Raw genomic sequence first — 49,139 nt, forward strand, 5'->3', positions numbered from 1 at the left:
GCTCTGGTTCTATCTGTTCGTCTCGCCGTGGGTGCTCGGGTTCCTGGTCTTCCTGCTCGGACCGATGATCGCGTCGGTCTACTACTCGATGACCGACTGGGACTCCTTCACCCCGCCGACCTGGATCGGGCTGGAGAACTACGTCACGCTGCTCACCGACGACCCCAGGTTCTGGCGGACGCTGTGGCACACCTTCTACTACGCGGCGGTCTCGGTCCCGCTCGGTCTGGTGCTCGGCCTGTGGCTGGCGAATCTGCTCAACAAGCAGGTACGCGCCCGGAAACTGCTGCGCACCCTGATCTATCTGCCGACGCTGGTGCCGCTGGTCGCCACGGCGATGATCTTCCGCCAGGTGCTGGCCCCGAACGGCCCGCTCAACGACGGGCTCGGCCTGTTCGGCGTCTCGGGACCGGCCTGGCTGCTCGACGGCAACTGGGCGATCCCCGCACTGGTCGTGATGTCGGCATGGAGCGCGGGCGCCGCGACGGTGCTGCTGCTCGCCGCCATGAAGGGCATCCCCAGGGAGCTGTACGAGGCGGCCGAGGTCGACGGCGCGGGCCCGGTACGGCAGTTCTGGAGCATCACGCTGCCGCACCTGACCCCGATCATCTTCTTCAACCTGGTCATGGGGATGATCGGCGCCTTCCAGGTCTTCGCCCAGGTGTACATCCTGGTGCCGAAGGGCAAGCTGCGCGCGGCCTACGACGGGGCCGAGACGATGGTGCCGTACCTCTTCGACGAGGCCTTCGGCAACTACCACATGGGCTATGCGTCGGCGATCTCCTGGCTGCTGTTCCTCGTGGTCCTGGTCTTCACACTGATCGCATTCCGCACCGCCCGGCGCTGGGTGTTCTACGAAACCGAGGTGAAGTGATGACCGGCCTCCTGACCACCCCGGCGCCGCAGCGGACGAAGGAGAGCGGCCCGCAGCGCAAGGGCCGTGGGGGCCACGGCCCCGGCACGGTACGGGCGTTCCGCGCCACCCCGTTCACCTACGCGACGCTGATCATCGTGGCGGCGATCCTCACCATGCCGCTGGTGTTCGTCGGGTCCATCGCGCTCTCCAGCGACGCGACGGTGAACACCAACTCCTTCACCCTCTTCCCGACCGAGTTCCACTGGGAGAACTTCACCCGGGTCTTCGGCTCCGAACTGCCGATGGGCCGCTTCCTGATCAACTCCGTGATCATCTCGCTCTGTTCGGTCGCCGGGCAGATGCTCTCCAGCGGACTGGTCGGCTACGCCTTCGCCCGGCTGCGGGCCCCCGGCAAGAACGCGCTGTTCCTGATCGTCATCGCCACCATGATGATCCCGACGCAGATCACGATGATCCCGCAGTTCATCCTCTTCCGGGACCTGGGCTGGGTGAACACCTATCTGCCGCTGATCGTGCCGAACTTCTTCTCCAACGCCTTCAACGTCTTCCTGGTACGGCAGTTCGTCTCCCGGCTGCCCAGCCAGCTCGACGAGGCGGCCATGGTCGACGGCCTCGGATTCTTCGGCATCTACCGGAGGATCATGCTGCCGATGCTGTGGCCGGTGCTGATCGCGATCGGCATCTTCACCCTGACCCACACCTGGGGCGACTTCATGGGCCCGCTGATCTATCTGAACGACGAGTCCAAGATGCCGCTCTCCCTGGGCATCCAGTACATCACCAGCACCTCGGCGGCCGGCCAGTCACCGGCGTGGAACCTGGTCATGGTCGGCTCGGTCCTGCTCGCCCTGCCCATGATCATCGTCTACTACCTGGGCCAGAAGTACCTGTACGAGATGGACATCAGCGGCGGAAGCGCGGGAGTGAAGTGACCACCATCCATGTGGACGGCCGGGGCGTGTGGATCGACGGCCGTCCCCGCACACTGCTGTGCGCGTCCCTGTTCTACTTCCGCCTCCCGAGGGAGCAGTGGCGCGAGCGGCTGGAACAGGTTCGGGCGTCGGGCTACACCTGCGTCGACGTCTATCTGCCCTGGAACTTCCACGAGTTGGCGCCCGGCCGCTGGTCCTTCGAGGGCCGCCGTGACGTCGCCGCCTTCCTGGACCTCGCACACGAGGCGGGCCTGTACGTCATCGCGCGGCCCGGGCCGTACATCTGCTCCGAGTGGGACGGCGGCGCGCTGCCCGCCTGGCTGGGCCTGGACCCGGAGCTGAGCGTCCGGCAGAACGAGCCCCGCTATCTGGAGCAGGTCACCGCGTGGTTCGACCAGGTGCTGCCGCTGCTGGCGGAACGCCAGTACGGGGCGGGCGGCTCGGTGATCATGGTGCAGTTGGAGAACGAGCTGGACTTTTTCGACTGCGCGGACCGCGAGGGATACATGACCTCCTTGCGGGACACGGCACTTCGGCACGGCATCTCCGTCCCGCTGATCGCCTGCTCCGGACAGGGCGACCTCGCGGGTGCCACCGGGGACGTGGTCGGAGTCGTACCGGCCTGCAACTTCTACCCGGACGACGACTCCCCGGACATCGAGGCCGAGGTGCGCCGTTACGCGGCTCTGGTCGCGGAGCGCGGCGTGCCGCTGCTGGTCACCGAGACCAACCGGCGCCACCGGACCCTGCGGAGGCTGCTGGCGAGCGGCGCCAAGCTGATCGCACCGTATCTCCAGTCGTCCGGCTGGAACTTCGGTTACACCCCGTCGAGCGGCAACTGGGGGCGCCCTGGCAACTTCATGAGCCATGGCTACGACTTCGGCGGATACGTCACGTCGACCGGCGTGGCACGTCCGGAGTACGCCGAGGCGCAGGTACTCGCCCGGGTCGTCGAGACCTGGGGTACCGAACTCGCCTTGGCCACACCGTCGTTGCACGAGAAGCCGAGCTGCGACTTCCCGACGGCCTCGGTCCCGGCGGCGCTGGACCTTCCCGGAGGCGGCCGGCTGGTGGCCGTACCGCATCTCGGGACCGGACCGGGCACGGCGGTGGTCCAGGGCGTGCCGGTCGCGGTGGCGCCGGGATCGTGCCCCCTCATGGCGGTGGACGTACCGCTCGCCGGGGCCACCCTGGAGCTCGCCTCGGCGGACCTCGTGGCACGGACGGACCGGGTGCTGGTGTTCTCCTCCGACGTGCCCGTCACCGTCGTACTGGACGGCGCCCGGACCGAGATCCCGGTGTCCGGGCGGCGGACCCTGGCCCGGCTCACCCTCGTCGCGCTGCCGTCGGCCGAGGCGGCACGGCTGCGGTCGGTCGACCCGGACGGCACGGTCCACCTCACCGACGCACCGGAGCGACCCGGCGAGGCGGGACCGACCGCCGTGCACGAGGTGCGGCGGCGCTCCGAGACGGCCCCCGAGCGGCCGGCCGGGCCGCACGAACTGCCGCCCACCCTGGAGTCGCTCGGGGTGTACCGGGGCCGGGGCGCCTACCGGACCACCACGGATCTGACGGACGTCGACGCGCTCCTGCTCACCGGCGCGGCGGACATCGTCGACCTGTCGGTCGCGGGCCGCACGCTCCCGACGATCGCCGGGTTCGGAGCGACCCGGCGTATCGATGTCCAAGACGTCACGGGCGACGTCGCGATCGAGGCCGTGGTGGAGATCTGGGGCCACGCCAACTTCGACGACGCCCGGTTGCCCGCGCTCCGCCTCGGCGCGCTGCGGGGCCTGGGCACCCTCTGGAAGGTCCGGGACACCACGGACGTGTCGGCCCTGTGGACCGTGCACGGCCACTGGGCGGGCGACCCGGCACCCCTGCGGGGCCTCGGCGGCTGGAGCAGTACGCGCGTCGGGGTGCCGGTCACCTATCGCCGCAGCGTCCACTCGCCCACTCCGGCCGCGCTGCACATCCCCGGCGTCGTCGAACCGCTGCGCGTCAGCGTGGACGACGGGGAACCGGAGACCGTCCACGCCGAGAACCCCTGGGTGCTGCTGAGCGCCGGCACCCACCAGGTCTCGGTCACGCTTCCGCACCACCCGAGCGGCCCCGGCCCGCGCGCCGAGCTGCTCGCGCTCGACGCCGTACGGGACTGGTCGTGCGCGGTGCAGGACGACGAGCTGTTGACGGCGTTCGCCGGCGGCTCCGGCCGTACGGAGCAGGTCCGGCTCCCGCTGGCGCTGAAACCGGGGGAGGAGGCATGGCTCGACGTCGACCTGCCGGCATCGCCCGACGGATATCTGGTCCGGCTGGACGCCACACAGGTCCGGGTGACCGGATGGGCCGGCGGAGAGTGCGTGGGGCGCGTCTGGGCCGGGGAACGGCCCGACTTCTCGGGCGGTGACCCCGACGCGCTCTGGGTACCGCCGAACTGGCCGGGCCTGACCCTGCTCGCGCAGGGTATTGAGGGGCGTGGGACGCCGGAGATCCGTACGCTGTGGCTGGGGGGACCGACCGACTGAGGGGGAGGACCGGTGGCCCGGCACACGGCCCGAGACGTCCGCAGCGAGAACCGTTTCGAGGTGCTGCACGCGCTGTTCGACCTCGGGCCGTCCTCCCGCCAGGAACTCGCCCGGCACACGGGCCTCAGCCAGGCCACCGTGACGACCCTGGTCGGCGGATTCCTGGCAGAGGGCGTGCTGGACGTCGCCGCCGTGGAACGCAACGCCGTGGGACGGCCGTACGAACGGCTCACGATCAACCCGGACCGTGGCCGGGTCGTCGGTGTCGACGTGGCCGAGACATACGTCGACGCCACGGTGTACGACCTCGCGCTCGGCGTCCTCGGCCGGCACGAGGCGGCCTTGGACGAGCACCAGAACGACCAGGCCTACGTCGTCGACGGCATCGTCGCCGCCATCGAGGCCGCCCTGGACGCGGGTGGCACCGACCGCGACCGGATCGTGGGAGTCGGGGTCAGCATGCCGGGCCATGTGCACCACGACGCCGGGGTCTCCGTCTTCGCGCCGAACTGGAACTGGCACGACGTCCACATCGAGGAACTGCTGGCCGAGCGGCTGCGGCTGCCGGTGTACGTCGACAATCCGCTCAAGGCGGCGATCCTGTCCGAGATGTGGTTCGGCGCCGGGCGCGCCGTCGACAGCCTGGCCGTGGTCAACATCGGCACCGGAGCGGGAGCCGGCATCGCCATCGAGGGCACCCTGGTCCGCGGCATCACCAACAACGCCGGCGAATGGGGACACACGCTCCTGATGATGGACGGCCGCCCGTGCCACTGCGGACGGCACGGGTGCGTGGAGGCCTACGTCGGCGCTCCCGGCCTGGAGACGACGCTGGCCGAGATCGACCCGGCCCATCCGGCGCTGGGACAGCCCGGGCAGCGGGATCTCGTCGCTTCCGTCGCCGCCGGCCTGGCCGCCGGGGACCCGGTGCTGCGGGAGCTCGTCCGGCGCACGGGCCGCTATCTGGCAGCGGCCCTCGGCGACCTCGTCAACCTGCTCAACGTCCCGGTGGTGACACTCACCGGCTGGCTGCCCGGCATGCTGGCACCGTGGCTCGTCCCCGCCGTACGGGACGAACTGCCCCGTCATGTGCTGCCGGGTTCCCTTCCCGGCCTCACCGTCGAGGTGTCCGAGGTGCCCGGCAACGCCGTGGGCCTGGGTATGGCCGCCTTCACTCTGGAGCAGTTCCTCGCCCGACTCGGCCTTGTCAGTGAGGCCCGGACCCGGCCGCGGCCGGGCGCGGAGGCCGCCCAGCCGATCGGCTGACACCCTTCGTGATCTTCATCCCGTTTGAGCGCCCGTCCGGAAGGGGAGCGTGCCCCGGGGTGAGCCGGGCCGGACAGTCAGGCTTTGTTCATGTCGCCGCAGAGGGGTTGTCCTGACATTCGCTCCCTGCCTAGGGTCGCCCTCGAAGTGCAAGCGCTTTCTGAGCGGGCTGTCCGCCGGCCGTCCGAGGAGTACCGCATGTCCCCACGCCCTGCCCGCCGCCGCGTCGCCGTGATCGGCACCGGCGCCATCGTCAGCGGCAGCCATCTCTCCGCCCTGAGACACCACGCGGACCGGGTGGAGCTGGTCGCCGCCGTCGACGTGGACCCGGCCCGGCTGGACGCCTTCCGGGAGCTCGCGGGCGCGGACGTCGCCGGGTACACCTCCACCGGCGAGATGCTGGACGCCGTACGCCCCGACCTGGTCCTGATCGGCACGCCGCCGTCGCTGCACCGGGAGCAGACGGTCGCCGCGCTCAAGGCGGGCGCCTGGGTGCTGTGCGAGAAGCCGCTGTGTCTGTCGCTCGCCGAGTACGACGACATCGCGGCGGCCGAGGAGGCGTCGGGCGCGTACGCGTCCGTGGTGTTCCAGCACCGGTACGGCTCCGGCGCCGTGCACGCCCGGCAGCTGATCGAGAGCGGTGAGCTGGGCGCCCCGCTGGTCGCGCACTGCCAGACGACCTGGCACCGGGACGCCGCGTACTACGCGGTGCCGTGGCGCGGGAAGTGGGCCAGCGAGGGCGGCGGGCCGACGATGGGGCACGGCATCCACCAGTTCGACCTGCTGCTGCATCTGCTCGGGCCGTGGGCGGAGATCCGGGCCATGGCCGCGCGCCTGGTCCACGACACCGAGAGCGAGGACGTCTCCACGGCCCTCGTCCGGTTCGAGAACGGCGCCCTCGCCACCGTCGTCAACAGCGTGCTCTCCCCGCACGAGGTGAGCCGCATCCGCATCGACTGCGCCGACGCGACGGTCGAACTCACCCACCTGTACGGCCACCGCAACGACGACTGGGTCTACACCCCCGCCCCGCACGTCCCCTCCGAGCGGGCCACCGCCTGGCGCACCCCGGTGGCGGACGTCCCCAGCTCGCACACGGCACAGCTCGGCGCCCTCCTCGACGCCTACGACAACGGTGTCCGGCCCCCGGGCAGCGGCCCCGACGCCCGGGCCACCCTCGACTTCGCCGCCGCCCTCTACAAGGCCGCGTTCACGGACGGCCCGGTGCACGCGGGCGAGATCCTGCCCGGCGACCCCTTCTACCCGGCCATGCACGGAGACCACCCCCACTGGGCCCCCAAGGAGCGCGCATGAGCATCCGCGTCACCCACGCGCACGGCGACCACATCGCCGTCACGGCCGCGAACGGCACCGAGATCCTGCGGTACGTCTACCGCCCCGACCCGGAGGCCTTCGAGTCCCGCAAGCCGTACGCCCACCCCGTGCGCACCCTCGCCGGACACACCGTGACCGGCTACCGGCCCAGCGACCACCGCTGGCACAAGGGCCTGCAGATGACGGCGAGTCATCTGTCCGGACAGAACTTCTGGGGCGGCAACTGCTATGTCCACGGCCAGGGTTACCTGCCGCTGCCCGAACGGGTCGGCTCGATGCGGCACGACGGATTCGGCGAGTTCACCGTCGAGGACGACCGGCTGTCCTTCACCGAGGAACTCACCTGGGTGGCCAACGGCGGTGAGGAGTGGGCGCGCGAGGTGCGCGGGCTGACCGTGCACTCGGTGGACGAGGCGGCCGGCGCCTGGGCGCTGGACTGGTCGATCGAGCTCACCAACGTCCGTGCCGAGCCGTTGCGGTTCGGGTCCCCGACCACCGAGGGGCGGGAGCTGGCCGGATACACCGGGCTCCAGTGGCGCGGCCCGCGCGACTTCACCGGCGGGACCGCCTTCGCCCCGGAATCCGACGCCGACGCCGACAAGCTGATGGGCAGTCAGGGACCGTGGCTCGCCTTCACCACCGAGCACGACGACATCGACGGTCACTCCACGCTCGTGTTCGCGCACGCGCCCGAGAACGTGGATGCCATCCACGAGTCCCATTGGTTCGTGCGTTCCGAGCCGATCCCGACGGTCGCGTTCTCCTGGGCGTTCTTCGAGGAGTTCGAGCTGCCGCCCGGTGAGTCCTTCGCCTACCGGTACCGCGTCGTGTTCGCCGACGGGGCCTGGGACCGGGAGCAGGTGACCGCCCACCTGGAGGGAATGCCGTGGTGAGGCCCGGTGAAGTGGTGAAGCCGAATGCCGTCGTGAAGCCGAATGCCGTGGCGAAGCCGAATGCCGTGGCGAAGCCGAATGCGGAGGTGAAGCCGAACCTGCCCCACCCGCTGCCCGGCGCCGTCGGCCTGTCCCATCTCAGCGCCTACGACTGGGAGGCCGCCGACGGTGTGTGCGGCGGCAGCCCGCATCTGCACCTGGTCTGCACGGAGGCGTACGTCGTCACCGGCGGCCGGGGCGCCGTGCAGACGCTGAGCCCCGACGGCTACCGGGACGTCCCCCTGGAGCCGGGCTCGGTCGCCTGGTTCACGCCCGGCACCGTGCACCGTATGGTCCAGGGCGGCGATCTGCGCATCACCGTGCTGATGCAGAACAGCGGGTTGCCCGAGGCCGGGGACGCCGTGTTCACCTTCCCGCCCGAGGTGCTCGCGGATCCGGAGCGGTACGCGGCGGTGGCGGCCCTGCCACCCGGCACCGGCCCGGACACGGCGGCCGCCGCGCGGCGCCGCAGGGACCTCGCCGTCGAGGGCTACCTCGTGCTGCGCGAGGCGCTCGTCGCCGGTGACAGCGGCCCGTACCGGGAGTTCCAGCAGGCGGCGGCCCGGCTTGTGCGGGCCAAGGTGCCGAACTGGCGGGAGCTGTGGCGGGCGGGCGCGCTGGCCACCGCCGAGCGCACCGGCGCCCAGCTCGACGCGCTGGAGGCCGGCGAACCGGCGTATCTCGCCGACGCGACCGCGCACGAGGCCGGGCCCACCAGGCTCGGCGGGTTCGGGATGTGCGGCCGCCGCGACGAGTACAACCTGCCCGGGGTCACGCTGCCGTACCAGGGCGAGTAGCTCGCCCGGGGGAGCGAGGGAGGCCGAGGGGGGCCAACAGAAGGACCGAGGAGAGAAGAGGTGACCTCGGCATGCCCGGACACAGGACAAAGGGGTTCTGCGCGTCGGCCGCCGCACTCGCGCTCTGCGCGATGCTGGCCGGCTGTGGAGGATCCGGGGAGTCGGTCGGCGGCGGCAAGGTCGTGCTGCGCTACACGTGGTGGGGCAACCCCGACCGCGCGGAACGCACCGAGCAGGCCGTCGCCCTGTTCGAGAAACAGCATCCGAACATCCAGGTGCGGACGTCGTTCTCGGCCTACGAGGCCTACAAGCAGAAGCTCGCCGTCCAGGCCTCGGGGGGCGACGCCCCCGACGTGATGCAGCTCGACTACCGGCAGATCGACCAGTACGCCTCCGGCGGCGTCCTGCTCGACCTCGCCGAGCAGAAGGCCGTACTGCGCACCGGTGAGATCGACCCCGGTCTGCTCGCCACCGGCCGGCTGGACGACACGCAGTACGCCATCCCCCAGGGACGCGGCACCGAGACGGTCGCCTATGACGTGAAGGCGTGGAAGGCGTCCGGTGTGCCGCTCCCGGGGAAGAGCTGGACCTGGAGCGAATGGGCCGACACCATGCGGGCGTTGGCGAAGAAGACCGGCAAGCCCGGCGCCACCGACCCCGGCCAGAGCGAGGACTGCTTCGAGGTCTGGCTGCGCGGCCGGGGCAAGTCCCTCTACACCGAGGACGGCGGGCTCGGCTTCACCGCCGACGACCTGACCCGCTGGTGGACCTTCACCGACAAGCTGCGGCGGGAGGGCGCCGTCTCGCCCGCCGAGCAGACCACGCAGCTCGACGGCTCCGTGGAGAACACCCCGCTCGGGCGCGGCGAGGCCGTCTCCGACGCCAACTGGGACGCCCCGGCCAGCGGTTTCCTCGCCCTCATACCGACCGGTGTCGCGCTCGCCCCGATGCCGTCCGGCGAGGACGGTACCCCCGGCCAGTACTTCAAGCCGTCGATGTTCCTGGGCGTGGGCGCGGGCACCAATCACCCCAAGGAGGCGGCCCAGCTCGTCGACTTCCTCATCAACGACGAGCAGGCGGCGAGGATCCTCGGCGCCAGTCGCGGCATCCCCGTCAACGAGTCGATCCGCGAGGAGACCGCGTCCCAGCTCAAGGACTTCGACAAGACCATCGCCGAGTATCAGTCGTCCCTGGAGGGCTCCCTCAAGGACCCGCCGCAGGCCCCGCCCTCCGGTGACAACGCCCTCCAGGCCACCTTCCAGCGCGACTACGACCAGGTGTCGTACGAGCGCATGTCGCCCCGCGAGGCGGCCGAGAACTACGTCACCGAGGCGAAGGCGGAGCTGAGGTCATGACCACCACCGACATCCCCGCGCCCGCCACCAGGAAACCGGGGGCCACCACCACCCCGAAGCGCCGCCCCAGGCGTGAGAGCCAGGGCCCCGCCTGGGTGTTCCTCTCCCCGTGGGTGCTCGGCGCGATCGTCCTGACGCTGTTGCCGATGGCCGTGTCGCTGTACCTGTCCTTCACCGACTACGACCTGTTCAACCCGCCGCGCTGGGTGGGCCTGCGCAACTACGTCCAGATGTTCACGGAGGACCCGCGCTACTGGCGCTCGGTCGTGACCACCCTGACGTATGTCGTCATCGCCGTGCCCCTGCAACTGGCCCTCGCCCTGGCCGTCGCGCTCGCCCTGAAGTCCATGAAACGCGGCAAGGGCTTCTACCGGTCGGCCTTCTACGCCCCGTCCCTGCTGGGCGCGTCCATGTCCATCGCCCTCGTCTGGCGCGCCGTCTTCAACGACGGCGGCACCGTGGACAACCTGCTCGGCACCGGCGGCTGGGTCAACAAGCCCGGCTGGGCGCTGCTCGCCGTGGCGCTGCTGACGGTGTGGCAGTTCGGGGCGCCCATGGTCATCTTCCTCGCGGGACTCCAGCAGATCCCGGCCGAGTTGTACGAGGCGGCGGCCGTCGACGGGGCCGGCAAGTGGCGGCAGTTCCTGTCCGTCACGGTGCCGATGCTGTCCCCGGTCCTCTTCTTCAACCTCGTGCTCCAGACCATCCAGGCCTTCCAGGTCTTCACGCCCGCCTTCGCGATCGGCGCCGGCAAGGGCGGCCCCGCCGACTCGACCCTCGTGTACACCCTCTACCTCTACGACCGCGGCTTCGTCGCCTCCCACATGGGCTACGCCTCCGCCATGGCCTGGGTCCTGCTGATCGTCATCGGCGTCGTCACGGCGGTGCTGTTCCGCACCTCGCGCTCCTGGGTCTTCTACGCCTCCGAGGGGGACCGATGACCACGACCACAACCCCGGTTGTCCGCAAGCCCGTCGCCTGGGGCCGGATCGCCCTGCACGTCGGCTGTCTGGCCGCGCTGCTGGTGATGCTGTACCCGCTGGCCTGGCTGCTGGCGACCTCGCTCAAGCCGGCCGACGAGGTCATCGCCAGTCTCGACCTGCTGCCCAGCCGGCTGGAGTGGTCGAACTACTCCACGGCCCTGGACGGCGTCAACGACGTGTCCATCTGGCGGCTGCTGAGCAACTCGCTGCTGATCGCGGGCGGCGCGGTCCTCGGCAACGTGATCAGCTGCTCGCTCGCCGCCTACGCCTTCGCACGCCTGCGCTTCCGCTTCCGCGGACCGCTGTTCGCGTTCATGATCGCCACGATCATGCTGCCGCACCACGCCGTGCTGATCCCGCAGTACATCATCTTCAACCAGCTCGGCCTGGTGAACACCTACTGGCCGCTGATCCTGCCGAAGTTCCTCGCCACGGAGGCCTTCTTCGTCTTCCTCATCGTGCAGTTCATGCGCGGACTGCCGCGCGAGCTGGAGGAGGCGGCCCGTATCGACGGCTGCGGTCCCTTCCGCAGCTTCTTCAAGGTCGTCCTGCCGCTCACCCGTCCCGCGCTGATCACCACGGCGATCTTCACCTTCATCTGGACGTGGAACGACTTCTTCACCCAGCTCATCTATCTCTTCGACCCGGACAAGTTCACGCTGACGCTCGCCCTGCGCTCGTTCGTGGACGCCTCCAGTACCTCGGCGTTCGGCCCGATGTTCGCGCTGTCCGTGATCGCGCTGCTGCCGATCGTGCTGTTCTTCCTCGCCTTCCAGCGGCTGCTGGTGGAGGGCATGGCCAGCTCCGGGCTGAAGGGGTGACCGGCATGGGGACACAGGAGCCGGGCGAGGTCTTCGGGCCTCGGATGACCCTGTTCGCCGACGTGCTGAGCGTCGGTCTCGCCACCGCCGTGGCTTGCCTGCCCGTGGTGACCGTCCCGGCCGCGCTGTCGACGGCGTGCGCGGTGCTGCGGGGCGCGGGGGAGGGGCAACCGGCCACCGCGGGGCGGTACTTCGCGGTGCTACGGCGGCGGCTGCGGGCGGGTGACCTCGCGGCGGGCGCGGCCGCCGTCCTGGGGGCGCTGCTCTTCGCCGCTGATCTGGCGCTCGCCGGCGCCGGGCTGCCCGGGGCACCGGTGTTCGCGGTTGCGGCCGGTGCCATCGGTGCGGCCGCCCTGGTCGTGGGCCTCGGGGCCTGCGCCCGCCCCGAGTCGCTCACCGACTGGCGGACGGCGCTGCGGGAGTCCGCCCGGGACTCGGTCCGGGACCCGGGCGGCAGCGGACTGGTGCTGCTCGCGGTGGCGACCGCGGCCCTGTGCGCCTGGATGCTGGTGCCGCTCGCGTTCCTCGCCCCTGGGCCGTTGGCCTTGGCGCTGACCGCCGTTCATATCCGACGCAACGGCATGTCCAAGAGTTAAGGGCCCCTTTGGGACACCTGCGGTGTGAAGGATGGTTGGCGTGTCAATCATCTTGTCATGAACCTGCGACCCGAGGGACGGGTCGTAGTCTCATGGAGGTGTGGAATGCACCGCAGACTCGCCACCGCACTGACCACCTCGACCCTGACCCTCGGCACGGTCCTCGGCGCCGCCCCGTCCGCCGGGGCCGCGCCCGCCGACAAGCCCCAGGTCCTCGCCAGTTGGACCCAGACCAGCGCGTCCAGCCACAACGCCTGGGTCGCGGCCCGAGCCAACCGATCCGCCTGGTCCGCCTACGGCTTCGACTGGTCCACGGACTACTGCTCCTCCTCGCCCGACAACCCCTTCGGCTTCCCGTTCTCCACGTCCTGCGCCCGTCACGACTTCGGCTACCGCAACTACAAGGCGCTGGGCACCTTCAGCGCCAACAAGTCGCGCCTCGACAGCGCCTTCTACGAGGACCTCAAGCGTGTCTGCGCGGGCTACGGCGGTGCGACTAAGAGCGCCTGCAACAGCACCGCGTGGACCTACTACCAGGCCGTGAAGGCCTTCGGCTGACACCGGCGACATGGCTGAGGGCGCCGCATGTGCGGCGCCCTCAGTTCCCTGTGCGCGGATTCAGTCCGCGGCCCGGAACGACCGCAGCCGCAGCGAGTTGCCTACGACGAACACCGACGAGAAGGCCATGGCCGCTCCGGCGATCATCGGGTTGAGCAGTCCGGCAGCGGCGAGCGGCAGGGCGGCGACGTTGTAGGCGAAGGCCCAGAACAGGTTCGACCGGATGGTGCCGAGCGTCCTGCGGGAGAGCCGGATGGCGTCGGCGGCGACGCGCAGGTCGCCCCGCACCAGGGTGAGGTCGCCGGCCTCGATCGCGGCGTCCGTGCCGGTGCCCATCGCAAGCCCCAGGTCGGCCTGGGCCAGTGCGGCCGCGTCGTTGACGCCGTCGCCGACCATCGCCACCGAACGGCCCTCACCCTGGAGCCGCTTGACGACGTCGGCCTTGTCCTGCGGCAGCACCTCCGCGATGACGTGCTCCGGCGCGATGCCGACCTCCCGGGCGACGGACTCGGCCACGGCCCGGTTGTCGCCGGTCAGCAGGATCGGGGTGAGACCGAGGTCGCGCAGCCGCCGGATCGCCTCCGGGCTGGTCTCCTTGACCGCGTCGGCCACCTCCAGCACCGCCCGCGCCTCACCGTCCCAGGCGACCGCGATGGCGGTACGCCCCGCCGCCTCGGCCTCGGACTTGGCGTGCGCGAGGGAGGCCGGCAGCTCCATCGCCCTCCCCCACTCTCGGCTTCGCTCGAGCGGGGGGACCCCCATCGCGAGGAGCTGCTCCCGGCCCACCAGCACCGCGTGGCCGTCGACCACGCCCTGCACGCCGAGGCCGGGCACGTTCGCGAAGTCCTCCGGCGTCGGCAGCGAACCGAGCTTCTCCAGTGCCCCCTCGGCCACGGCGCGGGCGATCGGGTGCTCGGAGGCGTGCTCCAACGCGCCCGCGAGCCGCAGGACTTCGCTCTCCTCGGCGTTGTCGCCGGTGTGCACGGCGAGCAGCGTCATCCGGCCGGTGGTCACCGTGCCCGTCTTGTCGAGGACGATCGTGTCGACCTTGCGCGTGGACTCCAGCACCTCAGGACCCTTGATCAGGATGCCGAGCTGCGCGCCCCGCCCGGTGCCGACCATCAACGCGGTCGGCGTGGCCAGACCCAGGGCGCACGGGCAGGCGATGATCAGTACGGCGACCGCGGCGGTGAAGGCGGCGGCCGGTCCGGCGCCGGTGCCGAACCAGAAGCCGAGGGTGCCCAGCGCGAGGGCGATCACGATCGGTACGAAGACGGCGGAGATCCGGTCCGCGAGCCGCTGTGCCGCGGCCTTGCCGTTCTGCGCGTCCTCCACCAGCCTGGCCATCCGGGCGAGTTGGGTGTCCGCGCCCACCCGGGTGGCCTCGACGACGAGACGGCCGCCCGCGTTGAGCGTGGCACCGGTGACCGCGTCGCCCCGGGCGACCTCGACCGGCACGGACTCGCCAGTGAGCATCGACGCGTCCACGGCCGACGAGCCCTCGACCACCGTGCCGTCGGTGGCGATCTTCTCGCCGGGCCGCACCAGGAAGCGGTCGCCGACCTTCAACTCCGAGACCGGTATGGTCCGTTCACCGCCGTCCGCGCCCAGCACGGTGACGTCCTTGGCGCCCAGCTCCAGCAGCGCCTTCAGTGCCGCGCCGGCCTTGCGCTTGGAGCGGGCCTCGAAGTAGCGCCCGGCCAGGATGAAGGCGGTGACGCCGGCGGCGGCCTCCAGATAGATGTTCCCGGAGCCGTCACCGCGGGAGATGGTCAGTTCGAAGGGGTGCGTCATGCCGGGCTCGCCCGCCGTGCCGAAGAACAGCGCCCACAGCGACCACACGAACGCGGCGGATGTGCCGACCGAGATCAGCGTGTCCATGGTGGCGGCGCCGTGCCGCAGATTGGTGAACGCGGCCTTGTGGAACGGCCAGGCGGCATACGTCACGACGGGCGCCGCCAGGGTGAGCGAGAGCCACTGCCAGTACTCGAACTGGAGGGCCGGGATCATGGCCATCGCGACGACGGGTACGGCCAGCGTGACGGCGGTGATCAACCGCTCCCGAAGGGTCCGCAGTTCGTCGTCCGCGTCGCTGCTCTCGGGCGTGTCCCGCGTGTCCCGCACGGGCGGCGCGGGCTCCTGCGCGGTGTACCCGGTCGCCTCCACGGTGGCGATCAGGTCCTGGACGGAGACCTCGTCGCCGTAGCTGACCTTCGCCTTCTCGGTGGCGTAGTTGACCGTGGCGGTCACGCCGTCCATGCGGTTCAGCTTCTTCTCGATGCGCGCCGCGCACGAGGCGCAGGTCATGCCGCCGATGGCGAGTTCTACCTCGGCCGTGGGGTGGGACGCGGTGGTGGTCATCACTGCTCCTGGTACGGGTGCGGGCGGAGCCGGGTGCCGGGACGGCTCCGATGGGGTCGGGGTGCGGGTCAGGCGGCGCGGCCGGTCAGCTCGTAGCCGGCCTCGTCGACGACCTCCGCGATCACGGCGTCGTCCGGCTCGGCGGCGCTGGTGACGGTGACCTGGCCGGTCGCGAGGTCGACGCCGACCTCGGTGACGCCGTCCAGCTCGCCGATGACCTTGGTGAGGGTGGCCTTGCAGTGGCCGCAGCTCATTCCGGCGACGGCGTACGTGGTGGTGGACATGGTTCCTCCTGACGGGTGGGGCCGCGGTCGAAACAGGATACGGGGTAGGGGTACCCCCGCCGATGTCCATGCATACCCCCGGGGGGTAGCTAAGGCAAGCGCTGAGTCGGGTTGACTTGATACCCCCCAGGGGTATGGTGAAGTGCAGTGAAGGAACGTATCGAGAGACCGACCCGCGAGGAGGCCGCCATGCATGCCGGACTGAGGATCACCGCGTTCGCCGCCGCACTGGCCGCGACCTTCGGCACCGCCTACGGCGCGGGCGAGGCCGTCGGCCCCGTCGTCGAGGACCCCGCGCCCGCCCGCCACGAGAGCCACAGCGAGGCGTCACCGGCACCGGAGGGAGGTGGCGGACACGGTGAGCACGGCGGGAACGAGACCGAACCGGCCGGCGGGCTGGAGATCTCCGAGGACGGCTACACCCTCGACCTGCGGACACCGAGCGTCACGGCGGGCCGGAGCACCGACCTGAGCTTCGTCATCCGCGACGACGACGGGCGCGCGGTCACCGCCTACCGGCGCGAGCACGACAAGGAGCTCCACCTCATCGTGGCCTCCCGCGACCTGGGCACCTACCGCCATCTGCATCCCACCCGCGCCGCCGACGGCACCTGGAGCATCCCCGTGGCCCTGCCCCGCGCGGGCGACTACCGCGTCTTCGCCGACTTCACACCGGAGAAGAAGGGCGCCGAGAACCTCACCCTCGGCGCCGACCTCGCCGCCTCAGGCACCTACGAGGCGCAGCGACTGCCCGCGCCGAACACCACCGCCGAGACCGACGGCTACGACGTCCGGCTCGACGGGGGCCTTCGCCCCGGCAAGGAGAGCGAGCTGAAGCTCGAGGTCTCGCGGGACGGAAAGCCGGTGACCGACCTCCAGCCCTATCTGGGCGCCTACGGCCACCTGGTGGCCCTGCGCTCCGGAGACCTCGCCTACCTCCACGTCCACCCGAACGGCGAACCCGGCGACGGCACGACCAGGCCCGGCCCGGAGATCTCCTTCACGGCGACCGCGCCGAGCAGCGGGGCGTACCGCCTCTTCCTCGACTTCAAGCACGAAGGGGAGGTGCACACGGCCGCGTTCACGGTCCGGGCGGGTACGGCGGCGGCCGCCACCGGTTGACAGCCTCAGCGCACAGCACTCTGCTCCAGGCGGGCGCCCAGGGTGGCGGCGAAGTCCTCGGCGCGGGACAGCTGGACGCGCAGCTTCTCCACCTGTTCCGCGGCGGCCTGCTGGTAGGTGCGGACGCGCTCCAGCAGGGCCTCGCGCTCGCCGTCGTCGAGAGTGCCGTCACCGTCCAGGCGGTCGGTGGCGTCCAGCAGGTCGCGCATCTGCTCCAGGGTGAAGCCGAGCGGCTTCATCCGGCGGATCACCATCAGCCGGGCGACATCGGTCTCGGTGTAGAGGCGGAACCCGCCCTGGGACCGGGCGGAGGGGATGACCAGGCCGGTTTCCTCGTAGTGCCGGATGGTGCGCAGGGAGAGCTCCGTCCGCGCGGCGACCTCGCCGATCTGCATGTGCCTGTCGTCCACGCCCGACTCCCCGGCCCTTCCCGTCGTGGCGGGCCGCGTCCCGTACGACCCCACCGACGATCTCTACCCTAACGTCAGGGTAGAGTTGCCGACGGTGAGGGCGGTCCGGCCGCCCCGCCACTGCCGTTCCGGGGCCGATGGCGCCCCCGGCGAAGACCCGATTCCCGCAGGAGAGAGCGTGCGCGAGCCCCGGACGCCGATCGCCGCCGCCTGCCCGCCGTGAGCCTTCGCCCCCGGATGTGAGCCGCCCGGCCGCCGACGCGCGCCGCCCCGTCTCATGTCCCCTTCCGACCTCCGGCTCGCCCCGCGGGCCGTCCGCGGGGTGCCGGCCCGGTCCTCGCGCGTCCTTCCCGCACATCCCTGCCCGCCCGTGGGGTGTGCCCGAGCACGACAGGTACGCATCTCCTTGGCTTCTCCGTCCTCTTCCGTGGCGACTCCCGCCGCGCGGCTGCCCGGCCTGCGCCCCGACTGGCTGCACAACCCGAAGGTCTGGCGCACCGAGATCCTGGCCGGCCTGGTCGTCGCCCTCGCGCTGATCCCGGAGGCGATCTCGTTCTCGATCATCGCCGGGGTCGACCCGGCGGTCGGCCTGTTCGCCTCGTTCACCATGGCCGTGGTCATCTCCGTCGTCGGTGGCCGACGGGCGATGATCTCCGCCGCCACCGGCGCGGTCGCACTCGTGATCGCCCCGCTCAACCGTGAGCACGGGTTCGGATACCTGGTCGCCGCGGTCATCCTGGCCGGTGTCATCCAGATCGCGCTCGGTGCGCTCGGGGTGGCCAAGCTGATGCGCTTCGTGTCGCGTTCGGTGATGGTCGGCTTCGTCAACGCCCTCGCGATCCTGATCTTCATGGCTCAGATCCCCGAGACCCACCATGTCCCCTGGCCCGTGTATCCGCTGATCGCGGCGGGTCTGGCCCTCATGATGTTCTTCCCGAAGGTCACCACGGTGATCCCGGCCCCACTGGTCGCCATCGTCATCCTCACCGTGATCACGGTCGCCGCCGGGATCGCCGTGCCGACCGTCGGCGACAAGGGCGCCCTGCCGTCCTCCCTGCCGGTGCCCGGTCTGCCGGACGTGCCGTTCACCATCGACACCCTGACCACCGTCGCTCCCTACGCCTTCGCGATGGCACTGGTCGGCCTGATGGAGTCGCTGATGACCGCGAAGCTGGTCGACGACATCACCGACACCCACTCCTCCAAGACCCGCGAGTCCGTCGGCCAGGGCATCGCCAACATCGTCACCGGCTTCTTCGGCGGCATGGGCGGCTGCGCCATGATCGGTCAGACGATGATCAACGTGAAGGTCTCCGGCGCCCGCACCCGCCTGTCCACGTTCCTCGCGGGCGCGTTCCTGATGGTGCTGTGCATCGTCTTCGGCCCGGTCGTGTCCGACATCCCGATGGCCGCCCTGGTCGCCGTGATGGTCATGGTGTCGTTCGCGACCTTCGACTGGCACTCCATCGCCCCGAAGACGCTGAAGCGGATGCCGGCCGGTGAGATCGCCGTCATGGTCATCACCGTGACCGTGGTGGTCGCCACCGACAACCTCGCCATCGGCGTCGTCGTCGGCTCGATCACCGCCATGGTCATCTTCGCCAGGCGCGTCGCCCACCTCGCCCATGTCACCGCCGTCACCGACCCCGACGGCGAGACGGTGGTCTACCGGGTCACCGGTGAGCTGTTCTTCGCCTCCTCCAACGATCTCGTCGGCCAGTTCGACTACGCGGGCGATCCGAAGAAGGTCGTCATCGACCTGTCCGCCGCCCACATCTGGGACGCCTCGTCCGTCGCCGCCCTGGACGCCGTCGAGACCAAGTACGCCCAGCGCGGCAAGACCGTCGAGATCACCGGCCTGAACGACCCCAGCGCCCACCTCCACGGCAAGCTGACCGGCGAACTCGCAGGCAGCCACTGAGCTGCCGGCGGCGCGATGAACACGCGGGCGGGTCGGTCACGGCCACCCACCTCAGATCCGCCCCGCCCGCCGCTGCCCGCGCAGCAGTACCCCCAGGTACACCCCGCCGACCACTGCGGTCACCACGCCGACCGGTAGCTGGGCCGACTCGTGGACGCGCTGGGAGGCGTGGTCCGCGGTGATCACGAGGAGGGCGCCGGTGCAGGTGGCCGCGAGGAGGTTGGGGCCGGGGGCGCGGGTGAGCCGGCGGGACAGCTGCGGGGCGATGAGGGCCACGAACGGGATCGGCCCGGCCGCCGCGGTGGCGACCGCGCAGGCGGCCGTGGCCAGCACCAGGATCACCAGCCGGGTGCGCTGGACCGGAACGCCGAGGCCGCCCGCGACGTCGTCGCCGAGACCGAGGGCGGCCGGGCGGACATCCGCCCAACCCCGGCCGTCGAGGCTGCCGTTGAGCCACGCCATCGCCTGCGCGGCCTGCGTGAAGCGGGCCTTGGCGAGGAGGTAGGCGTTGACTCCCTGGAGGAGGGCACTCACGCCGATCCCGACCAGTACGAGCCGATAGCCGTGGATGCCCTGCCGCCACGCCAGCAGATACACGAGGAAGGCGGTCGCCAGGCCTCCGCCCACGGCGCCGACGGCGATCTGCCCGCCGGTGCCGCCGACGAGCAGCACCACCAGCAGACCTCCGGTGGCGGAGCCGTAGGTGAACCCGACGATGTCGGGGCTGGCCAGCGGATTGCGGGTCAGACTCTGGAAGAGGGCACCGCTCAGACCCAGCGCGGCGCCGGCCAGGATGCCGGTCAGCAGACGGGGCAGTCTGAGGTCGTTGACCACGAAGTCGGTGCGCGGGCTGCCGTTGCCCAGCAGCGTGCGGACCACGTCGGCCGGGGAGATCGCGTACTCGCCGGTGCCGAGCGCTAGGACCCCGACTCCGGCGGTGGCGGCCAGCACCAGGACACAGACCGTCACCGCGCGCGCGTCCACCCGCAGGGAGAAACGGTGCGAGCGACTTCGTACGACATGCGCACGGGCGCGCGGACCGGTACGCGCCGGTGCCCCGGCCGTCATGCGGGCACCGTCCTGCGGTAGCGCACCAGGGCGATGAACACCGGGGCGCCGACCACCGCGGTGACCACGCCCGCGTCCAGTTCGTCGGGGCGTACGGCGATCCGGCCGAGGACGTCGGCGAAGAGCAGCAGCGCGGGGGCGAGGAGCAGGGACAGCGGCAGCGTCCAGCGCTGGTCGGCGCCGGCGATCATGCGGGCGATGTGCGGGACGGCGAGGCCGACGAACACCAGCGGTCCGACGGCCGAGGTCGCCGCCCCGCACAGCAGCGTCATCGCCGCGAGGCCGAGAATGCGGGTGCGGTCCACATGCGCGCCCAGCGCCCGGGCGCCGTCGTCGCCCAGCGCGAGCGCGTTCAGCGGACGGACCAGCGCCAGCGCGAGGACCAGGCCCACGGCGACGAACGGTGTGATCGTCGTCAGGGTCTCCTCGTCGGCGCGGGCCCAGTGAAGCAAGGTAAGCCTAACCTTATCAATGCATGGCGTCCGTCCGAGCGGACCGGACCGAGCGGTTCAGACCGCTTCCGCCGCCGGCACGGCAGGGTCGAACACTGCCATCACGCCGTCGGTGGACGTCACCGCCCCGCACGTGTCCGCGATCCACTCCAGCGCGAACCCGTGGCTCCCGGCCGAGGCGTCGGCGACCGCGTCCGCGACGACGAAGGGCTCCAGGTCCTGCACCCAGGCGTCGGCCGCCGTCATCAACACGCCGACCCGGGCGAACAGGCCCGCTATCACCACCTGATCCCGCTTCAGGTCACGCAACCGGCTGTCCAGCCGGGTCCGGGCGAACGCGCTGTGCTTCCGGGCGGTGAGAACGGCGTCCCCGGTGCGCGGCTCGACCTCCCGGGCGAAGGCCTCGCCGTCCCGGTCGGCCGGCGCGCCGGATCGCCGTACGTACAGGGCGGGTCCGCGCTCCCCGGCGGGTACGGAGTGGATGACGGGTACGCCCGAGGCGTGGGCGGCGCGCACCAACCGGCCTGCGTTCGCAAGGAGTTCGGCGATCGGGGCGCCCTCCTGCTCCAGTACGCGCACGAAGCGCCTCTGTAAGTTGAGCAGGACGAGCGCCGCCCGACCCGGGTCCAGGGTCCATCCCGTGGTGTCGTCGGGCAGCATCGCGGGCGTCGGCATGACGTACGGGAAGATCGAGCCAGGCGTCATCTCGGGTGCCCTTCGGCGAGTCGGGGGGTGTTGCTTAGGTTAGCCTCGCCTAAGTCGAATGTCCCGCCGTTTGAGTGCCGTTGAGTGCCGCTGGATGCCGTTGAACCGGGTGAACCACCCTCACCCCAGGGCGCGGTCCAGATTGAAGGCCGCGCTGATCAGGGCGAGATGCGTGAACGCCTGGGGGAAGTTGCCCTGTTGCTCACCGGTGTGACTGATCTCCTCGGCATACAGGCCCAGATGGTTGGCGTACGTCAGCATCTTCTCGAAGGCCAGCCGCGCCTCGTCGACCCGGCCGGCCCGGACCATCGCCTCGACGTACCAGAACGAGCAGATGGAGAACGTGCCCTCGTCACCGCGCAGCCCGTCGGGGCTCGCCTGCGGGTCGTAGCGGTAGACCAGCGAGTCGGACACCAGGTCCTCGGTGAGGGCGTCCAGCGTCGACAGCCACTTGGGGTCGGTCGGCGCGATGAACTTCGCCAGCGGCATCATCAGCACCGCAGCGTCCAGCACATCGCCGTCCTCGTGCTGCACGAAGGCCTGCCGGGCCTCCGACCAGCCTCGCTTCATGATCCGCCGGTAGATCGTGTCCCGGCACCCGCCCCAGCGCGGCAGATCGGCGGGCAGGCCGCGCCGGGTCGCCATCCGGATGGCCCGCTCGATCGCCACCCAGCACATCAGCCGCGAGTACAGGAAGTTCTTACGACCGCCACGGGTCTCCCAGACGCCTTCGTCCGGCTGGTCCCAGTTGTCGCACACCCAGTCCACCAGCGCGCACACGTCGTCCCACTGGTCGCTGGAGATCGGCTTGGCCCACTTGTCGTAGAGATAGATCGAGTCGATCAGCGCGCCGTAGATGTCGAGCTGCAGCTGGCCGGCGGCGCCGTTGCCGATGCGCACCGGCGCGGAGCCCAAGTGCCCCTCCAGATGGCCGAGTTCGCGCTCGGGCAGCTCGGCGCGGCCGTCGATGCCGTACATGATCTGCAACGGGCCGGTCCGACAGCCGTCGCCCCGGCTGACGTGCTCGGTCAGGAAGTTCATGAACGCCTCGGCCTCCTCCGTGAAGCCCAGGCGCAGCATCGCGTACACACAGAACGCGGCGTCGCGCACCCACACGTACCGGTAGTCCCAGTTGCGCTCCCCGCCGAGCTGCTCGGGCAGGCTCGTCGTCGGCGCGGCCACGATCGCTCCGGTCGGCGCGTAGGTGAGCAGCTTCAGGGTGAGCGCGGAGCGGTGCACCATCTCCCGCCAGCGGCCCCGGTACTGGGACGCGGACAGCCACTTGCGCCAGTACGCCACCGTGCTGTTGAACTGGTCCTCCGCCTCGGTCCGGGCACACCGGCGCAGCGTCACCTCGGCGCCGAGCCGGTCCAGCGCGAACACCGCCGACTCGCCCTGCGCGAGCTTGAAGTCGGCGCGCACGTCCGGTCCCTCGACCTCCAGCGGCATGGTCGAGGTCAGCCCCAGCGACAGCTTCTCGGACTCGAACACCGCGACCTCGCCCACCATGCGGACGGTGTGCGGCTGTGTGCCGTACTCGAAACGCGGCGCGACCCGGGTGCGGAACGGGATCGACCCGCGGACGCACACCACCCGCCGGATCAGCCGGTGCCGTTCGGACTCGACCGAGCTGGCGTCCACCGGCATGAAGTCCTGCACCTCGCCGACGCCGTCCTCGGTGAAGAACCGGGTGATCAGGACGTTCGTGTCGGGGAAGTAGAACTGCTTGGTCCTGGCCGGCACCGCCGCCGCCAGCTCGAAGCAGCCGCCCCGCTCCGCGTCCAGGATCGCCGCGAAGACGCTCGGCGCGTCGAAGGCCGGGCAGCAGTACCAGTCGATCGTGCCGTCCGTCCCCACCAGGGCCACACTGCGCAGATCGCCGATCAGCCCGTGCTCGGCGATCGGCAGATAGCGCGACGCCGTGGGTGCGTCCGCCTCGATCGGGGTTGTGCTCATCGCAGCCTCCCTGGCCCGCCGACTCCCTGGCCTGCCGACTTCCTGCCGCCGACTCCCTGACCCGCAGTGCGCCTCGCTCCCAGCGTAGGTGGAATCGGACGGTCGGGAGCCGGGATCAGGGTCCCGGAACGCGCGGGCTCAGACCGCGATGACGCGCAGGCCCGCCTCCTCGAAGCGCCGCACGGTGTCGGGCTGGGCCGCCGTGTCCGTGACCAGCGTGTCCACCGCGTCGGCCGCGCAGATCCGGGCGAACGCCCGCCGGCCCAGCTTGCTGGAGTCGGCGGCCACGACCACCCGCTCGGCGCGCTCGCACAGCAGCCGGTTGATCGCCGCCTCCGCCTCGTCGTGCGCGGCGGCGCCGTGCGTGGCGTCGAAGCCGACGACGCCGAGGACGGCCATGTCGAGGGTGATCTGGGACAGCACCCCGTCGGCGAGCGGCCCGATGAGCTCGTACGACTGCGGGCGGGCGACCCCGCCGGTGAGCACGATCTTGAACTGGGGGCGGACGGCCAGCTCGTTGCCGATGTTGAGCGCGTTGGTGACGACGGTCAGCGCCGGTGTCCCGGACGTCAGGTCGCTGCGCACGGCCAGAGCGCGCGCCACCTCGGTCGTCGTCGTTCCGCCGGTCAGCCCGACCGCCTCGCCGGGTGCGATGAGGTCGGCCACCGCTTTCGCGATGCGCTGCTTCTCGGAGGCGTGCCGGGCGGTCTTGTAGCGCAGCGGCAGTTCGTACGACACTCCGTGCACGACCGCGCCGCCCCGGGTGCGGACCAGCATCTGCTGCTCGGCGAGCTGATCGAAGTCACGGCGGATCGTCGCGGCCGAGACCGCCAGCTCGGCGGCCGCCTCCTCGACGTCCAGCCGGCCCCGCTCCACGAGCAGCTCCAGCAGCGCCTTCCAGCGGGCGTCGCGCGACATCCGCCCTCCATTCCTCGATCACTCCCCGATCTCCGGCGACCTTAGCGCACCCCTCCCTACCGCAATGCTTGATTCTGCTCGAAAGCTAGCGATATCTTGCAAGAACAATCACAAGCACCGCGATGCCCAACGAGAGCGTGAAGGACGGCGGCATGACGCATGTCGAGGACGAGCTCAACAGCCAACCCGAGTGCTGGACCCGCGCGGCCGACGAGGCGACCGGTCTCGGCGGGGTGCTGCCGGAGCCGGGGGAGCGGGTCGCGGTCGTCGGCTGCGGGACGTCGTACTTCATGGCGCAGGCCTTCGCCGCACTGCGCGAGGGATCGGGCCGGGGCGAGACGGACGCCTTCGCCGCCTCGGAGTTCCCGCACGGACGCGCCTACGACCGCGTCCTCGCCCTCAGTCGCTCCGGTACGACGACCGAAGTGCTCGACCTGCTGGGCGAGTTGAAGGGAAGGACGCGTACCACGGCGATCACCGCCGACCCGGACACGCCCGTCATGACGGCCGCCGACGAGCTCGTCGTCCTCGACTACGCCGATGAACGCTCCGTCGTGCAGACCCGGTTCGCGACCACGGCGCTCACGCTGCTCCGCGCCCACCTCGGCCTGCACATCGACGCCGTCGTGGCCGACGCCCGTACCGCCCTCGCCGACGACCTGCCCGAAGGGCTCGTGGAATGCGGGCAGTTCACCTTCCTCGGCCGGGGCTGGACCGTGGGCCTGGCCAACGAGGCCGGGCTGAAGATGCGCGAGGCGTCCCTCGCCTGGACCGAGGCCTACCCCGCCATGGAGTACCGGCACGGCCCGATCAGCATCACCACGAACGGCTCCGCGACCTGGATGTTCGGTGAGGCACCCGAGGGACTGGCCGATCAGGTGCGCTCCACCGGCGGACTGTGGATCGAGGGCCGCCTCGACCCGCTCGCCGAACTGGTCCGCGCCCAGCGCCTCGCGGTCGCCGTCGCCGCGGCCCGCGGCCTCGACCCGGACCGCCCGCGCCACCTCACCCGCTCGGTGATCCTCACCCCCTGACCCGCCCACTCGACCTCCTCGCACCCCCCCACGCGCCGAGAAAGGACAGGCCGTGCCCCTCGTGACCACCGGCGAGCTCATCACCCGCGCCGCCGCAGCCCGGTCCGCCGTCGCCGCCTTCAACGTCATCACCCTGGAGCACGTCGAGGCCGTCATCGCCGGTGCGGAATCGGTGAGTTCACCCGTCGTCCTCCAAGTCAGCGAGAACGCCGTCAAGTTCCGCTACGGACGGCTGCTCCCGCTCGCCCGGGCCGCCGTCGCCGCCGCCGAACGCGCCGCCGTGCCCGTCGCGTTGCACCTCGACCACATCCAGAGCGACGACCTGCTGCGGCAGGCACCCGACGCCGGGTTCAGCTCCGTGATGTACGACGCGGCCCGGCTGCCCTACCTGGACAACCTCGCCGCGACGAAGGCCGCCGTCGACTGGGCCCATGCCCAAGGGCTGTGGATCGAGGCCGAGTTGGGGCGGCTGGGCGGCAAGAACGGCGAGCCACCCCTCGACGCCCACGCCCCGGGCGCCCGCACCGACCCTGCCGAGGCCCACGCCTTCGTCGCCGACTCCGGCGTCGACGCCCTCGCCGTCGCCATCGGCAGCTCACACGCCATGACCACCCGCACCGCCACCCTCGACCACGACCTCCTCAAGCGCCTGGCCGACACCCTGGACGTCCCCCTCGTCCTGCACGGCTCCTCCGGCGTCCCCGACGACGAACTGACCGCCGCGGTCGCGGGCGGCATCGCCAAGGTCAATGTCGGCACGGCCCTCAACATCGCCATGACGGGAGCGATCCGGGACTTCCTCGCCGCCCATCCCGAGGCGGTCGACTCACGCAAGTACCTGAGCGTCGGCCGGGAGGCGATGGTACGGGCGGTGGCCGACATCATCGGGGTACTGGCCTGAGAGGCGTACCGGCCTGAGACGGTGACGCCCCGCCCCGCCGCCCTACCTCTTGACGGCCCTCAGCACCACGAACTTCGGGTCACCGGCGACGAGTTGACTGTTGCCGAACAGCCGCCGCAGCTTCACGTGGTAGCCGAGATGCCGATTTCCGATCACCCACAGCTCGCCGCCCGGCCGCAGCGCACGCCGCGCCCCCGTGAACATCCGCCAGGCCGTCGCGTCGGTCGTCGCCTGGTGGGAGTGGAACGGCGGATTGTTCAGCACGAGGTCCACACTCCCGGCCGGCACCCCCGCCATTCCGTCCCCGACCCGGAACTCGGCGTGCCCAGGCACCCCGTTCGCCTTGTACGTCGCCTCCGCCGAGGCCACGGCCTGGAAGGACTCGTCCACGAACAGCACCTCGGCGTCCGGGTTCGCCAGCGCCATCGCCGTACCGACGACGCCGTTGCCGCACCCGAGGTCCACCACCCGCCGGGCGCCCTCGCCACCCGGCAGATGCCCCAGGAAGAAGCGCGTACCGATGTCGAGCCGGTCGGCGCAGAAGACGCCCGCGTGATTGACGACCGTGCGCCCGGAGACCGGGCCGATGCCGTTCGGGAGGTCATAGACGTACGGCCACGGGTTCGCGAGCCGCTCCGCGGACGGCTCGGGCGTGCAGAAGATCAGCCGGGCCTTCCTCTCGGCCAGCGAGGTGCGGGTCGGGCCGAGGATCCGCTCGAACAGCTGCAGCGTCGAGGTGTGGATCTCCTTCACCATCCCGGTGCCGACCACCACCGTGCCCGCGTGCACCGCGGGCGCCAGCCGCAGCAGCTGGTCCTCCAGCAGGGCCAGGCTCTTCGGCACCCGCACGAGCAGCACGTCGACACGCTCCGGCGGCGGATCCTGCGTGGTGCGCAGCTGGACGGTGCCGGGCTCGACGCCGCGGCGGGCGAGGTTGGCCCGGGTCGCCTCCTGGGCCAGGTAGGAGTCGGTGATCTGCACCGGGCCGTGCGCCGCGAGCGCCGTGACCAGGGCGCCCCAGCGGTCACCGACGACCACGACCGTGCCGGACAGCGGGGTCTCCCGCTCCGCCAGATGCCTCAGGAGGTACTCGTCGGAGGCGTCCCAGGCGCGCAGCCTCTCACGGGGGTCCTCGGGGAAGCGGGTCAGCGCGAGCTCGCCCCAGGGCGTCGTCATACGGTCGTTCATGGTGCGGTCGTTCATCGTGCGTCAAGGCTAGCCGAGCCGCAGCTCAAGGCCGGTGGGGGAGGATGGGAGGCATGGACGCCGAGCTGTTCCCCCGGGAGCGTACGCAGGTCGCGCCGGGCGCGGTGCACGTGCCCGACTGGCTGGATCCGGGTCGCCGGCGCGAGCTGCTGGAGGCCTGCCGCGAGTGGGCCCGCCCACCGGCCGGCCTGCGCACGGTCCGCACCCCCGGCGGCGGCACCATGACCGCCCGGCAGGTCTGCCTGGGCCGGCACTGGTACCCGTACGGCTACGCCCGCACGGTCGTCGACGGCGACGGAGCCCCGGTGAAACCGTTCCCCGAGTGGCTGGGCGAGCTGGGCAGGCGCGCGGCGCGGGACGCACTCGGCGAGCCACAGGCCGCGCACCGGGAGGCCGCGTACGACATCGCGCTGATCAACTTCTACGACGCCGGCGCCCACATGGGCATGCACCGCGACAGCGACGAGAAGTCGGACGCCCCGGTGGTGTCCCTGAGTCTCGGCGACACCTGCGTCTTCCGCTTCGGCAACACCGAGACCCGGACCCGGCCGTACACGGACGTCGAGCTGCGCAGCGGGGACCTCTTCGTCTTCGGCGGCCCGTCCCGGCTCGCCTACCACGGCGTGCCGAAGGTGTACCCGGGCACCGCGCCGCCGGAGTTGGGACTGACCGGGCGGCTGAACATCACGCTCCGGGTGAGCGGGCTGTAGGCCGGCCCATCAACGGATCATGGGAGACTCGCCCTCATGAGCGGCAAGGCGGACCCCCGGCCGGCGGGGGAAGGGACCACCTCGAGGACGCGGTTGGACCGGGGGCGCGGTGCGCTCGGACCCGCGTTGGAGCTCGTGCACACCGGACGCGCCCCCACGCGCGCCGTCCTCACCGCCGAACTCGGCGTGACCCGGGCCACCGCCGGCGCGGTCGCCGCCGAGCTGGAGGCGCTCGGCCTGATCCGGGTCGACGCCCGGCCCGGCGCGGCAGCGGGTTCGCAGGGCCGGCCCTCGCACCGGCTGGCGGTCGCCGAGGACGGCCCGGTCGTCCTCGCCGCACAGGTGCACGCCGACGGGTTCCGGGCCGCGCTGGTCGGCCTGGGCGGCCGTATCGTCGCCACCGCGCCCGGCCGCGAGACGGTCGACGCCGATCCGGCGAAGGTCCTCGGCTCGGTGGTCGAGGCCGGCGCCGACCTGCTGCGCGCGACCGGCCGACGCTGCGTCGGCGCGGGCCTCGCCGTCCCCTCCGCGGTCGCGGAACCGGACGGGCTGGCGCTGAACCCCCTGCACCTCGCCTGGCCCGTGGGCGCGCCGGTGCGCCGTATCTTCACGGAGTGCGTCCGCGCGGCCGGCATCACCGGACCGGCCTTCGCCGCCAACGACGTCAACCTCGCCGCCCTCGCCGAGCACCGGCACGGCGCCGGGCGCGGCGCTCGCGACCTGCTGTGCGTGGCCACCGGACACCGGGGAGTCGGCGGCGCGCTCGTGCTGGACGGCCGTCTGCACACCGGCAGTTCGGGCCTGGCCCTGGAGGTCGGCCACCTCACCGTGCACCCCGAGGGCAGACCCTGTCACTGCGGCAGCCGAGGCTGCCTGGACGTCGAGACCGACCCGCTGGCGCTCCTCACGGCGGCCGGCCGCGAGCCCGGTCCCGAGGGCTCCCTGCTCCAGCAGGCCAAGGACCTGATCCGTACCCAGTACGACGACCCCGCGGTCCGCACGGCCACCGAGGCCCTCATCGACCGGCTCGGCCTGGGTCTGGCCGGCCTGGTCAACATCCTCAACCCGGACCGCATCATCCTCGGCGGTCTGCACCGCACCCTCCTCGACACCGACCCCGACCGTCTGCGCGCCGTCGTCGCCGACCGCAGCCTGTGGGGCCAGAGCGGCGGCGTCCCGATCCTCGCCTGCACCCTCGACCACAACAGCCTGGTCGGCGCCGCCGAGTTGGCGTGGCAGCCGGTGCTCGACGATCCGCTGGGGGCGCTGGCCCCGTAGGCCTCACCGCTCCTCGGCGGTCTCCAGGATCCGCGTCCGGGGCGCCCCCGACAGCGCGGGCGCGTTCTCGGACGACGACCACACCCTCGACCTCAGGAACCCCAGGAACCGCTCGGCTTCGGCCACGTCGTCGAAGTCGAGGTCGACGACGACATAGGCGGGATCGTCGACGGGCTGCTGGACCCGGTAGTGGCGTACGCCCGCGTCCGCGCGTGCCGTGGCGAAGCGGTCGAAGGCCGTCTTCCACTTGGCGAAGTCCGTGATCGGATGCTCGATGTGCAGGGTCGGCATGGTTCCTCCTCGGCCGTTCCCACCGCTCCTCTCCATGCTCGGCCGCGCCCCGGGCGGGCGCATGCCCAGCGGTAGGCTCGGCACATGCGGATCTCGGTCTCCTCGGACATGGACGAACCCGTCGCCCGCCTCCTCGTCACCGAACTGCGCGGCCGAGGCCACGACGTGGTGACCCACGGCGCCCTCAGCCCCGGCGACGACCCGCAGTGGGCCGCCTGCTCGGAGGCGGCGGCCCGCGAGGTCGCCGACGGGACCGCGGACCAGGCGGTCGTGTGCTGCTGGACCGGCACGGGCGCGTCGATCGCCGCGAACAAGGTGCCCGGCGTACGGGCGGCCCTGTGCACGGACGCCTACACCGCGGACGGCGCCCGCCGCTGGAACGACGCCAATGTGCTCGCCCTCAGTCTGCGCCTGACGTCCGAACCCCTGCTCAAGGAGATCCTCGACGCCTGGTTCGCCGGCGAGGCCAGCGGTGACGCGGAGGACCGGGAGAACGTGGCCCGGATCGGACGCCTGGACCTCAGGGAGCCCTGACGCCGGCCGACGTGGGGGAGTCGACGGGGGCGGGGGAGTCGGCGTACTGCGCCACCCCGTCGCCGAACGACCAGTTGATCGGCTCGTTCTCGATCAGGTTGACGAACACGTTCCGAGGCTCGGTCCCGGAGTAACGGTGGGCGAGTTCGGCGATCCGCCGGTACAGGGCCTGCTTCTGCGCGGGGGTCCGCCCGGAACGCAGGGTGATCGTGACGTACACGATGCCGTCGTCCCGGTGGATGCCCAGGTAGTCGGGGTCGTAGCGGAGCGTGCTGTGGGTGCCGTCGTGGCCGACCAGTACCTGGAACCGGTCGTCGGGCGGGATCCCCACGGCCTCCACCAGGGCGTCGTGCACGGCACGGCCGAGCGCGTCCAGTCGCTCGGGGCCGGCTCCCAGGGCGTCGATGCGAACGAAGGGCATGTCTGGGTCTCCTCGCTGTGAACTTCCTCGTCAGCCCCGCAACCGTTCTCGCCCGGGCGCGGAGACGTGCAGCACCTCGTACCTGTCGCCGTCGGTCTTGGGCGTGTCGTTCTCCCAGAGGGAGAAGTGGATCAGCTCCCAACGACTCGCGTCCACGGCGGCCGCCGAGAGCACCGAGCCGCCCTCGCGGGCGATCTGCTCGGTCTCCCGCGCCGCGTCCGCCATGACGTCGCTCAACAGGCCCTCGTCCGGCACCTGTCGGCGCCGCAGCACCGCGACCCGTGCGGGGCAGCCGACGGCGCCGCCCTCCTCGTACGCCAGCCCGGACCACTGCCGGACCGACGGCCGCCCGAAGTCATCGACGATCCCCTGGAAGGGGCCTCCCCAGAGGAAGGCGTTCATGCCGGCGACGGTGTCCCACAGATAGAACGGCGCGTACTGGTTGACCGGCGATCCGCGCACACCGCGCTCGCGCATCAGGTACGCCTTGAAGCCCAAGCCCGGCCAGTCGTCGAGCAGATGCCCCCGGCTCGCGACGCGACGGCGGATGATCCCCATGTCGTAGTCGGCAGGCAGGGTGAGCTCGTACTGCGTCGCGTGCATCGGACGCCTTCCTAGTGTTCCCGGTCCTGTTCCTGTTCCTGGTCCCGTTCCCGGCCCTGGCGCGGTGCGAGAAGGGACAGCAGACCCCGCACACCCGCCTCGAAGGCGGCGGGCGAACCGGACGCGCGGGCGAGGACATAGCCGCCCTGCACCGTCGCGACGATCGTCGCCGCGATCGACTCACCGTCGAGCCCGGACGCGAACTGCCCCCGCTCCTTGCCTTCCTCGACGATCCCGGCGAGCCGTTCGCGCAGCCAGTCGAGCGTCTCGTCGACCGGCGCCCGCAGTGCGTCGCTGGCGATCACGTCCGGGTCCATCGTCAGCCGCCCGACCGGACAGCCGCGCAGCACATCGCGCTCCCGCCACAGATACGCCTCGATACGTTCGTACGGCGTGCCCGGCCTGTCGAGTACTCCCGCCGCGGTAGCCCTCATCTCCTCGGCGGTACGGCGGATCGCGGCCAGCGCGAGATCCGGCTTCCCCTTGAAGTGGTGGTACATGCTGCCCTGTCCGGCGCCGGCGCGCTCCAGGATCGCCTTGGGGCTGGTGCCCACATAGCCGCGCTCCCACAGCAGTTCACGGGTGGACTCGATCAGCCGGTCGGAGGTGCCCGAGGTGTTCGAGGTGCTCATGCCCTCACTGTACATACTAGTAGTTACAGAAGTCGAGCCCTTAGGGAGCAGCGCCATCACCTCCGCGTACTCCCCGCGAGGTACGCACACTGCCGCTGGCCGTACGACGACCCGGACCCCCTTCCGGCGCGAGCCTCGAAGCATCACCGAACGACTCCATCCGAACTGATCCGAACCCATCCGAATTCTTCGGACCCGACTCGGGAGATGACTCGAGATGCAGACCCTGGCTCACTTCGCCGACGGCGGCCCCGGCCCGTGGATCCTCCTCTTCCCGCTGATCTGGGCGGCCGTCGTGATCGGCGGCATCACCCTGCTGCGCCGCACGGTGTGGCGCGGACGCCGCGGCCCCTGGCGGCAGGCGCCCGACGACAACTCACCCATCACCGTGCTCGGCCACCGGTTCGCCTCCGGCGAGATCGACGAGGACGAGTACTGGCGCCGACTGTCCGTCCTGGACGAGCAGTTCGGCCGTACCGGCAAGGGCGGTGCGGCATGACGACCACGACCGTCACGACGACCGTGCCGACGGCCGCCCGGGTCGTCGACGCCGTGAAGGTGTACGGCACCGGTGACACCAGCGTGAGGGCCCTGGACGGGGTGAGCGTCGACTTCCCGGTCGGCCGCTTCACCGCGATCATGGGGCCCTCGGGCTCCGGCAAGTCCACCCTGATGCACTGCGCGGCCGGCCTCGACACGCTCACCTCGGGCACCGCCCACATCGGCGACATCGAGCTCGGCAGCCTCGACGACCGCCGCCTCACCCTGCTGCGCCGCGACCGCGTCGGCTTCGTCTTCCAGGCCTTCAACCTGGTGCCGACGCTGACCGTCGCGGAGAACATCACCCTGCCGCTGGACCTCGCGGGCGGCGGGGGCGACCGGGAGTGGATCGACGCGCTGATCGACGTGGTCGGACTGCGCGACCGGCTCCACCACCGCCCCTCCGAACTCTCCGGCGGCCAGCAGCAGCGCGTCGCCGTGGCCAGGGCCTTCGCCGGCCGGCCGGACGTCGTCTTCGCCGACGAGCCCACCGGCAACCTCGACTCCCGCTCCGGCGAGGAGGTCCTCGGCCTGCTCGGCCGCACGGTGCGCCAGACATCCCGCACGGTCGTCATGGTCACCCACGACCCGGTGGCCGCCGCCCACGCCGACGAGGTCGTCTTCCTCGCCGACGGACGCCTGGTCGACCGTATGGAATCCCCGACCGCCGACAAGGTCCTGGACCGCATGAAAGCCTTCGAGGTGCCCTCATGAACGGCATGAACGCCTCCGTCCGCCTGAGCGTGTCCTCCCTACGCGCACACAAGCGCCGCTTCGCCGGCACCTTCCTCGCCGTCTTCCTCGGCGTGGCCTTCCTCGCCGGCACCCTCGTCATGGGCGACACCCTGCGCGCCGGCTTCGACACCATGTTCGGCAACGCCACCAGCGGCACGGACGCCGTCGTCCGCAGCGCCGACGCCATCACCACGCCCGGCGAGAGCGAGGGCGTACGCGAACCGGTCGACACGGACCTGGTGTCCACGATCGAACGGGCCCCCGGCGTCGCGGCCGCCGCGCCCAACATCCAGGGCGCCGGCCAACTCGTCGGCAAGAACGGCGACCCCGTGGGAGGCCAGGGCCCGCCCACTCTCGCCGGCAACTGGATCACCGACCCGAAGCTCAACCCGTACCGCCTGGCCGAGGGCCGCGCCCCGGAGAAGTCCGGCGAGGTCGTCGTCAACCGGGGGACCGCCGAACGCGGCGACCTGAGGATCGGTGACACCACGACCCTGCGCACACCCGACCCGGTCAGGGTGACCATCGTCGGCCTCGCGACCTTCGGCGGCGAGGACGGCATGGCCCAGGTGACCTTCACCGGCATGACCCAGGCCGATGCCGAGAAGTACCTCACGGCCCGGCCGGGAGAGGCCGCGAGCATCCAGGTGCGGGCCGCTCCCGGCACCAGCCAGCAGGAACTCGTCGACGAACTGACGACCGTGCTGCCGGGCGGCGTCGAGGCCATCACCGGCCAGGAGTCGGCCGCCGAGAACACCGACATGATCTCCAGCCAGTTCCTGACCCTCTTCACCACCTTCCTCCTGGTCTTCTCCGGCGTGGCCCTCCTGGTGGCGACCTTCTCCATCCACAACACCTTCGCGATCGTCGTGGCCCAACGCACCCGAGAGAACGCCCTGTTGCGTGCCCTCGGCGCCTCCCGCCGGCAGGTCACCGCGTCGACCCTCGTCGAGGCGACCGCCGTCGCCGTCACCGCGTCGGTGGCCGGTCTGGCGGGCGGCATCGGCATCGCGGCCGGCCTCCAGGCCCTGTTCCCGGCGATCGGATTCCCCTTCCCCGAGGGCGACCTGGTGCTGAAGACGCTCTCCATGACCCTGCCGCTCGCGGTCGGCGTCGTGGTCTGCCTCGGTTCCGCCCTGCTCCCCGCCCGCCGAGCCGGCCGCACAGCGCCCCTGGCCGCGCTGCGCGAGACGGCCGTCGACACCTCCGGCGCCTCCCGGGCCCGAGCCGTCACCGGCGTCGGTCTGATCGCCCTGGCGATCGGCGTGACGCTCAGCGGCGTCCTGCTGATCCCGTCCCTCTGGCTGGCGGGCACCGGAGCCACCCTCGCCCTGGCCGCCTTCGTGGTCCTCGGCCCGGTCGCCTCCACGACGGCCGTACGGATCCTCGGCGGCCCCCTGGACCGACTGCGCGGTGTCACCGGGGGCCTGGCCCGGCGCAACGCCCTGCGCAGCCCGAAGCGCACGGCCGCCACCGCCAGCGCCCTGATGATCGGCGTGGCCGTCGTCTCCCTCTTCACGGTCTTCGGAGCCTCGCTGAAGGCGACGATGGACCAGACGGTGTCCAGGTCCTTCGCGGGCGACGTGGCCGTCAGCACCCCGTCGTTCGGCGCCGGCGGCAGCGGCCTGAGCCCCCGCCTCGCCGACGCGGTCCAGCGGTTGCCCGAGGTGGACACGGCCGTCGGCCTCGGCCGTGGAGTCGCCGAAGTGGACGGCAAGGGAAGGGCGCTGACGGTCACGGACCCGGTGGCCCTGGAACGCACCTTCGACCTCGGCACCGTCCACGGCTCCCTCGCCGACCTCGGCACCCACGGCATCGCCATCACCCAGAAGGAGGCTGACAAGCAACACCTGACGACCGGCGACAAGGCCCGCCTCACCTTCACCGACGGCCGTACCGACACCTTCACGGTCCGCGCGCTCTACGGCCAGTCCGAACTCGCCGGCGACTACGTCATCACCCGAGACGCCTGGGCCCCGCACCGCACCCAGGACGCCGACACTCTCCTCGCCGTCTCCTTCAAGGACGGCGTGAACACGGACACGGGCAAGGCGGCGGTGGAAAAGGTGGCCGCCCAGTACGGCAACCCGGAGGTCCAGACCCGGGACGAGTACGCGCAGTCCTCCGCCGGCGGCATCGACATGATGCTCACCCTCGTCTACGCGCTGCTGGCCCTCGCGGTGCTCATCGCCCTCCTCGGCATCGCCAACACCCTCACCCTCGCCGTCCACGAACGCACCCGCGAACTGGGCCTCCTACGGGCCGTGGGCCAGACCCGCCCCCAACTGCGCGCGATGGTCCGCTGGGAGTCGGTCCTCGTAGCAGCCTTCGGCACGGTCGGCGGCCTCGCCCTCGGCTCCTTCCTGGGCTGGGTGCTGGTCAAGTCCTCGGACGGCGCCAGCGACAGCGCCTTCGCCTTCGCGCTGCCACCCCTGCAACTCCTGGTGGTAGCCCTGGTAGGCGTAACAGCCGGAGCCCTGGCAGGCCTACGCCCAGCGCGCAGGGCGGCCCGCCTGGACGTACTGCGAGCCATAGCTACCGAGTAACCCATGACACACCCCAGCCCGAGCGGCCCGCATCACCCCTCCAGCCCAAGCGGCCCGCATGACCCACGGCAACGGCCCACCAACCCAGCTGTTGCCAACGCGCCGGCCGTGAGGGAGCCGTAGGGGCGCGCCGGTGTCGAGAGGGCGAACGCGCGGAGGCCCGAAGGGTCGAGCACGATCGCCCTCTCGACACCGGCATGTGGCGCCCCGCAGGCGACCGAACAATCAAAAGGGTGAGGGCGCGTCAATAAACCCCCTCACCACCAGCCCAACCTCTCACCGCCCGGTCAACCGACAACGGCCGACCGGGCGGGAGCATGCTCGGCCCGGCGCAGATCAACCCGCGCTCCGACCTCCGCGAACCGCCGCGCGGCCTCCTCCACGTCCACATCCACGGTCACCGCCCGCGCCCCCGGCTGCTGCGCAGCCCGAACCGCCGCCCGCTGCGGCGCCCGCGCCCTCGAGCCCCGTGCCGGAACAGGCGTCGGCAGCGCGAACCACACGACCTTGCCGGACTCGCCGTCCGGTCGCGCACCCCAGCTCTCGCTGACGGCGGCCACCATCGCCAGCCCGCGCCCGCAGGTGGCGAGCGTGTCGGTGTCCCCGGCGTCGGCGGCCTTGACGTCCGCCACGACCGGCAACCGCGGGTCGTGGTCGCGCACCGAGACCATGAGGCGGTCGAGCAGCAGCTCGATCTCGACGGTGCACATCTTGTCCGGCTGGGCGTGCTGGTGGACGTTGGTCAGCAGCTCGGTCACACCGAGCGCGGCGCGGTCTATCAAGGGATCCAGATGCCAGTAGCGCAACTGCGCAGAGACGATTCTGCGGACTTGGCCGATCCGCGACGGCAGGGCTTGGAGCTCCACCGCGCAGTGCCTGCTTGGGTAACTGATCACGGCTGCGACTCCCCGACTGAAGAGGTCCGGAAGAACACGGAGTACGGATCCAGCAGGGTGCTTGAAGAAAACGGCCGCCTGCTGTCGTGGCCGGCGGGCTGGTTCGCAGCGTTATCGCCGGTAAACCCAGAGTGACGTGAGACCAGCGTGACGCAGGGGGTGCGGTACCGCAACTTGCGGTGACTCAGCCCTTACGTCCCGCGGCCTTCCGTACGGCCTCTATGAACCGGCGCGCGGCGGGAGGCCCCGGCTCTCCCGGGGCGGGGTCGTGGTCGCCGAGGGTGAGGGAGTAGCGCTTGCCGTTGAGGTCCGCCAGTGCCCGGTCGTCCGAGAACCAGGGCTTGGAGGCACGGACGGCCTGTACGGGCGCGCTGTCGATCTCGCTGCCGTAGCTGGTGAGGAGCTGCACCCTGCCGTCGCTGATGCGCACCTGCCCGGCTCGGGTCAGCGAGCGCAGCCGCTTCCCGATCCGCACGCCAGTGGCCCTGAACTCCGGCTCCGCCATGCCCCGCCCCCTTGTGCGCGTCGGTGTGCCGGCTCGTCCTGTGCGGGTGCCGGCTCCGGTCGTGATCCAGTGTGCACCCCGTTCGGGATCGCGTCCCGTCCGGTGCAGTCTGCCCGCGTCCCGCGTCGGGCACCAGTGCGCATGCCGTCGCTGAGCGGGGCGTTCGGAGCACTCGCGCGAATGCGCCCCCAGCACCCCCCCCGTGAGGCCGTCGCTCCAGTGGTGCCTTTGAGGCTCTCAAAGGTGTGTTTATGCAGGTGAGAAGCGTGCGAAAGATGTTTATGCTCGAAGTGACGGCCGCGTGAGTCGCGCCGCCGCACAGCATGAGGAGCAGCGCCGTGAGCACCGTCCAGCAGACCCCGTCCGGCGTGACCCTCGACGTCGACCACAGCGACGCCACCTATCGCGCCTGGCTGAAAGAGGCCGTGCGCAAGGTCCAGGCGGACGCCAACCGTTCGGCCGACACCCATCTGCTGCGCTTCCCGCTGCCGGAGCACTGGGGTATCGACCTGTATCTGAAGGACGAGTCGACCCACCCGACCGGCAGCCTGAAGCACCGACTCGCCCGCTCGCTCTTCCTGTACGGCCTGTGCAATGGCTGGATCCGGCCGGACCGTCCGGTGATCGAGGCGTCCAGCGGTTCCACGGCCGTCTCCGAGGCGTACTTCGCGAAGCTGATCGGCGTGCCCTTCATCGCGGTCATGCCGCGCACGACGAGCGCGGAGAAGATCCGTCTGATCGAGTTCCACGGCGGGCGGTGCCACTTCGTGGACGACTCACGGAAGATGTACGAGGAGTCGGCCCGTCTCGCGGTGGAGACCGGCGGCCACTACATGGACCAGTTCACCTACGCCGAACGGGCCACGGACTGGCGCGGCAACAACAACATCGCCGAATCCGTCTTCCGCCAGCTGGAGTTGGAGCGGTTCCCGGAGCCCGCGTGGATCGTCGCCACGGCCGGCACGGGCGGCACCTCCGCGACCATCGCCCGGTACGTCCACTACATGCAGTACGACACCCGCATCTGCGTCGCCGATCCGGAGAACTCGTGCTTCTTCGAGGGCTGGACCACCGGCGATCCGGACGTCACCTGTGACTGCGGTTCGCGCATCGAGGGCATCGGCAGGCCGCGTATGGAGCCGAGCTTCGTGCCGGGCGCCATCGACCGGATGATGAAGGTGCCGGACGCGGCGAGCGTCGCCGCCGTACGGGCCCTGGAGCAGGCCATCGGCCGCAAGGCGGGCGGCTCCACCGGCACCGGGCTGTGGAGTGCGCTGAAGATCGTCGCCGAGATGGTGGCCCAGGGGCGGCGGGGCAGTGTGGTGACGCTGCTGTGCGACCCGGGGGACCGGTATCTGGACAAGTACTACTCGGATGCCTGGCTGGCCGAACAGGGCCTGGACATCGCGCCGTACTCGACGGCCATCGGGCACCTGCTGGAGACGGGCGTCTGGCCCGAGTGACCGGCCCCGTACGGATCGGCCGCCCGCCTGAACGCCGTTTCTCCGGAACCCATTTGAAAGTGCGTGGACAGCCCGCACTCGTCATGCAAACATATGCTTCATGCTGCATGATCATTCATCGACCCAGGACTCGGACACCTTGGCGTGGCCGACCGGCTTCCGGGCCTATACCGGGCACGGCGGACTGCGTGAGCACGGCGACGACATCTCCGTGGTCACGTCGGACCGGCCGACCGTCAGCGCCGCGATGTTCACCCGGAGCCTCTTCGCGGGCCCGGCCGTGGTCCTCAGCCGGGCGCACGCCGAGGGGCGGAAGCTGCGCGCCGTGACGACGCTGGCGAACAACGCGAACGTCGCCACCGGACGCCGGGGCGAGGAGAACGCCGCCGAGGTCGTCCGCCGCGTCGCCGGGATCGTGGGCATCCCGCAGGACGAGGTGCTGATCGGCTCCACGGGCGTCATCGGACGCCCCCTGCCGATGGACACCATCCGCGCCCACCTCGACGAGACCGCCGAGCACGGCCTCGCCGCCTTCGAGGCCGCACCGCTCGACGTGGCCCGCGCGATGATGACCACCGACACCCGCCCGAAGACCGCCGCACGGACCGTCGGACAGGCCCGCATCGTGGGCGTGGCCAAGGGCGTCGGCATGCTGGAGCCCAACATGGCCACGATGCTGGCCTACGTGTTCACGGACGCCGAGATGGCCCCGGCCGACCTGGACAGCGCCCTGCGTACGGCGGTGGATCGCACCTTCAACTGCCTCAGCGTCGACACCGACACCTCCACCTCCGACACCGTGGCGGTCATCGCCAACGGCGCCGCGGGACCGGTCGATCCCGCTCGGTTCGCCGAGGCCCTCGCCGACCTCTGCCTGGACCTCACCCGGCAACTGGCCAGTGACGGCGAAGGCGCCACCAAACTCCTGCGCGTCACGGTCGGCGGGGCCGGCGACCACGCACAGGCCAAACGCATCGCCAAGAGCGTGGTGAACTCCCCGCTGGTCAAGACCGCCGTCCATGGCGCCGACCCCAACTGGGGCCGGGTGCTGATGGCCATCGGCAAGAACACCGACGACACCGCCATCGTGCCCGGCAAGGTCACCGTCAGCTTCGGCGACATCGAGGTCTATCCCGAGGAACCCGAAGCCGACACCCTCGACCGGCTCGTGGCCCTCATGCGGAGGGACGAGGTCGACATCGTCATCACACTCGGCCTCGGGGCGGCCGAAGCGACGGCCTACGGCTGCGACCTGTCCGCCGGCTACGTCCGCGTCAACGCCGACTACACGACATGACCGGCCGCGACCGCGACAACGCATCCCCCACGGTGCTCGTGATCCCCCAGTGGCAGGGGTCCGCCGCCCGCCATCCCCGACGGCTGGCCGAGGGCGCCCACCGGCTCGGCGCGCTGCTCCCCACGGCGTCACGCACCGTCGTCGACATCGACCCCCGCCCCGGACAGGACCACGACGGCGTAGGCCACCTCGATGCGCTGACCCGCTCTCTGGAAGCAACCAGGACCGCGCTGCGCCGGACCGGCGACGGCGCAACCCTCCTCGCGGTGGGTGGCGACTGCGGCATCGAGCTCGCGCCCGTCGCCCGCGCCGTCGCCCGCCACGGCGACAGCCTGGCCGTCGTCTGGTTCGACGCCCACGCCGACCTCAACACCCCCGAAACGTCCCCCTCCGGGGGCTTCCACGGAATGGTGCTGCGCACCCTGATCGGCCAGGGACCGTCACCGCTGGTGCCCGAGCCGGAGGAACGCCTGTCCACCCGCCGGATCGTCCTCGCGGGCGTCCGCGCCCTCGATCCCGCGGAGCGGGACTTCATCGACTCCGAAGGAATCCGAGCCCTGTCCGTTCAGGCCCTCCGGCAGCAGGACCGACTGCTCGCCGCGGTGGCGGCCACGGGAGCCACACACGTCTACGTCCACCTGGACCTGGACGTACTGGACCCCGCGCACTTCACCGGCCTGTCCTGCCCCGAACCCGGGGGCCTGCACCCCGACGAGCTGCGCACCGCCCTGCACGCGCTCACTCAACGCTTCACCATCGCCGGCATGGGCATCACGGAACACGCCCCCACCACCGATACGGCCGACAGTGACCACGTCCTGAGAAGCATCCTCGACGGCATCGGTCTCCGGACGACGTCCGCCGGAGGGCCGTCCTAGCGTGCCGCGGCCGTCAGGCGCCGGTCCAGCGCGGTCACCGCGTCCCGGAACGCCCGGCCCAGACCGGGCCGGGCGACACGGAAGGCGAACCGGAAGGGCGCGGTGCCGTCCACCGCGAACGTCCACTGCACCCGCGTGCCCGTCCCGGCCGGGGCGAGCCGCCACTCTTCGACCATGGCCCGCGCTCCCGGCGCGTTGGTGACATCGACGCGGTAGGCGTACACCTCGGGGCTCTTCGCTGCGAGGATCGTCTCCTCGAAGCGCGTACCGCCCTTGAGCCGGATCTCGCGCCGGGCTCCGTCGTCCGACGGGCGGGCCAGCGTCACCGCCGAGAACCACTGCGTCCAGCCCGGAACGTCCTCGGCCAGCGCGCGATAGACCGCCTCCGGGGGAGCGGAGACCTCCCGCGCGAAGACATGCCGTACGGGCGCGGTCCCGACGAAGTCGAGCCGCACCTCACGCAGCAGGTGAGCCATGGACGAAACCCCCTATGCCGACGCCGCACCGGGCAGCGTCACCATAGCTGGCGCCCCGTCAGATGTCTGCACCCTCATCGGGCTCGCCCGCCACCACCAGCCGGCGCAGCTGCTCCGAGATCTCCGAACGCGCCTCGCTGTCGAGACCGGCATCCGTCACCAGGGTGTCGACCTGCTCCAGCGCCGCGAACGAACTCAGCCCCACCACACCCCACTTGGTGTGGTCGGCTACCACCACGACCCGCCGCGCCGACTGCACCAGACGCCGGTTCGTCTCGGCCTCCGCGAGGTTCGGCGTGGACAGGCCCGCCTCCACCGATATGCCGTGCACACCGAGGAACAGCACGTCGAAGTGGAGCGCCGCGATGGCCTGGTCGGCCACCGGACCCACCAGCGAGTCGGACGGCGTACGCACCCCGCCGGTCAGCACGACCGTGGCCGCGCCCTGCCGGGGTCCGGACGTGCGCTGCGCCGCGTGGAAGACGTCGGCCACCCGCACCGAGTTCGTGACCACCGTGAGGTCGGGCACCTCGACCAGCTGGTGGGCCAGCGCGTACGTCGTCGTACCGCCCGACAGCGCAATCGCGCTGCCCGGCGCGACCAGCTCGGCCGCCGCCCGTGCGATGTCCTCCTTGGCCGTCAGCTCCAGACCCGACTTGGCCTCGAAGCCCGGCTCGTGCGTGCTGGCCTCGACCACCGGGACCGCCCCGCCGTGCACCTTCTCCAGCACGCCCTGCCGGGCGAGCGCGTCGAGATCGCGCCGCACCGTCATGTCCGACACGCCGAGCTTGCGGGTCAGCTCATTGACGCGTACCCCGCCCCGGCGCCGAACCTCGTCAAGGATCAGGGCGCGCCGCTGCTCCGCGAGGAGGTTCTGATTCTCACTCACGTACGCTCCGGTCCTTTCGCCTCAAGCTGTCCGCCACGTCCGCGCACCTGCTCTGATGAGGACATTCTCACCCCTCCCGGCGCACGGGAGGTCCCATACTCGCACGGGTCGGTACCCCTCGCGCCACTGGCCGTACCGACGCGCGCATGTCACGAGCACAACTCCCGTTCCCCTGTTCTTCACACGGATCGGGGAGATTCCGTGTCGAGAGGTGTACAGGACCCCATTCGCGGAGATCCTTGTGCCCGCACGGACAGAAGCCAACGGCTCGTCACGGGGGAAGTGCGGAACAGTGGAACGTGCGCAGAGACATGAACATGCCGGAATTGCCCTGGAACTCCTGGTCCACGGCGTCGGCGGCACCACACCACAGGAGATGCTCGACGATCCGCGGACCGTGCGGATCACCGGCGACGACACCGCCGCCGTGTTCCGGCGGTCCGACGACATCGACGCCGAGGACCGCCCGGAAGACTACCGGGGCAGACCGGTGCCCGAGGCCTACGTCTGGTGCAACCTCACCTCGGGAAACAGCGCCCGCGCCCTGTGGCTGCTGTTACTGCCGTTCATGGTGGTCAACCTCGCCCACTGGATGCGCCCCACCACCCATGACCGTGCACGGACCGTACGTCTGTACGGCCTGCTCGTGCGGCTCGCCGGTCTGACCCTGACCGTGCTGCTGGTCGCCGCCGCATGCGAGGTCGCCCTGGACCTCGCAGCCTGGCAGTGCGCGGGCACACCCGCGTGCGCCGAGCGGAACAGCTGGCTGGGCTTCCTCTCGCCCATGGTCTCGGACGGCGGCTGGTGGAGCCACCCCGGCCGCAGGCTCGCCCTCGCGGCCGTGGTGCCCGCCGCGCTCACCGGCCTGCTCTGGTACCTCTCCCGCCGCACCTGGAGCGCCTACGAGTCCCAGCAGCCGATGTCCCGCGACGCCGAGCCCGACGAGGAGTCCGGCCGCACCTCCCTGGGCCGCCCCGGCTTCTGGTACGGCCGTCGCCTGGTCGCCCGGCTGCGCGCCGCGCACACCGCGGCCGGCCTGCTGACGGTGGCCGCGGCGGTCGGCTCGGCGGCGGCGCGCTTCGACCGCGGGCCCGGTGGCCCCGCGCTCCTCGACACGCTGGGCCGGCTCCTGGACGCGGCACTCGTCGTCTGCGCCGTCGTCGTCGTGTGGGTGGTCTGCCGCCGGGGCCGCAGCGAGAACCGCCTCGACCAGGAACTCGACGAGCACCTCGTCCGACGTCTGCCGCTCGCCGCCCTCGGCCTGCTGGCGCTCGCCCTGGTCTACGCCGGGTGGGACCGCCCGGGCTGGGAGTCGACCGGCCGCCTCCCCGGCGACCCCACCTTCGGGGCCATCGCCTTCTTCCAGGGCCTGCTCGTCATCGTCCTGGCCGGCGTCGCCCACGTCCTGCACCGCACCCGGCCCGACTCGCGCGCCGCCATGCGGGGCCTGGGCGGACCGGCCGTGGTGATGCTGGCCTGCGCCCTCGGCGGGGTGATGTCCGGCGGGGTCGCCCAGCGGGTCGCCGACTGGCTGGACGGCACGGGCCGCTCCATCGCAGGCCCGCCGGTCCTGCTGACCTGGCAGGCGTCGGTGATCCCCCCGCTGCTGGTGCTGCTGCTGGCGCTCTGCGGCTGGCTGGCATGGCGGGCCTGGCTGCTGCGCCGCACCGAGCTGGGCACGGTGGAGCTCGACTACGCCGGCGAACCCCGGGACAGCGCCCGCACCCGCCGTATCGCGAGCACACGCGCGATGGCGACGCTCACCGACCGAGCGCCCCTCTTCGTCGCCGTCACCTCCACCGCGACCCTGCTGCTGGGCGCCGGAGCGCTCGTCGGCGCCCTGACCGACGAGACGCCGAGCCGGGCCGCCGACGGAACGTACGCCTTCGTGCACGGCGCCGCCGAGACCGCGCAGGCGCTGGGCTCCTGGCTGATCGGCTTCGGCTTCATACTCTTCGTCACCTGGGGCAGACGCGCCTACAAGGACGCCTCCGCCCGGCGCACCATCGGCATCCTCTGGGACGTCGGCACCTTCTGGCCCCGCGCCGCCCACCCCTTCGCCCCGCCCTGCTACGCCGAGCGCGCCGTGCCCGACCTGACCTGGCGCATGGCGACCTGGACCCGCGCCGAGGACGACCGGCGGCTCGTCATCTCTGGTCACTCCCAGGGCAGCGTCCTCGCCGCGGCGGCGGCCTGGCAGCTGACCCCCGCCGACCGCAAGCGCGTCGCGCTCCTCACCTACGGCTCACCCCTGGAGCGCCTCTACGGCCGCTGGTTCCCGGCCCACTTCGGCCCGGCCGCCCTCGCCTCCCTGCACGCCGAGGTCGACTGCTGGCGCAACCTGTACCGCGTCACCGACCCCATCGGCGGCCCGATCCGGCTGCCCGGCAGCCACACCCCCACGGTGGACCGCGAGGCACTCAAGGACCCGCTGGCCTACGGCCGTACCTCCGCCCATCCCCTGCCCGCCCCCATCCTGGGGCACGGCGACTACCAGGCGGACCCGGCGTTCGCGCAGGAGCGGCAGCGGCTGCTGAAACGGCTGCGGCCCGAGGTGCCGGCACAGCGGCCGGAGTCCGACGCGCGGAGCTGATCCCGGGCCTGCCGGGCCGCCTCAGGGCAGCTCCGGCAGGTCCTCCTCGTACAGCAGCGTCAGGTCGTCCGTGGTCGGCTCGTCGAGCTGGGCGACCCGGCCCGCGTGCCGCTCCACCATCGCCTCGAAGGTCTGACGTGCGGTGCGGCCGTTGCCGAAAGCCGGGCCCTTGGGAATCGCCGTGAAGTACTTCTGGAGGGCCTCGGCCAGACCCGGACCGAGCCGGTACTCGTGCTCCTCGGCCTGCTGCTCCACGATCCGCAGCAGCTCCTCGGGGCCGTAGTCGCTGAAGGTGATGGTCCGCGAGAAACGGGACGCCACACCGGGGTTGACCGAAAGGAAGCGCTCCATCTCGGCCGTGTAACCCGCCACGATCACCACGACCGCGTCCCGGTGGTCCTCCATCAGCTTCACCAGTGTGTCGATGGCCTCCTTGCCGAAGTCCCGGCCCGAGTCCTCCGGCGACAGCGCGTACGCCTCGTCGATGAACAGCACACCGCCGCGCGCCTTGTCGAAGGCCTCCTGTGTGCGGATCGCGGTGGAGCCGATGTGCTCGCCGACCAGGTCGACCCGGGACACCTCGACCAGGTGCCCCTTCTCCAGCACACCGAGGGAGGCGAGGATCTCGCCGTAGAGCCGGGCGACCGTCGTCTTGCCGGTGCCGGGGGAGCCGGTGAAGACCAGGTGGCGCTTGACCGACGCCGCCTTCAGGCCCGCCTGCTGGCGGCGCCGGCCCACCTCGATCATGTCGGTGAGGGCGCGCACCTCGCGCTTGACGCTCTCCAGGCCCACCAGCGCGTCCAGTTCACCGAGGACGGCCTTGGAGGTCCGCGCCGGCTGCCCGGGCTCCGCGGCGGCGATCAGCGGCTCCTGCTCGGTGCTGCGCTGACCGGGGATCGCGCCGAGGAGCCCGGGGGACTGGTGTGCCGTCTGCACGACGGGTTCCGGCGCCGGGGGCGGCGGCCTGAGGCCCGCGCTCTCGTCGCTGGTGCAGTCCTCCACGTCGGGGCCCACCCCGGTGGCCGCGTCCGGGCCGCCGTCCGCGAACTCGTACCCACCGCGCGCGCACCGCTCCGTACGGCACTTCCTCAGCGTCGTACGGCAGCCGTCGATCACATGGAAGCCGTACCCGGCGCTGCCCCGCACCCGGCAGTTCAGGAAGGTGCCGCGGCCGCCCGCCGAGACATAGAACCCGGCCTCCGCGGGGGAGTCGACCGTGCACCGCTCGATGGTGGGGTCGGCGCCCTTGGTGACGATCACGCCGGTCTGGTTGCCGTCCAGCGTGCAGTTGTTGAGGGTGCCGCCGCTGCCGTGGTCCCGGAACCAGGCGCCCGTCGCGGCGTCCCGGATCCGGCAGTCGTCGAGCTGGGCGGTGGCACCGTCGCTCACCGACACGGCCGTGTTGCGCACCTGCGACAGGTCGCTGTCGACGACGTCCGCGCGTGAACCGCGGTCGAGGACGAACAGGGCGTCCGGCACGTCGTGCACCCGGCAGGAGTCCAGTACGGCGGTCGCGCCGTCGCTGACCCACACCGCCGGATAGTCGCCCGTGCTGTCGAAGATCTCGCACTGGTTGGCGTCCACGCGCGTGCCCGGATCCCACACCGAAAGGCCGTTGCGTCCGAACTGACGCACCGTCGTGCGGGTCAGCGTCAGCACCGAGCGGGAACGCAGGTCGACCGCGTTCTCCGGGATGTCGTGGATACGGCAGTCGGCCAGGGTCAGTACGGCGTCCGTGTCGAGCGTGACCCCGTCGGCGGTGGTGCGGTGCACATCGCAGTCGGTGAGATGGGCGGTGGCCCGCCCGGTGATCTGCACGCCGGAGCCCCGGACCTCGTAGACCTCGCAACCGACCGCTTCCAACGCGGAGTTCTCCCCCGTCGCCGTCAACCCCGAACCCGAGGCGTGATGGACGCGGCAGCGCTCCAGGCGGGGGTGCGCGCCCCCGCGCACGGCGATCCCCGCCTGACCGGCCGCGACGACCTCGCACTCCTCGAACACCCCGCCCCCGCCGTCGAGTACGGCGATGCCGATGCCCGCGGGATTGTCCACGGTGCAGCGCCGCACGGTCGGCCGGGCGCCGCCCCGCACCTCGATCCCGGCCGCCGACCGCGTGACGATCCGTACGTCCGACAGCTCCGGGGCGCCCTCCTCCACGAGCAGCGCGGGCGCCGCCGCGTCCTGGCCCTCCACATGCAGGTCCTGCACCACGGCCGAGGCGCGCACGGTCAGCGGCACACCGTCCAGCGGCGCGATCCGCACCGAGCCGGGAGAGCCCTCCGGGCCGCGCAGGGTCACCGCCCGCTGGACGACGAGGTTCTCCCGGTAGGTGCCGGGCGCGACGGTGAGGACGTCACCGTCGGCCGCGGCCTCGAGGGCGGCGGCGAGCGACGCGTACTCACCCGTGCGGCGCCGCCACCGCGATGTGCCGGTGTGCGTCACCTGGACCGTGCCCTGTGCCATGGCGTTGATGTGCCCCCACCTCGTAGTACGCGGGTTTAGCCGAAGAGTTCGGCCGGTCCACCGTAGCGTGCGCGCGGGCGGTGGGTTGACCAGAGCCGTAAGGCCGTCAGCTGCCGGTACCGGTCCTGCCCCAGTCCGGACCCGCCTTGTCCCATGCCTGGTCCCAACGGGCGTACCGGCGAAGGACCATGCGCCAGACGATCAGCCGTCTGCCGCCCTCGATCAGACCGGCGGCCAGCAGCGCCGCCCCGAACCCGGCGAGCACGGCATGCGTCGCGGCGGTCGCGGAGTCCAGCGGCCGGGCCACGGTACGGCCCTGTTCGTCCGTCCATATCCTGAACCGGTCGCCGGGCTTCGGGGCGTCGAGGCTCGTCATGACCGAACCCTGGTGCGCGGTGCCGTCCGGTGCGGTCCAGTCGGCCATGACGCGGGTCCGCTGGGTCCGCCCGGTGGCGGCCTCGGGGTCGGCGTCCAGCGGGGAGCCGTCCAGTTCGCGGACCACGCTCGCCGTCACCATGTGCCGGGACGCGCGCTGTTCACGCACCGACTCCCGCAAGGCGTCCTGGGCGAGGCCGCCGACCAGTAAGCCGGCGACGGGCACGACGACCAGGATCAGCAGCAGGGCCGCGAGGGCGAGCCAGGCCTCGGCCAGATCGGTCGCACGGCGCAGCGGATTGTCCCGCCAGCGCCAGAGTCCGCTGATCGCCCGCATCGTCCGGCCCACCCCCTTCCCGCTCCGTGATAACCCCGGACAGAGCTGCTCACGCGCGAGTCCGGTGAAGAGAGAGCGAAATCACCGCCATCGGGTCTCTCATGAACTTCTCACGAAAGGCCCAACGCGCGGGCCACCGGCCCCGGTTCCCGCACGCCGCCGCCCGCAGGGGTGAATTCTCAGCCGAGGATGGTGACCGGGTCGCCGACCCGGATCGTGCCGCGGGAGAGCGGCACCATGTTCTGGCCGAAGACCAGCTTGCCGTCCAGGCGGCGGTGCCGGCCCAGGGTGTGCAGGGGCTCCCGGCCGCGCTCGGCGGTGGCCTGGTCGGTCGTGGTCACCACGCAGCGCCCGCACTTCTTGGGGACACGGAAGGCGACCTCGCCGATGGCGATGCGCGACCAGTCGTCCTCGGCCCAGGCGGCGGTGCCCGAGACGACGACGTTCGGGCGGAAGCAGTTCATGGGCAGCGGGCCCTCGTCGGCGTGATCACCGTGAGCGATGAGGGAGTTGAGCGCGTCGAGGGAGGCCGTGGTGGTGACCAGCAGCGGGAAGCCGTCGGCGAAGCTGACCGTCTCGCCCGGCAGCGCGTACTGCGGGTCGACGGGGCGGCGGGTGCCGGGGGAGTCCATGTGCACGAGGCGCGTGCCGGTGCCTAGGAAGGTGGTGCACCAGGCGTGCGCGGCGTCGTCCTCGGCGAGAACGGCTTCGACCTTGTCGCGGAAGATCTGCATCGGCACGGCGGCGGGCGTGGTCGGCACGGGCACGGTCAGCGGGTCCATGCCGGGCGCGGACAGCCGGACGCCGCCGCCGGGCAGCAGCTCGGCGGCGGCCAGCGCGAGGCGCGGCTGCTGGCGCTGTGTAACGACCTTTCCCCCGTCGTCGATCAGCGCCCAGCGTCGGTCTCCGGCCAGCCCCCAGGGCTCCACGACGGCCTCCCGGGGCGCGGTGCCCCGGAACGCCTTGACCGGATGAACATGTATCGACTGCAGCTGTGCGTGCCCCATGGGCCCATCGTGCCAGGTGGCACCGACAGCCCGGGGAACGCGTCAGTAGCCGCGGTACTGCTGGTTGTTGTACGGGTCCTGGTAAGGAGCCGCGGCAGGGCGGGGAGCCGCGGGGCGCATCGCCTCGTAGCCCATGCCGCCGGGCGCCACCGGGCGAGGCTGCTGCGCCTGCGGGCCCGGATAGCCGCGCGGCGCGGCCGCCTGCTGCGGGATGTACGCCGCGGGCGCCTGTTGCAGCGGTGAGGGCTGCTGCGCCTGCGGATAGCCGTAGGAGGGCTGGGACGGGGCCAGCGGAGCGAGCCACAGCGGCTGACGGTAGTAGCGGAGCATCGGGACGTACGTCCCTGTCATCACC

At 71.6% G+C, this 49,139-nt stretch carries 46 protein-coding genes and 1 pseudogene (1 of these 47 only partly in view); 26 read left to right on the top strand and 21 right to left on the bottom strand.

The annotated features are described in order from the left end of the window. The 12 genes from L0P92_RS04515 to L0P92_RS04570 all read left to right on the top strand — a co-directional run. A protein-coding gene (locus L0P92_RS04515) for a carbohydrate ABC transporter permease (RefSeq protein ID WP_234761177.1) crosses the window boundary here: on the top strand, positions 1-874 show its 3' portion. The gene continues 77 nt to the left of window position 1, outside the view; 874 of the gene's 951 nt are visible here — the last part of the coding sequence; the start codon falls outside the window, past its left edge; it ends in the stop codon at positions 872-874. Then, a complete protein-coding gene (locus L0P92_RS04520) occupies positions 874-1,809 on the top strand; it encodes a carbohydrate ABC transporter permease (protein WP_234761178.1) in 936 nt (311 codons plus the stop codon). The genes L0P92_RS04515 and L0P92_RS04520 overlap by 1 nt, the downstream gene beginning before the upstream one ends. Then, positions 1,806-4,334 (top strand): beta-galactosidase, encoded by a 2,529-nt coding sequence (locus tag L0P92_RS04525; RefSeq protein ID WP_234761179.1) that lies wholly within the window; start codon positions 1,806-1,808, stop codon positions 4,332-4,334. The genes L0P92_RS04520 and L0P92_RS04525 overlap by 4 nt, the downstream gene beginning before the upstream one ends. Positions 4,335-4,346: 12 nt before the next feature. Continuing rightward, positions 4,347-5,600: an ROK family transcriptional regulator gene (locus L0P92_RS04530; protein WP_234761180.1), complete on the top strand. Its 1,254-nt coding sequence runs from the start codon at positions 4,347-4,349 to the stop codon at positions 5,598-5,600. A 198-nt stretch (positions 5,601-5,798) separates the two neighbouring features. Next, positions 5,799-6,914, top strand: a complete 1,116-nt coding sequence (locus L0P92_RS04535; RefSeq protein ID WP_234761181.1) for a Gfo/Idh/MocA family protein — start codon at positions 5,799-5,801, stop codon at positions 6,912-6,914. Continuing rightward, the gene (locus tag L0P92_RS04540; protein ID WP_234761182.1) at positions 6,911-7,828 is read left to right on the top strand and encodes a DUF6807 domain-containing protein; all 918 of its coding nucleotides are present in this window, start codon (positions 6,911-6,913) and stop codon (positions 7,826-7,828) included. The genes L0P92_RS04535 and L0P92_RS04540 overlap by 4 nt, the downstream gene beginning before the upstream one ends. A gap of 65 nt (positions 7,829-7,893) precedes the next feature. After that, on the top strand, positions 7,894-8,664 hold the full coding sequence (locus L0P92_RS04545) for a cupin domain-containing protein (RefSeq protein ID WP_234761183.1): 771 nt from the start codon (positions 7,894-7,896) through the stop codon (positions 8,662-8,664). 71 nt (positions 8,665-8,735) lie between these two features. Next, positions 8,736-10,019, top strand: a complete 1,284-nt coding sequence (locus L0P92_RS04550; protein ID WP_234761184.1) for an ABC transporter substrate-binding protein — start codon at positions 8,736-8,738, stop codon at positions 10,017-10,019. Next, on the top strand, positions 10,016-10,960 hold the full coding sequence (locus L0P92_RS04555; protein WP_234761185.1) for a carbohydrate ABC transporter permease: 945 nt from the start codon (positions 10,016-10,018) through the stop codon (positions 10,958-10,960). The genes L0P92_RS04550 and L0P92_RS04555 overlap by 4 nt, the downstream gene beginning before the upstream one ends. Then, positions 10,957-11,823, top strand: coding sequence for a carbohydrate ABC transporter permease (locus tag L0P92_RS04560; protein WP_234761186.1), 867 nt, complete (start codon positions 10,957-10,959; stop codon positions 11,821-11,823). The genes L0P92_RS04555 and L0P92_RS04560 overlap by 4 nt, the downstream gene beginning before the upstream one ends. 5 nt (positions 11,824-11,828) lie before the next feature. Beyond that, positions 11,829-12,419 carry a hypothetical protein gene (locus tag L0P92_RS04565; protein ID WP_234761187.1) on the top strand — a complete coding sequence of 197 codons (591 nt, stop codon included), beginning with the start codon at positions 11,829-11,831 and terminating at the stop codon, positions 12,417-12,419. A gap of 105 nt (positions 12,420-12,524) precedes the next feature. Beyond that, on the top strand, positions 12,525-12,977 hold the full coding sequence (locus L0P92_RS04570) for a phospholipase (RefSeq protein WP_234761188.1): 453 nt from the start codon (positions 12,525-12,527) through the stop codon (positions 12,975-12,977). Positions 12,978-13,037: 60 nt separating this feature from the next. On the opposite strand, the gene L0P92_RS04575 is transcribed toward L0P92_RS04570, so the two are convergent. Together L0P92_RS04575 and L0P92_RS04580 are read right to left on the bottom strand one after the other, a co-directional pair. Further along, a complete protein-coding gene (locus L0P92_RS04575) occupies positions 13,038-15,338 on the bottom strand; it encodes a heavy metal translocating P-type ATPase (RefSeq protein ID WP_234761189.1) in 2,301 nt (766 codons plus the stop codon). A gap of 68 nt (positions 15,339-15,406) precedes the next feature. Then, positions 15,407-15,622: a heavy-metal-associated domain-containing protein gene (locus L0P92_RS04580; RefSeq protein ID WP_234761190.1), complete on the bottom strand. Its 216-nt coding sequence runs from the start codon at positions 15,620-15,622 to the stop codon at positions 15,407-15,409. A gap of 189 nt (positions 15,623-15,811) precedes the next feature. On the opposite strand from L0P92_RS04580, the gene L0P92_RS04585 reads away from it, so the two are divergent. Then, on the top strand, positions 15,812-16,744 hold the full coding sequence (locus L0P92_RS04585) for a DUF8832 domain-containing protein (protein ID WP_234761191.1): 933 nt from the start codon (positions 15,812-15,814) through the stop codon (positions 16,742-16,744). 5 nt (positions 16,745-16,749) lie between these two features. Here the strand turns inward: L0P92_RS04585 and L0P92_RS04590 are convergent, their stop codons facing one another. Beyond that, positions 16,750-17,154, bottom strand: a complete 405-nt coding sequence (locus L0P92_RS04590) for a MerR family transcriptional regulator (protein WP_234761192.1) — start codon at positions 17,152-17,154, stop codon at positions 16,750-16,752. 427 nt (positions 17,155-17,581) lie between these two features. On the opposite strand from L0P92_RS04590, the gene L0P92_RS04595 reads away from it, so the two are divergent. Beyond that, positions 17,582-19,075, top strand: a complete 1,494-nt coding sequence (locus tag L0P92_RS04595) for a SulP family inorganic anion transporter (protein WP_234761193.1) — start codon at positions 17,582-17,584, stop codon at positions 19,073-19,075. Between the two features lie 51 nt (positions 19,076-19,126). Here L0P92_RS04595 and L0P92_RS04600 read toward each other — a convergent pair whose 3' ends face one another. The 5 genes from L0P92_RS04600 to L0P92_RS04620 all read right to left on the bottom strand — a co-directional run bounded on the left by L0P92_RS04600 (position 19,127) and on the right by L0P92_RS04620 (position 24,174). After that, complete coding sequence (locus tag L0P92_RS04600) at positions 19,127-20,143, bottom strand: FecCD family ABC transporter permease (protein WP_234761194.1); 1,017 nt, start codon at positions 20,141-20,143, stop codon at positions 19,127-19,129. Beyond that, positions 20,140-20,595 (bottom strand): FecCD family ABC transporter permease, encoded by a 456-nt coding sequence (locus L0P92_RS04605; protein WP_234761195.1) that lies wholly within the window; start codon positions 20,593-20,595, stop codon positions 20,140-20,142. The genes L0P92_RS04600 and L0P92_RS04605 overlap by 4 nt, the downstream gene beginning before the upstream one ends. Positions 20,596-20,652: 57 nt before the next feature. Beyond that, positions 20,653-21,300 (bottom strand): isochorismatase family protein, encoded by a 648-nt coding sequence (locus L0P92_RS04610; protein WP_234761196.1) that lies wholly within the window; start codon positions 21,298-21,300, stop codon positions 20,653-20,655. A 120-nt stretch (positions 21,301-21,420) separates the two neighbouring features. Then, entirely contained in the window at positions 21,421-23,256 is a 1,836-nt protein-coding gene (locus L0P92_RS04615; protein ID WP_234761197.1) for a glycoside hydrolase family 15 protein, read from the bottom strand. 138 nt (positions 23,257-23,394) lie between these two features. Then, positions 23,395-24,174 (bottom strand): DeoR/GlpR family DNA-binding transcription regulator, encoded by a 780-nt coding sequence (locus L0P92_RS04620; RefSeq protein ID WP_234761198.1) that lies wholly within the window; start codon positions 24,172-24,174, stop codon positions 23,395-23,397. Positions 24,175-24,326: 152 nt separating this feature from the next. On the opposite strand from L0P92_RS04620, the gene L0P92_RS04625 reads away from it, so the two are divergent. Together L0P92_RS04625 and L0P92_RS04630 are read left to right on the top strand one after the other, a co-directional pair. Beyond that, positions 24,327-25,208 carry an SIS domain-containing protein gene (locus tag L0P92_RS04625; RefSeq protein WP_234761220.1) on the top strand — a complete coding sequence of 294 codons (882 nt, stop codon included), beginning with the start codon at positions 24,327-24,329 and terminating at the stop codon, positions 25,206-25,208. Between the two features lie 52 nt (positions 25,209-25,260). Next, positions 25,261-26,109: a class II fructose-bisphosphate aldolase gene (locus L0P92_RS04630; RefSeq protein WP_234761199.1), complete on the top strand. Its 849-nt coding sequence runs from the start codon at positions 25,261-25,263 to the stop codon at positions 26,107-26,109. 42 nt (positions 26,110-26,151) lie between these two features. Here L0P92_RS04630 and L0P92_RS04635 read toward each other — a convergent pair whose 3' ends face one another. Further along, complete coding sequence (locus L0P92_RS04635) at positions 26,152-27,285, bottom strand: methyltransferase (protein ID WP_234761221.1); 1,134 nt, start codon at positions 27,283-27,285, stop codon at positions 26,152-26,154. An 83-nt stretch (positions 27,286-27,368) separates the two neighbouring features. Here L0P92_RS04635 and L0P92_RS04640 point away from each other — a divergent pair, with 83 nt between their 5' ends. Then, on the top strand, positions 27,369-28,025 hold the full coding sequence (locus L0P92_RS04640) for an alpha-ketoglutarate-dependent dioxygenase AlkB family protein (protein WP_234761200.1): 657 nt from the start codon (positions 27,369-27,371) through the stop codon (positions 28,023-28,025). Between the two features lie 36 nt (positions 28,026-28,061). Continuing rightward, positions 28,062-29,303, top strand: coding sequence for an ROK family protein (locus tag L0P92_RS04645; protein WP_234761201.1), 1,242 nt, complete (start codon positions 28,062-28,064; stop codon positions 29,301-29,303). Positions 29,304-29,306: 3 nt separating this feature from the next. Here L0P92_RS04645 and L0P92_RS04650 read toward each other — a convergent pair whose 3' ends face one another. Beyond that, positions 29,307-29,594, bottom strand: a complete 288-nt coding sequence (locus L0P92_RS04650; RefSeq protein ID WP_234761202.1) for a hypothetical protein — start codon at positions 29,592-29,594, stop codon at positions 29,307-29,309. A gap of 84 nt (positions 29,595-29,678) precedes the next feature. Here L0P92_RS04650 and L0P92_RS04655 point away from each other — a divergent pair, with 84 nt between their 5' ends. Next, positions 29,679-30,128 (top strand): RpiB/LacA/LacB family sugar-phosphate isomerase, encoded by a 450-nt coding sequence (locus L0P92_RS04655; protein ID WP_234761203.1) that lies wholly within the window; start codon positions 29,679-29,681, stop codon positions 30,126-30,128. Here L0P92_RS04655 and L0P92_RS04660 read toward each other — a convergent pair. Genes L0P92_RS04660 through L0P92_RS04670 form a run of 3 tightly spaced genes read right to left on the bottom strand, consistent with a single transcriptional unit; the run spans position 30,115 to position 31,799 of the window. Further along, positions 30,115-30,549, bottom strand: a complete 435-nt coding sequence (locus L0P92_RS04660; RefSeq protein ID WP_234761204.1) for a tautomerase family protein — start codon at positions 30,547-30,549, stop codon at positions 30,115-30,117. The two genes, L0P92_RS04655 and L0P92_RS04660, sit on opposite strands and share 14 nt — an antisense overlap. Before the next feature lie 30 nt (positions 30,550-30,579). Then, positions 30,580-31,152 (bottom strand): DUF4865 family protein, encoded by a 573-nt coding sequence (locus L0P92_RS04665; RefSeq protein WP_234761205.1) that lies wholly within the window; start codon positions 31,150-31,152, stop codon positions 30,580-30,582. A gap of 11 nt (positions 31,153-31,163) precedes the next feature. Beyond that, positions 31,164-31,799, bottom strand: coding sequence for a TetR/AcrR family transcriptional regulator (locus tag L0P92_RS04670; protein WP_234761206.1), 636 nt, complete (start codon positions 31,797-31,799; stop codon positions 31,164-31,166). Positions 31,800-32,001: 202 nt separating this feature from the next. Between L0P92_RS04670 and L0P92_RS04675 the strand changes: the two genes are divergently transcribed. The 3 genes from L0P92_RS04675 to L0P92_RS04685 are packed head-to-tail and all read left to right on the top strand — an operon-like array spanning position 32,002 to position 35,605. After that, on the top strand, positions 32,002-32,283 hold the full coding sequence (locus L0P92_RS04675; protein ID WP_234761207.1) for an SHOCT domain-containing protein: 282 nt from the start codon (positions 32,002-32,004) through the stop codon (positions 32,281-32,283). Beyond that, positions 32,280-33,038, top strand: a complete 759-nt coding sequence (locus tag L0P92_RS04680; RefSeq protein WP_234761208.1) for an ABC transporter ATP-binding protein — start codon at positions 32,280-32,282, stop codon at positions 33,036-33,038. Before L0P92_RS04675 ends, L0P92_RS04680 begins: the two co-directional genes overlap by 4 nt. A 5-nt stretch (positions 33,039-33,043) precedes the next feature. Continuing rightward, the gene (locus L0P92_RS04685) at positions 33,044-35,605 is read left to right on the top strand and encodes an ABC transporter permease (RefSeq protein ID WP_234761222.1); all 2,562 of its coding nucleotides are present in this window, start codon (positions 33,044-33,046) and stop codon (positions 35,603-35,605) included. Between the two features lie 287 nt (positions 35,606-35,892). On the opposite strand, the gene L0P92_RS04690 is transcribed toward L0P92_RS04685, so the two are convergent. Then, positions 35,893-36,501: an ATP-binding protein gene (locus tag L0P92_RS04690; RefSeq protein WP_234761209.1), complete on the bottom strand. Its 609-nt coding sequence runs from the start codon at positions 36,499-36,501 to the stop codon at positions 35,893-35,895. A 184-nt stretch (positions 36,502-36,685) separates the two neighbouring features. Then, positions 36,686-37,006, bottom strand: a complete 321-nt coding sequence (locus L0P92_RS04695) for a hypothetical protein (RefSeq protein ID WP_062717296.1) — start codon at positions 37,004-37,006, stop codon at positions 36,686-36,688. A gap of 338 nt (positions 37,007-37,344) precedes the next feature. Between L0P92_RS04695 and cds1 the strand changes: the two genes are divergently transcribed. The 3 genes from cds1 to L0P92_RS04710 all read left to right on the top strand — a co-directional run bounded on the left by cds1 (position 37,345) and on the right by L0P92_RS04710 (position 40,644). Then, entirely contained in the window at positions 37,345-38,469 is a 1,125-nt protein-coding gene (gene cds1 / locus L0P92_RS04700; RefSeq protein WP_234761210.1) for an L-cysteine desulfhydrase Cds1, read from the top strand. Positions 38,470-38,569: 100 nt separating this feature from the next. Next, on the top strand, positions 38,570-39,766 hold the full coding sequence (gene argJ / locus L0P92_RS04705; RefSeq protein WP_234761211.1) for a bifunctional glutamate N-acetyltransferase/amino-acid acetyltransferase ArgJ: 1,197 nt from the start codon (positions 38,570-38,572) through the stop codon (positions 39,764-39,766). Then, the gene (locus L0P92_RS04710; RefSeq protein WP_234761212.1) at positions 39,763-40,644 is read left to right on the top strand and encodes an arginase family protein; all 882 of its coding nucleotides are present in this window, start codon (positions 39,763-39,765) and stop codon (positions 40,642-40,644) included. Before argJ ends, L0P92_RS04710 begins: the two co-directional genes overlap by 4 nt. Here the strand turns inward: L0P92_RS04710 and L0P92_RS04715 are convergent. Both L0P92_RS04715 and L0P92_RS04720 read right to left on the bottom strand, forming a co-directional pair. Further along, entirely contained in the window at positions 40,641-41,120 is a 480-nt protein-coding gene (locus tag L0P92_RS04715; RefSeq protein WP_234761213.1) for an SRPBCC family protein, read from the bottom strand. The two genes, L0P92_RS04710 and L0P92_RS04715, sit on opposite strands and share 4 nt — an antisense overlap. Before the next feature lie 58 nt (positions 41,121-41,178). Next, a complete protein-coding gene (locus L0P92_RS04720) occupies positions 41,179-42,009 on the bottom strand; it encodes a DeoR/GlpR family DNA-binding transcription regulator (RefSeq protein WP_234761214.1) in 831 nt (276 codons plus the stop codon). 292 nt (positions 42,010-42,301) lie between these two features. Here L0P92_RS04720 and L0P92_RS04725 point away from each other — a divergent pair, with 292 nt between their 5' ends. Further along, positions 42,302-44,602: an alpha/beta hydrolase family protein gene (locus L0P92_RS04725; protein WP_234761215.1), complete on the top strand. Its 2,301-nt coding sequence runs from the start codon at positions 42,302-42,304 to the stop codon at positions 44,600-44,602. A 21-nt stretch (positions 44,603-44,623) separates the two neighbouring features. On the opposite strand, the gene L0P92_RS04730 is transcribed toward L0P92_RS04725, so the two are convergent. From L0P92_RS04730 to L0P92_RS04745, 4 genes and pseudogenes are all read right to left on the bottom strand, one after another. After that, entirely contained in the window at positions 44,624-47,065 is a 2,442-nt protein-coding gene (locus tag L0P92_RS04730; protein WP_234761216.1) for a right-handed parallel beta-helix repeat-containing protein, read from the bottom strand. Between the two features lie 106 nt (positions 47,066-47,171). Next, on the bottom strand, positions 47,172-47,777 hold the full coding sequence (locus tag L0P92_RS04735; protein ID WP_234761217.1) for an Rv1733c family protein: 606 nt from the start codon (positions 47,775-47,777) through the stop codon (positions 47,172-47,174). 179 nt (positions 47,778-47,956) lie between these two features. Next, positions 47,957-48,784, bottom strand: coding sequence for an MOSC domain-containing protein (locus tag L0P92_RS04740; protein WP_234761218.1), 828 nt, complete (start codon positions 48,782-48,784; stop codon positions 47,957-47,959). A 42-nt stretch (positions 48,785-48,826) separates the two neighbouring features. Continuing rightward, a pseudogene (locus tag L0P92_RS04745) lies at positions 48,827-49,139 on the bottom strand (DUF6643 family protein); the annotation flags it as partial.

This window comes from Streptomyces muensis, from assembly GCF_021474425.1.
In the GTDB taxonomy this organism is placed as follows: Bacteria; Actinomycetota; Actinomycetes; order Streptomycetales; family Streptomycetaceae; genus Streptomyces; species Streptomyces muensis.

What these genes read in the sequence shown, in the direction of transcription:
- L0P92_RS04650 (WP_234761202.1), bottom strand. Translation starts at nt 29,594, where the DNA reads ATGCCGACCCTGCACATCGAGCATCCGATCACGGACTTCGCCAAGTGG.
- L0P92_RS04540 (WP_234761182.1), top strand. Translation starts at nt 6,911, where the DNA reads ATGAGCATCCGCGTCACCCACGCGCACGGCGACCACATCGCCGTCACG.
- L0P92_RS04570 (WP_234761188.1), top strand. Translation starts at nt 12,525, where the DNA reads ATGCACCGCAGACTCGCCACCGCACTGACCACCTCGACCCTGACCCTC.
- L0P92_RS04560 (WP_234761186.1), top strand. Translation starts at nt 10,957, where the DNA reads ATGACCACGACCACAACCCCGGTTGTCCGCAAGCCCGTCGCCTGGGGC.
- L0P92_RS04675 (WP_234761207.1), top strand. Translation starts at nt 32,002, where the DNA reads ATGCAGACCCTGGCTCACTTCGCCGACGGCGGCCCCGGCCCGTGGATC.
- L0P92_RS04730 (WP_234761216.1), bottom strand. Translation starts at nt 47,065, where the DNA reads ATGGCACAGGGCACGGTCCAGGTGACGCACACCGGCACATCGCGGTGG.
- L0P92_RS04680 (WP_234761208.1), top strand. Translation starts at nt 32,280, where the DNA reads ATGACGACCACGACCGTCACGACGACCGTGCCGACGGCCGCCCGGGTC.
- argJ (WP_234761211.1), top strand. Translation starts at nt 38,570, where the DNA reads ATGCTGCATGATCATTCATCGACCCAGGACTCGGACACCTTGGCGTGG.
- L0P92_RS04735 (WP_234761217.1), bottom strand. Translation starts at nt 47,777, where the DNA reads ATGCGGGCGATCAGCGGACTCTGGCGCTGGCGGGACAATCCGCTGCGC.
- L0P92_RS04625 (WP_234761220.1), top strand. Translation starts at nt 24,327, where the DNA reads ATGACGCATGTCGAGGACGAGCTCAACAGCCAACCCGAGTGCTGGACC.
- L0P92_RS04585 (WP_234761191.1), top strand. Translation starts at nt 15,812, where the DNA reads ATGCATGCCGGACTGAGGATCACCGCGTTCGCCGCCGCACTGGCCGCG.
- L0P92_RS04580 (WP_234761190.1), bottom strand. Translation starts at nt 15,622, where the DNA reads ATGTCCACCACCACGTACGCCGTCGCCGGAATGAGCTGCGGCCACTGC.
- L0P92_RS04710 (WP_234761212.1), top strand. Translation starts at nt 39,763, where the DNA reads ATGACCGGCCGCGACCGCGACAACGCATCCCCCACGGTGCTCGTGATC.
- L0P92_RS04520 (WP_234761178.1), top strand. Translation starts at nt 874, where the DNA reads ATGACCGGCCTCCTGACCACCCCGGCGCCGCAGCGGACGAAGGAGAGC.
- L0P92_RS04550 (WP_234761184.1), top strand. Translation starts at nt 8,736, where the DNA reads ATGCCCGGACACAGGACAAAGGGGTTCTGCGCGTCGGCCGCCGCACTC.
- L0P92_RS04610 (WP_234761196.1), bottom strand. Translation starts at nt 21,300, where the DNA reads ATGACGCCTGGCTCGATCTTCCCGTACGTCATGCCGACGCCCGCGATG.
- L0P92_RS04715 (WP_234761213.1), bottom strand. Translation starts at nt 41,120, where the DNA reads ATGGCTCACCTGCTGCGTGAGGTGCGGCTCGACTTCGTCGGGACCGCG.
- L0P92_RS04575 (WP_234761189.1), bottom strand. Translation starts at nt 15,338, where the DNA reads ATGACCACCACCGCGTCCCACCCCACGGCCGAGGTAGAACTCGCCATC.
- L0P92_RS04665 (WP_234761205.1), bottom strand. Translation starts at nt 31,152, where the DNA reads ATGCACGCGACGCAGTACGAGCTCACCCTGCCTGCCGACTACGACATG.
- L0P92_RS04600 (WP_234761194.1), bottom strand. Translation starts at nt 20,143, where the DNA reads ATGACGGCCGGGGCACCGGCGCGTACCGGTCCGCGCGCCCGTGCGCAT.
- L0P92_RS04645 (WP_234761201.1), top strand. Translation starts at nt 28,062, where the DNA reads ATGAGCGGCAAGGCGGACCCCCGGCCGGCGGGGGAAGGGACCACCTCG.
- L0P92_RS04660 (WP_234761204.1), bottom strand. Translation starts at nt 30,549, where the DNA reads ATGCCCTTCGTTCGCATCGACGCCCTGGGAGCCGGCCCCGAGCGACTG.
- L0P92_RS04670 (WP_234761206.1), bottom strand. Translation starts at nt 31,799, where the DNA reads ATGTACAGTGAGGGCATGAGCACCTCGAACACCTCGGGCACCTCCGAC.
- L0P92_RS04615 (WP_234761197.1), bottom strand. Translation starts at nt 23,256, where the DNA reads ATGAGCACAACCCCGATCGAGGCGGACGCACCCACGGCGTCGCGCTAT.
- L0P92_RS04655 (WP_234761203.1), top strand. Translation starts at nt 29,679, where the DNA reads ATGCGGATCTCGGTCTCCTCGGACATGGACGAACCCGTCGCCCGCCTC.
- L0P92_RS04740 (WP_234761218.1), bottom strand. Translation starts at nt 48,784, where the DNA reads ATGGGGCACGCACAGCTGCAGTCGATACATGTTCATCCGGTCAAGGCG.
- L0P92_RS04685 (WP_234761222.1), top strand. Translation starts at nt 33,044, where the DNA reads ATGAACGCCTCCGTCCGCCTGAGCGTGTCCTCCCTACGCGCACACAAG.
- L0P92_RS04640 (WP_234761200.1), top strand. Translation starts at nt 27,369, where the DNA reads ATGGACGCCGAGCTGTTCCCCCGGGAGCGTACGCAGGTCGCGCCGGGC.
- L0P92_RS04555 (WP_234761185.1), top strand. Translation starts at nt 10,016, where the DNA reads ATGACCACCACCGACATCCCCGCGCCCGCCACCAGGAAACCGGGGGCC.
- L0P92_RS04535 (WP_234761181.1), top strand. Translation starts at nt 5,799, where the DNA reads ATGTCCCCACGCCCTGCCCGCCGCCGCGTCGCCGTGATCGGCACCGGC.
- L0P92_RS04620 (WP_234761198.1), bottom strand. Translation starts at nt 24,174, where the DNA reads ATGTCGCGCGACGCCCGCTGGAAGGCGCTGCTGGAGCTGCTCGTGGAG.
- L0P92_RS04635 (WP_234761221.1), bottom strand. Translation starts at nt 27,285, where the DNA reads ATGACGACGCCCTGGGGCGAGCTCGCGCTGACCCGCTTCCCCGAGGAC.
- L0P92_RS04695 (WP_062717296.1), bottom strand. Translation starts at nt 37,006, where the DNA reads ATGGCGGAGCCGGAGTTCAGGGCCACTGGCGTGCGGATCGGGAAGCGG.
- L0P92_RS04565 (WP_234761187.1), top strand. Translation starts at nt 11,829, where the DNA reads ATGGGGACACAGGAGCCGGGCGAGGTCTTCGGGCCTCGGATGACCCTG.